This window comes from Geobacter sp. AOG2 (genome assembly GCF_019972295.1).
Classification (GTDB): Bacteria; Desulfobacterota; Desulfuromonadia; order Geobacterales; family Pseudopelobacteraceae; genus Oryzomonas.
In genome coordinates this window covers 1,715,433-1,760,106 of the sequence record NZ_BLJA01000001.1, presented here as the reverse complement: position 1 = coordinate 1,760,106, position 44,674 = coordinate 1,715,433, and the positions used below count along the sequence as shown (strand labels likewise).

The window sequence follows — 44,674 nt, the reverse complement described above, 5'->3', positions numbered from 1 at the left end:
GGTGTTTCTTGAAAAGAGTGTATGCATTTGCGGCCATATCCTTCTTGGTACTGGTATTCTCCGGCACGGTGTTCGGGGCCGTATCGGAGGGGCAGTTCTCGATTTCTCCCATGATCGGAGGATATACCTACGATGGCGGCCAGCATCTCGAAACAGCCCCCATGTATTCCTTGAAGGGTGGCTACAATCTTACGGACAACATCGGGGTTGAAGCCGGGCTGGACTACTCGATCACCTCATCCAAGCTGGTGACGGACAAGAATGTCGCCATCTTCAAGTATGGAGTCGAAGGGTTGTACCACTTCATGCCGGACAAGCAACTCGTGCCGTTCGTGGCGTTCGGGCTTGGCGGTTACAACATGTCCGGCCCTTCGGCCCTTGTTTCGCGTAAAGTGATGGGTTTCGTCGACTACGGGGCCGGTGTAAAATACTTCCTGTACGACCGGCTGGCTTTGCGGGCGGATGTGCGCCACGTCGTGGCCAATGCCAGCGCGTTTGAGTATACCCTGGGCGTAACCATCCCTTTTGGAGGCGTCAAAGCCGTACCGCAACCGGTGGTCACATTTGCTGAAGTCAAAGCTGCCCTTGCAAAAATGCGCCAGGAACAGACTGAGACTTCACAAGCCGCCTCACGGGAAACACATGTCGAAGAAAAACCGGTTCAAAACAAGGTCCCCCTGGAACGTCCTATGCTCCCTACTGTCGTCGCACCAGAGCAAAACAGGACAAAAGAACTATCTTCATCGGAGAAGCTTGCCCAACTGAAAGAACAGTTTGCAAAAGAAGAGTTGGAGCGAATTACGACATTCAAGGCTGAATGGGAGAAGGGAAAAGAAGCCCGACTGGCTGCCGAAAAAGCCGCAAGAGCCCAAGAAACGCTTAATCAAGCCAAAATCTGGAACGAACGGAGTGCGAAAAAGGAGAGAAACTCTTCACTAGAGACAGCAAAACAAACGGAAAAACCGTTACCTGCCAAGTCCACGCGAAAAAGCAGACACAAACATGCCGCCAAAAAGAAACCATACATACCGAAAACGCCGCGACGAGCATCTTCCCACCGGCAGATATCAAGACACGCCTTGCCGAAACGAATACGGTAGCCTTAACGACAAATTTGATAATGACAGGCTTAAAAGGAACTCATGGACTGGCTGAAAAAACAGCCTAAGCGTCAAGAGCTATTCGACGGTGAAAAGATACCCTGTCAACTGCTCTTCCACTCAACCCTTGTCAATGAAATCAGCAAGTATCTCGGCGGCCCAGAAAACTGTGCCGGAACCTTCTTTACGTATGAACTCAACCGAAGCGATCTGCCCCCATGCCAACGGCCGCCAACTCCGTGGTCAATCTTTAAGGTTTACTAATCCGCTTTTTGCAGGTATGAAGCATCCCATCCGCCTCCCAGCGCCTTTATCAGCAGTACACCGGCAGTCATGCGGCTGCCGCGAATAGCAATGGCGGTCCGCTCGTTGGTAAGTTGGGCTGTCTGGGCGGTCAATACGGTCAAATAACTGGTGATTCCCGCCTTGTACTGGTTCTCGGCAACGATGACGGATTGCCGAGCCGCCTGCACCGCCTCGTCCTGCACCGTGGCTTCCTTTTCCAGGATACGCAACGCAGCCAGATTATCCTCCACCTCCTGAAAACCGGTCAACACAGTCTGGCGATAGGTTGCCACCTCGGCGTCGAAGGCGGCCCGCGCCTGTTCGGTCTGGGCGCTGCGCGCCCCGCCATCGAACAGGGTTTCCGAAACCGCGGGGCCTACCGACCAGAAGCGGCTCGGCCAACTGAACCAACGGGAAAAGCTCGTTGTTTCCAGGCCGCCCGATGCGCTCAACGTGATGGACGGGTACCAAGCGGCTTCAGCCACGCCGATCTGGGCATTGGCCGCCGCCATCCGCCGTTCCGCGGCGGCGATGTCGGGCCTTCGTTCGAGCAGCGTCGACGGCACTCCCAAGGGGATGGGAGGTGGAACCGCGGTAAGCGGGGCGGCAGGCAGGCTGAAATCCGAAGCCGGCTTGCCGATCAGGAGAGCAATGGCATGTTCGTACTGGGCGCGTTGCACGCCCAGGTCGATGGCCTGCGCCTGAGTGCTCTTGAGCTGGGTCTCGGCCTGGAGCACGTCCGACTTGGCCGCTACCCCGCCGGCGTAGCGGTTTCTGGTCAGTTCCAGGGTTTTCTGATAGTAGGATACCGAAGCATCCAGGAATTCTTTCTGGGAGTCCTGCATACGCAGTTCAAAATATGCCTCGGCAAGCTGAGCCTGGCTGCTCAGGCGGAGCGCCGCCAGATCGGCCGCACTGGCCTGGGCGCTCGCCCTGCTCGCCTCCACGCTGCGGCGTACGCGCCCCCAGATGTCGATCTCCCATGAGATATCGACCGGAAGCGTGTAGGAGGTGGTGGTCTTTGCAGATGTGCCGATGGTACCGGACTGATGGGTGCGTGCAACCGAGGCACCGGCCGAGACCGTTGGATAATAACCGGCCTTGGCTTCCTGGATCAAGGCGCTGGCCTGGCGAAAGGCGGCCTCGGCTGCAAGGATGTTTTGGTTCGAGAGGGCAACCTGTCCTTCCAACCTGTTCAACAGGGGATCGTTAAATATCCGCCACCACTCCCCCTTGATGGCTTCGTCTCCCGGCTGTGCCGGTTTCCAGCCGTTCACCTCCTTGTAGGATGCCGGCATGACCGGCACTGCTACAGGCCGAACGTAATTCGGGCCGACCGTGCAGCCCGTCAGAAGCATGAGTGCTCCCGCCAGGAAGCGGCAACGACGATAGCGTGATTGTCTGTCGATCATGGTATATCCTTTCCCAACTGGAACGTCATTGCTGTACAACATGCGAAAACGCCAGCACCCATTGGCCGTATCCCCACCAATAAGTGTTCGAGCCTCTTTTCGAACGGTTACATCTGAACTATTCTCTTCCGCCGCCCCCGCATCTTCGCCACCCACATTCTGAAACGGTCCATATAGAGATACACCACCGGGGTGGTATACAACGTCAACATCTGGCTGAAGATCAGGCCGCCAACGATGGATATCCCCAAGGGGCGGCGCAATTCCGAGCCAACCCCGTGCCCCAATGCCAGGGGAAGCGCTCCCAGAAGTGCGGCCATGGTGGTCATCATGATCGGCCGGAAGCGGAGCAGACAGGCCTCATAGATCGCCTCTTCAGGGCTTTTCCCCTCATTGCGCTCGGCCGCAATGGCAAAATCCACCATCATGATGCCGTTCTTCTTCACAATGCCGATCAACAGGATTACGCCGATGATGGCAATCAGACTCAAATCGGTACGGAAAAGCATCAGTGCTGCCACGGCACCCACCCCTGCCGACGGCAGTGTAGAGAGGATGGTGATGGGGTGAATATAGCTTTCGTACAACACCCCCAGCACGATGTAGACCGCCATCAGTGCCGCCAGTATCAATAATGGCTGGTTGTTGAGCGAATCCTTGAAGGCTTGGGCCGTACCCTGAAAGCTGCCGCGGATGGCGGCCGGCATCCCCATCTGCCGGGTGGTGGCTTCTATGGACTTGACCGCGTCCCCCAAGGCCACGCCGGGAGCCAGATTAAACGACAAGGTGATGGACGGAAACTGCCCTTGATGGTTCACCGCCAGGGCCGTGGCGGACGGTTCGTAGTGGGTGAATGCGGAGAGCGGTACCTGTTTGCCGCTGGTGGACGTCACATAGATGTCCCGTAGCGTATCGGGACGCTGCCAGAAAGCAGGATCGACCTCCATAACAACATGGTACTGGTTGAGCAGGGTATAGGAGATGGATACCTGGCGCTGGCCGAAGGCGTCGTAGAGGGTGTTGTCGATCATCTGGGGGGTTATGCCCAGACGGGCCGCCGTGGGACGATCTATCACCAGGTCTGCCTGTCTCCCCTTGTTTTGCAGATCGCTGCTCAGATCCACCACCTGGGGAACTGTGCGCAGTTTCTGGAGCACACGCTGGGACCAGGTGTTGAGTTCGTTCAGGTCGGTCCCCTGCAAGGTGTACTGGTACAGGGCGTTGCTTATCCTGCCGCCGACCCGCAGGTCCTGGACCGGTGCCAGAAAAGTGGGGGCGCCCGGTACACTCATCAGCTTGCCGCGTAACCTTTTGATAACGTCATTGGCAGTGGATGCGCGTTTCTCGAACGGCTTCAGAGCGATGAACATCCGACCGGTGTTGGTGGTCGAGCCTCCTCCCCCTCCTCCGCCGGTAAAACCGGTCACATACACCACATCAGGGTCGGATTTGACGATAGCCACGATCTGGGCCAGTTTCCGTTCCATGGCCTGGAAGGAGGTATCCTGAGCCGCCTGAATCCTTCCCAGAATGCGGCCGGTGTCCTGCTCGGGGAAGAACCCCTTGGGCACGAGAATAAACAGGAGCACATTCACCCCAACGGTGGCCAGCGTTATGAGGAGCATGAGGCGGGAGTGGCGTAACGCCCAGGCCAGGGTTAGTTCATAGCCCTTGTGAAGCCGGGTAAACATCCCCTCACTGGTCCGGTAAATGATGCCGTGTTCCCGTTTTCCTTCAGGCTTGAGCAACGTGGCGCACATCATGGGAGTTACAGTTAGTGACACCAGCAGAGAAACCATGATCGCTGCCGAGAGGGTTACGGCAAATTCCCGGAACAAACGCCCTACCATCCCCCCCATCAGCAGGATGGGGATGAATACAGCCACCAGGGAGACGCTCATGGAGAGGACCGTGAAGGCGATCTCCCTGGAGCCGGATAAGGCCGCCTGAAGCGGTGATTGCCCCTGTTCGCGGTAGCGAGTAATATTTTCCAGCACCACGATGGCGTCGTCCACCACGAATCCGGTGGCGATGGTCAGGGCCATAAGCGACAGATTGTCCAGGGAGTAGCCGAACAGGTACATCACCGCAAAGGTGCCGATGATCGATGTGGTCACGGCCACGGCGGGGATAAGCGTGGCGCGGACATTACGCAGAAACCAGAACACCACCAGGATGACCAGCAGCCCCGAAATAATGAGGGACCTCTCCACATCCCGCAGGGAACCGCGTATGGGTGGAGTGCGGTCAAGGACAACCGACAAATCGATGGCTCCCGGCAGGGACGCTCCAAGCTGCGGCAAAAGACTGCGCACATTGTCCACCGTCTCGATGATGTTGGCTCCCGGCTGGCGAAAGACAATCACCATGACCGCCGGTTTACCGTTGACCAGTCCGGTGGAACGCAAGTCTTCCACCGAATCGTCGACCGTGGCCACATCGGCCAGCCTGACCACTGCTCCGTTTCGAGAGGTCACCACCAACGGCAGATAATCCCGGGCTGTACGAAGCTGATCGTTGGTTCGGACCTCCCAGCTCCTGTTACCTGAGGATACCTCACCCTTGGGCCGGTTGACGTTGGTTGCAGCAAGTACGCCCCGCACACTTTCCGGACTGATGCCGTACTTGCTGAGAGCTAGAGGATTCAACTCCACCCTCACAGCCGGCAGCGAACTCCCTCCCACGAAGACTTGGCCAACCCCCTTAACCTGGGAGAGCTTCTGTTGCAGGATGGAGGAAGCCGCATCGTACATCTGCGGTTTGCTCATGGTATCTGAAGTGAGGGCCAGAATCAGGATCGGCGCATCGGAGGGATTTACCTTGCGGTAGCTGGGGTTGCTGGTCAGGTTGGAAGGGAGATCGCCCCGCGCCGCATTGATGGCTGCTTGCACGTCCCGCGCCGCACCGTCGATATCGCGGTTCAGGTCAAATTGCATGGTGATGTTGGTGCTGCCGCGATAGCTGGTAGAGGTCATCTCGGTAACCCCGGCGATGCGACCGAACTGTCGTTCCAGCGGAGCGGCCACCGAAGTGGACATGGTCTCGGGGTCGGCGCCGGGCAATGCTGCCGAAACCGAGATGGTCGGGAAATCCACTTGGGGCAGCGGCGATACCGGCAGGAGGCGGAAGGCAATCACCCCGGCCAGCACCAATCCAAAAGTAAGCAGTGTGGTGGCAACCGGACGCCTTATGAAGGGAGCTGAGACGTTCATGATGCTGTAAGGTCGGGGCTCTTGACCGCTTCATCCGTCACCCGGCGGTTCCCTCGTCTCCGTGCCAACCGGTCAAAGGCCAGGTAGATCACCGGCGTAGTATAGAGCGTCAGTATCTGGCTGAAGATCAGGCCGCCAACGATGGAAATCCCCAAGGGGCGGCGCAATTCCGAGCCAACCCCGTGCCCCAATGCCAGGGGAAGCGCCCCCAGGAGTGCGGCCATGGTGGTCATCATGATTGGCCGGAAGCGCAGGAGACAGGCCTGGTAGATGGCTTCGTCCGGGGACTTGCCTTCATTGCGTTCGGCATCCAGGGCAAAGTCCACCATCATGATGCCGTTTTTCTTGACGATACCGATCAGGAGGATGATACCGATGATGGCGATTACGCTCAGATCGGTACGACAGACCATAAGAGACAGGACCGCCCCTACCCCGGCCGACGGCAGAGTAGAGAGGATCGTAACCGGATGGATAAAGCTTTCGTATAACACGCCTAACACGATGTAGACCGTGATCAGGGCCGCCAGGATCAGCAGCGGTTCGTTGGAGAGAGAAGCCTTGAAGGCCTGGGCCGTCCCCTGGAAACTTCCCCGGATGCTAGCCGGCAGGCCGAGGCTTTTCGTGGCTTCTTCCACCGCTGTCACCGCCTCACCCAACGCCCTGCCGGGTGCCAGGTTGAAGGAGGTCGTGACAGCAGGAAACTGCCCCTGGCGATTGATCACCAGCGGCCCGGTCGATTCCGTGGCGCGTGTGATGGTGCTGAGCGGCACTTGTCCGCCATCGGTGCTACGCAGATAGATCGATTGCAAGCCGCTGGGACCTTGGCGAAAATCCGGCTTGACCCCGAGCACCACCCGGTACTGGTTCAGTTCGGTAAAGATGGTGGAGATTTGGCGCTGACCAAAGGAATCGTAAAGCACGTCGTCAATATTCTGGGGGGTGATGCCGAAGCGGGCGGCCGTGTTGCGGTCTATATCCAGGTTGACCCGCAGGCCCAGGTCCTGCTGATCGCTGCTGACGTCACGCAGCTCGGGCCGATTCTTCATGGCTTCGACGATCCGGGGAGCCAGGATCTTCAATTCATCGGTGTTCGGATCCTCCAGGGTGTACTGGAACTGGGTACGGCTGACCTTGGCGTCCACGGTGAGGTCCTGCACCGGCTGCATGAAGAGCGTGATGCCGCTGATCCTGGCCAATTCCGGCTGGAGCCGACGAATGACCTCACTGGCGCTGGCGTCCCGTTTTTCCAGCGGTTTCAGATTTATCAGAATTCGTCCGCTATTGAGAGTCGTGTTGACCCCGTCGATCCCGATGAACGACGACAGGCTTTCCACCGCCGGATCTTTGAGAATAGTTCGCGCCAACTCCTGCTGACGTTCGGCCATGGCACTGAAGGAGATTGACTGGGACGCCTCGGAAATGCCCTGAATGGCCCCGGTATCCTGAACCGGGAAAAACCCCTTAGGTACCATCACATACAGCACGACGGTCAACAACAAGGTCCCAACGGCCACCACCAGCGTTGCGGTCTGGTGGCGCAACACCCACTGCAGCGTCCTGCCGTATGCAGCTATAGTCCTGTCAAAAAAAAGTTGTGAAACGTGGTAGAATCTGCCTTGACGTTCTTCAGGCACATGTTTGAGCAGTCGGGAGCACATCATGGGCGTAAGCGTCAGGGAGACCACAGCCGAGATCAGGATGGTGACCCCCAGAGTGACGGCGAATTCTCGAAACAGACGCCCTACCACATCACCCATGAAGAGCAGCGGTATCAGGACGGCGATCAGCGAGACGGTCAGCGACAGGATGGTAAAACCGATCTGCTGGGAGCCCTTGAGGGCTGCCTGGAGTGGCGTTTCTCCCTTCTCCACGTAACGGGAGATGTTCTCGATCATAACAATGGCGTCGTCAACCACGAAACCGGTGGAGATAGTCAGGGCCATTAGGGAGAGATTGTTCAAACTAAAACCCAGGAGGTACATGACCCCGAAGGTACCCACCAGCGACAACGGCACGGCAACGCTGGGGATGGTGGTGGCCGCAAAGTTGCGCAGGAACAGGAAGATGACCAGCACGACCAGGGCAATGGCCAACAGCATTTCGTGCTGGACGTCTCGTACCGAGGCCCTAATGGTGGTGGTACGATCAGTCAGCACCGATACCTTGACTGAGGCCGGCAACGAGGTTTGAAGTTGGGGTAGCAGTCTTTTGATCCGGTCCACGACCTCAATCACGTTGGCTCCCGGCTGGCGCTGGATGTTGAGTATTACCGCAGGGCTATTGTTGATCCAGGCCGCCTGGTTGAGATTCTCGGCGTCGTCCACCACTTCGGCCACATCGGAGAGTCGAACCGGAGCACCGTTCTTGTAGGCCACCACCAGCGGCCGGAAGTCCTTACTGGAGTAAAGCTGGTCATTGGCGCCAATGATATAGGCCTGGCGAGGGCCATCGAAGCCCCCCTTGGCCTGGTTGACGTTGGCAGCGGCAATGGAGCTGCGAAGGTCTTCCATAGTCAGGCTGTAGGAGGCCAGGGCAGTGGGATTGGCATGGACCCGCACCGCCGGACGCTGGCCGCCGCTGATGCTGACCAGGCCGACGCCGGGCAGTTGGGATATCTTCTGGGCCAGACGGGTGTCCGCCAAGTCTTCAACCTTGGGCAGCGGCAGGGAATCGGACGTAAGCGCCAGGGTCATGATCGGCGCGTCGGCCGGATTGACCTTGCTGTAGACCGGCGGATTGGGTAAATCCTTGGGCAAGAAGGTAAAACCGGCGTTGATGGCTGCCTGTACCTCCTGTTCGGCCACGTCCAGGGAGAGCTCCAGGCTGAACTGGAGCGTGATGACCGACGAGCCGTTGGAGCTGGTGGAGGTCATCTGGGTCAGACCCGGCATCTGGCCAAACTGGCGCTCCAGCGGCGCGGTGATAGATGTCGCAACCACGTCCGGACTGGCGCCGGGATAAAAGGTGCGTACCTGTATGGTGGGGTAGTCTACCTGCGGCAACGCCGCTACCGGCAGTTGTTTGTAGGCAACGGCACCGGCCAGCAGGATGGCGACCATCAGCAATGTTGTCGCCACGGGACGCAATATGAAGAGACGAGAGATGTTCATGGGTGTCCTTGAGTGAAAAAAGTCCCCCTTTGTACAAGGGGGATCCTTTTATTTCTGTCCCTCTTCCCGATGTTCGCCCGGACTTTGCGGACTTCCGGGGACAGCCGCCCCTTTAGAACCACCAAGACTCCGCTGACGGCCAGCTTCCCGGACCTCCACCTTGCTGCCCTCCCTCAGGCGTTCAGCACCGTCCACCACCACCATCTCGCCCGCTTCGAGGCCGGAGGTGACGGCGATATCGTCGCCCTGGATGACGCCAACGGTAACTGGACGAATAGTAACGGTTTTATCTGCCTTTACCAAGTAGATGTAGGTTCCCTGGGATCCGCGCTGAATGGCCGAGGCCGGGATCACGACGCTATTGCGCCGGGTCTCAACCAGCAGGCGGGCATTGACGAATTGGTTCGGGAACAGGGTGTTGTCCTTGTTGGAAAAGACCGCCTTGAACTTGACCGTACCGGTGGTCGGATCAATCTGGTTGTCGATGGTCAGGAGCTTCCCTGTGGCAAGCTTATGTTTCTGCTCCCGGTCAAAGGCATCCACCGCAAGGCTTGCCCCTGATCTGAACTTGCCGAGCACTTGGGGAAGACTGTCCTCGGGGACGGGAAATATCACCGTGATTGGCTCGAGTTGAGTAATCACCACCAGACCATTGGTGTCGCTGGCATGGATAATGTTGCCGGCGTCAACCTGGCGCAGACCGACCCTGCCGCTGATGGGCGCCGTAATCCTGCTGTAGACCAGTTGCAGTTTGGCGCTGTCTATCTGCCCCTTGTCAACCTTGACGGTCCCTTCATACTGGCGCACCAGGGCATCCTGGGTGTCCAACTGCTGTTTAGAAATGGAGTCCTGTTGCCATAAAAGCTTATATCGTTGCAGGTCGAGACGCGCATTCCTCAATAGTTCCTGGTCGTGGATCATCTGGCCTTCGGCCTGGGTCAGTTGCACCTGGTACGGCCGCGGATCAATGATTGCCAGGAGATCACCACGATTGACGGTCTGTCCCTCCTTGAAGCGCACGTCCATAAGCTGCCCGTCTATACGGGACTTAACGGTGACCGTGTTGAGGGGGGTCACGTTGCCAAGACCTGTGATATAGACGCCCACATCCGCCTTTCGAGCAGCCTGCGCTGTTACTGGCGTGGCCTGAAGAGCAGCCTTTGCCGTCGTCTGTTTGGCGGCCTCGGTTGCTTTCCCCCCCAGATACAGATACACGCCAAAGGCCACGAGTACCGCCAACGGTATGATTAGTAGCCAGAGCCGAAATCGCGGGATCGAGGAAGTGCCTTTTGATGGTACGCTGTTTGTCTCTTCTTGATGGAATTGTATGGTCATTGTCGTACCGCCTGTGCTTCCGATTTCTTCAGGTGTTCATGATTGCCTATTGCGTGTTGTGTCACGGTTTCCTCCTGCCTTATGTGCTATCCGGAGACCAAATTAGGGGCTACGGCCCTATCTTCTGCCAGCCCCGTTAATAGTTTCCCTTTGCAGCATCTTGATAGAGAGTATAGACATTTAAATGAAAACATATACGCAGATTTGTCCCTGTTTTGTAGAGATTTGTAAAGTAGCGTGAAGTTAATGGGATTTTTATCCAACCCTTGGGATCATACAAGCTTCGGCTCAGTATCCCCTCAAAAAAAAGGAAGAACTCGCCCCGAGATCCTCCGGCCTCCAGGGCGCATATGGTCTGCGCCACTTCAAAGTCAACGACGACAGATACATACCCATGGGCGAATCCCCTTGTCAATAGAGATTACCGGGGGGTTCTCTCATCCAATCATGGATGGCTAAAATTTCCGAGCGCCAAGCCTGCGAGTGCAGCTTTTAACTCTGTACATTCTCAGGGCTTCAGGGAGCCATTAATCCTGTCAACCCCAGCCTCTGTACCTGGGCGCGGTTATAGTGAAGTAAATCAAGGAATCAGTCCCGATCTTTTTCATAAATCAGACGGAGAAGCCGTTCAAAGGTTACAGCGGCAACGGGAAAAAAGACAAAGCAACCGTAAACACTCTCAACGCCATGCAGCACCCCGGCAACGATCTGGATATTTTAGTTTATTTTCAATACATTACGTTATTGTAGCCAGTGTTTGCACATGTGACGGTTGACATTAGCCCTTTCAGGAGTGAGAATGTCGTTTTGATGGAGGTTACGTGGATACCGTACTCGTTGAAATACTGGTTATTGCAATCATGATCGTGCTGAACGGCTTTTTTGCCTGTTCGGAATTCGCCATCATATCCGTGCGCAAAAGTCGTGTCGCCCAACTGGTGGACGAAGGGGACAACCGGGCGAGCCTCATCGAAGTGCTCCAGCAAGACCCTCACCGATTGCTGGCGCTGGTGCAGGTCGGTGTAACCCTGACCGGCGCCACGGCCTCGACCATGGGCGGCATTATAGCCGTGGATTATCTCCGCCCCTGGTTCCAAAACCTCGGCATCGGCTTCCTGGCCCAGACAGCCGAACCGGTGGCGGTGACAGGTATGGTGGTTATCATCTCCTACCTGTTGCTCATCCTAGGTGAGTTGGTACCTAAGGCAATCGGGTTGCAATACGCCGATGCCATCGCCCTGCGGGTCGCCCGGCCCATCAGCGTGCTGGCCCGGGTTGGCTCAGTCCTGGTCACCCTTCTCACCGTTTCCAGTAAGGCGGTGATGCGAATTTTACACATTTCCGCCAACCGGGAACCCTTCATCTCCCGTGAAGAGGTACAGCACATCGTGGCCGAGGGACACGAGAGCGGCGTTTTCAGTGAGACTGAACACGAATACATCCGGAATGTCTTCGAGTTCACCCACACCTGCGTCCGCGAGGTGATGGTCCCGCGTACGCGCATGGTGGCCCTCGACCTTTCTACGCCGCCGGAACAGGTCGTCGCCACGCTGATGGAGAACATGTACTCCCGCTATCCGGTTTACCGCGGCAGTATTGAGGAGATTGCCGGAGTGGTGCACGGAAAGGATATCCTGGGACGGCTGGTGGCGGGCAAACAGCTCGATCTGGCGGCCATCATGCTGCCGCCGGTCTTTGTGCCTGAAGGCAAGAAGGTTAACGAGCTTCTTAAAGAGATGCAGCGCAACCGTAACCAGATGGTGCTGGTAGTGGACGAGTACGGCGGCCTGAGTGGCCTGGTCACCACAGAGGACCTGATAGAGGAGTTGGTGGGAGAAATTGAGGATGAACACGACGTTGGGGAACAACCCACCATCATGCGCATGGAGGACGGCAGTCTGATGGTGGACGGCCTGCTTTCAGTATTCGATCTGGCCGAGGCCCTTGAAATCAAGCTGGACGAGGAACTCCCCTTTGAAACCGTGGCCGGCATGATTCTTCAGGAGTTGGGCCGTTTCCCGCTTAAGGGTGAGACCGTCGAATGGCACGGCTACCGGTTCCTTTGTGATGAGGTGACGCAGACCGCCGTCCTCAAGGTTCACGTCACCGCCCTGACCCCCGAACCGGCATGATGAAACGCTCCTACATCAAACTTTCCGGCATCCTGCTCTTGATCGTCGGTACCCTCGTAGTCAGCCTGGCCTTTTTTCTGCCATACCTGCTGGATATCAACGCCTACCGTGACGAGATCCTCGACTCCCTGCAAAAATCCCTCAACCGCAAGGTCGCATTCTCCCGCGGTGCGTTCAAATGGCACTTTGGCCCTTCCTTTGACTTCGAAGGCGTCACGGTTAAGGAACCGGACAACAGCACTGATTTCCTCAAGGCCGACCGCATAACGGTGAAGTTGGCCCTGCTGCCCCTGCTGGACAAACGTGTGGTGTTGCGCGACGTAGCCCTGGATGGCGCGGACATCCGCCTGGTACGGAACAAAGACGGGAAGCTGAACATCGACGATCTGCTGGCGCCGGGCAAAGAAGGCATGCAGATTCAGTTCCGCAAGGTGCAACTCAAGCGCAGTACGATCAAGTGGCACGACATGGCCGTGGGCAAAGAGGGGCTCCCGGAGGTTGCCGCCACCAATATTGCCCTGACCCTGGATCACCTTGCACGCGGCCGCAAGGGGAGCGTCAAGCTCGTCTGTGACATGCCTGCCCTATCGGGGGCTCCCGCCAAGATTACTCTGAACGGCACGGTCAGGCTTCCCGAAAAAGGCCAATCCCTGCTGGATATGGAAGTGAACGGCGACGCAGACGTCAAACAAGCCGAGATCGGCCGTTTCTGGCCTTACTTTGGCAACCACATACCTTTCGCCAATCCGGGCGGCCGCCTGGACGTCGCCACCAGCTTTAAGGGCAAACCCCGTGAATTTGCCGCTAAAGGCAAGATCCGCGTCAACAACACTGCCGTGATCTGGCCGACTATATTTCACGCCACCGTAGCTCCCCGCTTCCTTCTGGCGGAGTACGACCTGAAACTCAACGCCAAGCTGCTGGATATCAAAACCATCGACCTGAGCACCGATGGCTTCAGGATCAAGGGAAGCGTCCAACTATACGACTATGCGAGTAAAGATCCGCGCATCGTCGCCAAGGCGGCCACTCCGGGCACCTTCCGCTACGAGGATGTTAGGGGCTACGTTCCCTACGGAATCATCCCGACCGATACCAGTGACTATATCGAGAACAAGATCAAGTCCGGGATTTTCAAGCTGGATACCGGTGTGCTGGACGGACGAATCAGCCAGATCGCTCACATGGAACGGGGCGACAATTACAACACCCTTCTGATCCGGGGACCGGTTGAAAAGGCTGTCCTCAGTTACGGCCCCAAGGCGCCGACGTTCAACAACATAAAGGGCACTATCGAGTTGAAGGGGAAGAATTTCAACCTGATCGGCATGACCGGTTCCTTCGGCTCGTCACCATTCAAGTTGCAGGGCTCGATCACGGAATACAACACCGACAAACAAGGTAACTACCCGGTCCGCATGGAAATCACTCCCCGCGCCCCCGAGATAGCATGGCTGGCCAGAATCATCGGAGCAAACAAGCTCGATTTCAACGGCAACTCCAACCTTGTCCTGACCGGCAGCGGCCACTATTCAGCCTACCGGCTGGACGGCGAGTGGGATCTCAAACAGGCGAACTATACCTTTCCCGGTGCTATCCGTAAACCGGCGGGTATGGCAAACCACTTGGCCTTTAGTTCGACCCTCCCACCGGGCGAGGTCAAGCTGACCAGCCTGGCCTACACCCTGCCGCCCCTCAGCGTCTCCGCAAATGCCCTGTTGAGATACGCCAATAAACCGTATCTCGGTTTCGATGTGCAGACTAACTCGTTTTTGTTAAGCGATGCACTCCCCATCATGCCCATGTGGCAGCAGTACCACCCGCGGGGGAGGGTCCAGGCCCACATCCGCGGCAGCGGGAACCCCGAAGACTTTTCGGCCATGGATTATTCCGGCAGTATTGCCCTGAACGCATTTTCCTTTCTGCCCAACCCAAAACTGAAACCGGTCAGCGGCATCAACAGCACGATCACCTTCCAAGGCAACAGCCTGGAGACCTCCAGCATGAATGCCCGTTACGGCGACTCGCTCCTCCACCTGCGCGGCCGGGTCAAAAGCATGAAGAATGCCGAGGCCGAGATTACCTTGTCATCACCCCAGTTCTTTCTGCGCGACCTCAACCTCTCACCGGCCAAAGCAGCCAATACGAGCATCCGCCGCCTGCATGCCGTTTTGGCCATCGGGGACGGCAAATATGCCATCAACCGTCTGTCCGGGCTCTTTAATGCGTCCAATTTCAGCGTCAGCGGCGATTACATCACAGGGGCTGCCCCAACAGCCAATCTGGCGTTCAGTTCATCCTATCTCGACCTTGACGACCTGTTCCAACTCGCCAAACTCTCCGAACAGGGGGGCGAAGAAAAACAAACTCCATCACCCTTGAATCTGAATCTCAAACTGAATGCCGATGCGGGAAAATACGAAAAAGTTCCCTACTCAAGACTAAGTGCGTCCCTGCACCAGGAAAACGGCATTCTCTATGTTCAGGGGTTGGAAGCCGGGCTGTTTAACGGCAAGGTTACCGCAAAGGGACGTATTGCGCCGGGAACCGGCCAGGATCGGCGCTATGACATTAACTTCGGCATCGAGCGGGTCAATGCGGAGCCCCTTTTGCAGGCGTTGAACGTGAGCAAGGAGGTAACCGGAACCTTAAAACTGTCCGGCGACCTGACCGCCCGGGGGGCAACCCTTGCGGACCTCAAGAAAACAGCACTCGGCAACGTAAAACTGAAACTGGAAAAGGGCACCCTGCGCAAGTTCAACGTGCTCTCCAAAATGTTCTCGATCCTCAACGTGTCCCAACTGCTCAAATTCCAGCTCCCTGACATGGTGTCGGGCGGTATGCCCTATAACGACATTCACGGCAGCTTCGCCTTCAGCGACGGCAGCGTTGCAACGCAAAATCTTTTCATCAACAGCAATGCCATGAATATCTCGGTCATCGGCACGGCGGACATGGTAAATGAGGACCTCAATTTCACCATCGGTGTCCAACCGCTCCAAACCGTGGACAAGATCGTCAACCGTATCCCGGTGGTGGGCTGGCTGCTGACCGGCAAAGGAAAATCGGTAGTAACTGCCTATTTCGAGGCCAAGGGCAAATGGTCCGACCCGCAGGTGAGCGCTATTCCGGTCAAGTCCATGGCCAAAGGAGCCCTGAATATCTTCAAGCGCGTCTTTGAGCTGCCGGTGAAGTTGTTTACGGATACGGGAGAGGTCATACTGGGGCAATAGAAGATCCACTGCGGCGCTGATCTGCGGTGTTGCTACCTGCTCGAAGACTCAACGTACCGAGGGCTGCATCTCGCCTTCTTGCTCGCCACAGCCTCCTCACTACGATTTTATCGACCTGCAAGGCGCAGCCCTTCTGTCCCCTCGGGTCAAAAAAGGGCAGAAGGACGCGTAAGATTCGCTCCTGTCAGGACTTGCAGTGACGTGGTAGATTAGTAGATGGCGTAATTGGCAGGGTCTGAAAAGATCTCTTTCAGCAGCAGGTTGTTGAGGTGATGACCGGTCTTGTTGGCCTCCACTTTGCCGAGGATGCGGTAGCCGCTGGTATACAGGTCGCCGATCAGATCCAGGATTTTGTGGTTCACCAGCTCCTTTTTGTACCGCAGGCCGTGGGGGTTGACGATGCTGTCCTCCCCGATTGCCACGGCATTGTCCAGGGTCGCACCTTTTGCCAATCCCGCTTTGCGGATTGCTTCAAGCTCTTCGATGAAGCCGAAGGTGCGGGAGTTGATGATCGAGAAAGCATTCTCTACGTCCGTGACCCGTTTTTTCTGTTTTCCCACCGGTGACCGGAACTCGATGGACATGGTGATTTCCAGGGTATTGAGCGGCTTGACCCGCAGGAATGCGTCGTTGCGGCTGACCTCCACCGGGCGGAGCACCTTCAGATAGACGCCGTTTTCCGGGAACTCGTAGACACCTGCCTTCCACATACCCTGATAAAACTCCCAAGCCGAGCCGTCCATGATAGGCACTTCGGGTCCGTCAATATAAACCAGGCAGTTGGTGATGCCGGAGAAATAAAAGGCCGCCATCAGGTGTTCGATGGTGGAAACCGATGCGCCCTCCTTGGCGATCAGTGTCGAGAGGCGCGTGTCGGCCACCATGTCGTAGCGGGCCGGAATCATCTGGCCGTTGATGACAAAGGCTATGCCAAACTCGCGACGGGGAAGGAACTCCAGGTTGACCGGTTGGCCGGTATGAAGGCCTATCCCGGTAATCTTGAAAATACGGTTGATGGTTGTCTGACGTTTGATCATTGCTTGACTTTCTTGGGTTTATTGCACAACGGCACGTACGATCCCTCCTCGCTGGGGAAAGCTACTCTGCCTCTCTCCAGCAGACTGAGGCGCGGGAAGGCGGGGGTCAGCCGCTAATCTTCTTCTTCAACGCCTCATGTTCCTCTGCCAGGGCGGCGTACTTTCTCTCCAGTTCGCGAATTTGATCGAACAGACAGGAGATGGCCGTGGCCTCCGGGTCGGGCAATTGGCCGTGCTGCAGGTCGGGGCGGGCTTCTTCCTTCTTTTCCTGGGCCATGACCACCCGGCCGGGGATGCCGACCACCGTGGCGTTTTCCGGGACCTCCTTGACCACCACCGAGTTGGAACCGATCTTGGCCCCCTTGCCCACGGTGAACGGTCCCAGCACCTTGGCCCCCGAACCGATCACTACATTGTCGCCCAAAGTCGGATGGCGCTTCACCTTGTCCCAGGTTACCCCGCCCAAGGTCACGCCGTGGTACAGGGTCACGTTATCTCCGATCTCGGCCGTTTCGCCGATCACCACTCCCATGCCGTGGTCGATAAAAAACTTGCGGCCGATCTTGGCGCCGGGGTGGATCTCGATGCCGGTCAGAAAACGGCCGGCGTGGGAGGTAAGACGCCCCAGAAAGAAAAACTCGCGGACCCAGAACCAGTGGGCAATACGATATATCCAGAGGGCATGCAGGCCGGGATAGCAGAAGATGATCTCCATGACATTGCGGGCGGCCGGGTCGCGCTCAAAGACGGAATTTATATCCTCGCGGAGGTTCTTGAACATGGTAAAAACTCCCATGCAAACAGTGGAAAATAATAGTATAGGATTAGCATAGCCCCACTAAATCTGTCAATTTTTATCACCGGTTGCAACCCAAACTTAGCTCTCGACAAAGGGCGAGCTTTTCACTAAGATGCGCTCATTGTTTCTTGTATACAACACACATTCCAGATGTGCCCAAACATATAACCAAAGCCGCATTTCCCGGCAACGAAAGGAGAATCAGCGCATGTCCACCAAACCGTTCGTCTATCAGGAACCCTTCCCGCTTGCCAAGGATGAAACCACGTACCGCAAGATCGAGGGAAGCGAAAAGTACGTCGAGTTGGCCGAGTTTGCCGGCAAGCAGGTCATCAGGGTTTGCCCTGAGGCACTCACCATCCTGGCCAATGAGGCCATGCGGGATGTTTCATTCCTGCTGCGCCCAGCCCACAACGAGCAGGTGGCCAAGATCCTCTCCGACCCCGAAGCCTCCCAGAACGACAAAGGTGTTGCCATGGCGTTTCTTCGCAACGCCGAAATCTCGGCCCAGTTCGAGCTTCCGGTCTGCCAGGACACCGGTACCGCGACGGTCGTCGCCAAAAAAGGCCAGCAGGTCTGGACCGGCGTCAAGGACGAGGAATGGCTGTCCAAGGGGGTCTATAAGACCTACACCGAAGAGAACCTGCGCTACTCCCAGACCGTGGCCCTGGATATGTACAAAGAAGTCAACACCGGCACAAACCTGCCGGCCCAGATCGACATCATGGCCACCGACGGCGACTACTACAAGTTCCTGTTCATGGCCAAGGGGGGCGGCTCGGCCAACAAGACCATGCTGTTCCAGGAGACCAAGGCTCTACTCACCCCGGGCAAGCTGGAAAAATTCCTGGTCGAAAAGATGAAATACCTGGGCACCGCCGCCTGTCCCCCCTACCACATCGCCTTCGTCATCGGCGGCACCAGCGCCGACGCCTGCATGAAGGCCGTCAAACTGGCCACCGCCAAAGACCTGGACGGCCTCCCCACCCAAGGCAACGAGCACGGCCAAGCCTTTCGCGATCTGGAGCTGGAGGCAAAACTCCTTGAAGCAGCCCAGAAACTGGGCATCGGCGCCCAGTTCGGCGGCAAATACTTTGCCCACGACGTGCGTGTCGTCCGTCTGCCGCGTCACGGGGCATCCTGTCCGGTCGGCATGGCGGTCTCCTGCTCGGCAGACCGCAACATCAAGGCCAAGATCACCAAGGACGGCCTCTTCGTGGAGGAGATGGACCGGAACCCCGGCCGCCTGATTCCCGAACAATACCGCGGCAAGCACGGCCACGGCGTCAAGATCGATCTGAACAAACCCATGAAGGAAATCCTGGCCGAACTGACCAAGCATCCGGTCTCTACCCCGCTCCTGCTGAGCGGTACTATCGTGGTGGGCCGCGACATCGCCCACGCGAAGTTCAAAGAGATCATGGATAGCGGCAAGCCCCTGCCCGAATATCTGCTGAAGCACCCCATCTACTACGCAGGCCCGGCCAAGACCCCGGCAGGCAAGGCCTCCGGTTCCTTCGGCCCCACCACTGCCGGTCGCATGGACTCCTATGTGGACGAGCTCCAGTCCAAGGGCGGCTCGCTGATCATGATTGCCAAGGGGAACCGCAGCCAGCAGGTCACCGACGCCTGCAAGAAATACGGCGGGTTCTATCTCGGCTCCATCGGCGGCCCGGCCGCAGTCCTGGCCGAGGAAAACATCAAGAAGGTCGAGTGCATCGATTTCCCGGAACTGGGAATGGAAGCGGTCTGGAAGATAGAGGTGGAGGACTTCCCGGCATTCATCCTGGTGGACGACAAGGGGAACGACTTCTTCAAACAGCTCGGTTTGTAGAAATTATTGCGCCGGCAGCGCGAATGGCCACGGGAAACCGTGGCCATTCGGCGTTTGCGACAGTGCTGTTTTGCGCTATCAAAACCCTGTGATCGGAAGGCCCCCTCTTCCTGCCTGGTTGCCTTTACGAGCTTTGTCTAAGCTCCCTCACCGCCTCTTATACGTCCCCATCAGTTCCCCCTTACCCAAAATATGCCCCTGCATGGCCCGTTCCAGATCGCCCTTGGTGGTGGAGTTGCCGAGGTGCAGCGTGATATCCAGCGCATAAACCCTGAAAAAATAGCGGTGCGTTCCGGACGGCGGACAGGGGCCGCCGTAGCCGGTGCGGTGCCAATCGTTTTTCCCCTGGACGGCCTGGGGCGGCAGACTGTTCTCGGGGATCTCCCACGTCCGGGGCGGGATGTTCCACACTACCCAGTGAACCCAGTCCCCCATGGGCGCATCCGGGTCGTCCATGATTAGCGCCAAACTCTGGGCTGTAGACGGCACCTTGGCGATGATAAGGGATGGGCTGGTGTCGTTCCCGTCGCAGGTGTGGCGGGCCGGTATGGCGCCTCCTTGGCTAAAGCCCGGACTCGTAATGGTCAATGTCTCCATCCTGCGTATCTCCTTCCCTTCAGCGGCTGCATACAGAAGCACCCAAAAAACTGCCGGCAGCAGCGCCATCGTCAAACGCTTCATCCCGCTACGCCGCCCTACCCTCACAGCTTGTAACCGATGGTGCGCAACAGATTACGGCGTTCCTGACGCTCTTCGTCCGATTCCACCCCTTTGGGGGCAAAACCGTCGATCACTCCCAGGATGCCCCACCCTTGGAGGGTTGATGCGACGATAACCTGGAGCGGATTTGCCGTGGCACAGTAAATCTGGCAGACCTCCGGGCAGTTCTTCACCTGGTTAAGGATATTAATGGGATAGGCGTCCCTCAGCAGGATGCAGAAGACATGACCGGCGCCTATGGCCTTGAGGACGGTCACGCATGCCCTGATCAGCCCGTCGTCGTTCCCCTCGGACCGGATCAGACAAGGGCCGGACGCCTCGGTGAAGGCAATGCCGAAGCTAGCCTGGGGTACCGTGGTGGCGACAACCTCGTACAGATCTTCGGCGGTTTTGATGAAATGGGTCTGACCGAGAATGATGTTGCATCCTTCGGGGTAATCGATCTTGACGTCATGAATCTCCAGTTGCATACGCCCTCCTCTTCTGTGCCCTATCCCGCCGGGCGGTTCGATACCGGTCCGTTGTCTCTCCCGTTATGAAGGTGCCCTTCGGGCGCTTGGATGAATTTTACCACGGTTTGCATGAATTTCCCGGAGAGCCGTCGCAACCTTTGGGAAGGACAACGACTGCCATTCTGTGGTAATATCTCATTCCCCGATTAACAACAAGGAGTAACCATGCGCATATGGATTGATGCCGACGCCTGCCCACGGGTCATCAAGGAGATTGCCTTTCGCGCCTCCGAACGCCTGGAGATTCCGGTCTCCCTGGTGGCCAACACCAGCCTTGCCAAACACCATTCCCGTTTGATTGATTCGGTGGTGGTAAGCGAGGGGTCCGACGTTGCCGACGACTACATTGCCGAACATGCCGCACCGGAAGACGTGGTCATAACCGCCGACATCCCGCTGGCAGCCCGAATCGTCGCCAAAGGCGCGGTGGGGATTGATCCGCGGGGAGAGATCTACACCGAGGAGAATGTGGGTGAGCGCCTCTCCATGCGCGACCTGATGATGGAACTGCGTGGTGCGGGCGTGGTACAGGGAGGACCGGCTCAGTTCGGGGCAACGGACCGCCAGCGCTTCGCATCCTCTCTGGACAGCCTGCTGACCCGTATGGCCAAGGGGAGGAAACATATCCAGCACTAGCACTACTGGTGCGCCCCCCTAACCTCGCCCGCCGCGGAAGGCAATTATTCTGTGTTTGACACGGAACGAGAATTATCGATTGCCGTTGAGACGCTAATAATGATATAAAAACCTATCACCTGAACCACAGGGATTATCCTGTGGTTTTTTTATTTGTTTGAAAGGAACCGATACACATGATCACCGCTTCAAACATTGCCCTCTCTTACGGCAAGCGCGTCCTGTTCAAGGACGTGAACATCAAATTCACTCCGGGCAACTGTTATGGCCTGATCGGGGCCAACGGCGCCGGCAAGTCCACCTTTCTCAAGATTCTCTCGGGCGAGATCACCCCGGACAAGGGGGAGATCACGATCGGCCCCCGCGAGCGCCTTGCGGTGTTGCGCCAGGACCAGTTTGCCTTTGACGAGGAGACGGTGTTCAACACCGTCATCAGAGGACATGAGCAGCTTTACAAAGTCATGGTTGAACGTGAGGCGATCTACGCCAAGGCCGATTTCAGCGAGGCGGACGGTGTCCGCTCTGCGGAACTGGAAGCCGATTTCGCCGAGATGAACGGCTACGAGGCCGAATCCGAGGCGGCGGTGCTGCTGAATGGACTGGGCATACCCGAGGAACTGCGCCACAAGAAGATGAAGGAATTGGAGGGCGGCGACAAGGTACGCGTCCTGCTGGCCCAGGCCCTGTTCGGCAACCCGGACGTGCTGCTTCTGGACGAGCCAACCAACAACCTAGACCTGAAATCCATCTCCTGGCTGGAGGATTTCCTGTTCCGTTTCCCCAACACCGTGATTGTGGTCTCCCATGACCGCCACTTTCTCAACCAGGTTTGCACGCACACCGCCGACATTGACTTCGGCCGTATCCAGGTCTACGTGGGTAACTACGATTTCTGGTACCACGCCAGTCAGTTGAACCTAAAGCAGCGCCAGAACGAAAATCGCAAAGTATCCGAGAAGGCCGAAGAGTTGAAGGCATTTATCCAGCGTTTCTCCTCCAATGCCTCCAAGGCAAAGCAGGCCACATCTCGCAAGAAGTTGCTGGACAAGCTGACCTTGGAAGAGATGCCGGTTTCGTCGCGCAAATACCCCCATGTCATGTTCAAGGCCGAGCGCCCCTGCGGTGACATCATCCTGGAAATATCCGGTCTCACCAAGGAGATAGACGGGGTCAAGGTACTGGACAACCTGGACCTGATCGTGCGCAAAAACGATAAAATCGCCTTTGTAGGCGGCAACACCCTGGCCCGCACCACCCTCTTCCAGATCCTGTCCGGCGAGCTTGAACCGGACAGCGGTTCCTTCCGCTGGGGCGTAACCATCACCACATCCTATTTCCCCAAGGAGAACAGCAGCTATTTTGAGAAGGACCTGAGCCTGATCGACTGGCTGGGTCAGTATTCGCCCCCCACCGAGGGGGAAACCTTTGCCCGTGGCTTCCTGGGGCGGATGCTCTTTTCCGGCGACGAAGCGACCAAGAAAACCTCGGTCCTCTCCGGCGGTGAGCGGGTGCGCTGCATGTTGTCCCGCATAATGCTCTCGGGCGCCAACGCACTGATCCTGGACGAACCGACCAACCATCTGGACCTGGAGTCGATTACCGCCCTGAACGACGGGCTCATTGCCTTCCCTGAGGTGGTTTTGTTCGCTTCCCACGACCACGAGTTCGTTTCCACCATCGCCAACCGGATTATCGAGATCACCCCCGGCGGCGTAATCGACCGGGTAATGGGCTTCGACGAATATCTTGAGAGCGATGATGTGATACGGGAACGGGACGAGCTGTACCACGGCCATGCTGAACTGACCCTGTAAAACTTCCTACACATGTATGATACCTACCCGCCCCGCCGGCATTCGTCAGCGGGGCGTTTTCATACCCATACAAAATACGTTTGCATCCATTTCATATCATGGCAATATACTCTTCATGACTGCATGGTGATGGACATGCCGCGACAGTAATTTCACAGGAACGGAAACCAAAAATGACAGACAACGACACCCTGGAACAACCGAATGCAGAAGAAATGGAAGGCGAGAGTTTTGCCGATATGCTCGAACAGAGCATGAAGCAGAAGGGTAGCCGGCTGGAGCCGGGACAGAAGGTAACGGCGCGAGTACTGAAGGTCGGCAGCGAATGGATTTTCATCGATACCGGCCATAAGGGCGAAGGGGTCGTCGATGCAAAGGAATTCCAGAATCTGGATGGTAATGTCACGGTCAAGGATGGCGACAGTATCGCCGCTTACTTTCTCTCATCAAGCCACGGCGAAATGCGCTTTACCACCAGGGTCGGCGGAGGCGCGTCAGGCAGCGCTCAACTGGAGGAGGCCTACCAAGCAGGTGTGCCGGTAGAAGGAGTGGTGGAGAAAGAGATCAAGGGAGGATACGAAATCAAGCTGGCCGGCACGACCCGCGCCTTCTGTCCATTTTCCCAGATTGCACTCCGCCGCACCGACGACCCGACGGCGGTCATCGGGACCCGTCTGGCGTTCCGCATCACTGCCTATGACGAGAAAGGCCGTAACATCGTCGTCTCCCGCCGCGTATTGCTGGAAGAGGAGCAGCGCAGACTCAGGGAAGAAGCCGCGGCCGGCATCAGCGAAGGCGTGACCGTCACCGGCACGGTCACCTCCCTGCAGACCTTCGGCGCTTTTGTGGATATCGGCGGCCTGGAAGGACTGATCCCCATCTCCGAGGTCGGCTGGAGCAGGGTCAAGGAAGTGAGTGATGTTCTGAGTGTGGGCCAACAGGTTAAGGTGGTGGTCAAGGCCATCGACCGGGAGAAAGAGCGCGTATCCCTGAGCCTTAAGGACACCCTCGCCAATCCGTGGGACTTGGCGTCTCAAACCTATCCCGAGGGATCGTTCCATAGCGGTGTCGTTTCGCGTCTGGCCCCTTTCGGCGCCTTCGTCACCCTGGCCGATGGAATCGACGGGCTGATCCACATTTCTAAGCTGGGAGGGGGCAAGCGCATCCTCCACCCGCGCGAGGCGGTCAAGGAGGGCGAAACCATTGAGGTCAAGGTAGAGAGCGTTGACCGCACCGAGCGCCGCATCTCCCTGAGCCTGGCCGGTGCGGCTCGCGCCGCCGAAGAGGAGGAGGCGACCCTGGCCGATTTCCGTCGTCAGGCGGACGAGGCGCCCAAAGGGATGGGAACCTTTGGAGACTTGCTGCGGGCCAAAACCCAGAAAAGCAAGAAGTAATGCTGGAACGCCGCACGACCTTTGCGGCTTCCCGCTTACGGTATCCCGCGTGAACACCCCACCCAAAGCCGCAGGCGCACCGGGGCAAAGACGATAGACACGTTTCGTTGCCCCTTGGTACGCCTGCGGTGACTGCGAGAGCCTCGCAAAAAACTTTTTAAATCTTACCGAATGCACATTTTGCGGCTTCTGGGTAAGCGTTAGTTATATGTTATGGGCAAAAAAATACCGTTGACAAGTTTGGCTAAAACATATAGTTTAATATTAAACAATATGACATTAAGCAATTATTTGGGAAGATCGTATGAAACCGACTAACACTACAACCCATCGCGCCCTGAACACCTACACCAAGCTTATGCGCGCAGCAGAATCGGTAACCAGTCGCGTTGGACGCACCATGGGGGCATCCGATCTGACCATCAGCCAGTTCGGAGTGCTGGAGGCACTCTTGCATAAAGGCCCCCTGTGCCAACGGGACATCGCGGCCAAAATACTTAAGAGCACCGGCAACATAACCCTTGTCATCGACAACCTGGAAAAGAGAGGCCTGGTACGGCGTGAACGCACCAACGAGGATCGGCGTTATCTGACCATTCAACTCACCGAGCATGGACTGGAGTTGATCCAAGACGTCTTTACGAGGGTTGAGGCGGCCATTGTAGAGGAAATGCAGGTACTGACCAACGATGAGCAGGAGGCCTTGGGTGGCCTGTGTAAAAAGCTCGGCATACGTGAAGGGAGGAGATAGGGCAGACAAAAAAATTTGTTTTTATAGTTAGACATCAAATCACATCAACTTAAACTATTTAATCTGCTTACACTGAAAGGAGCAACATCATGAAACGCACTATCACCGCCATCAGCACTATCATCACCCTGGCCCTGCCCGGGCTTGCAGCAGCTTCCAGTTGGACCATCGATCAGGACCATTCCAATGTCGGCTTCAAGGTCAGACATCTGATGGTGAGCAACGTAAAGGGCGAATTCCGAAGCTTCAACGGCACACTGGAAATCGACGACAAAGACGTAACCAAGTCAAAAGTTGCCGTAAACATCGAAACCCCTTCCATCACAACCGGTGTAACCAAACGGGACGACCACCTGAAAAGCCCTGACTTCTTCGATGTGGCCAAATACCCGACCATGACCTTTGTCTCAAAAAAGGTCAAAAAAGCCGGTAACGACAAACTGAAGGTCTATGGCGATCTTACCCTGCACGGTGTAACAAGGGAAGTGGTCCTCGATGTGGAAGGCCCAACCAAAGCCTACAAAGATCCTTGGGGTAATATCAAACGCGGCGTTAGTGCAACGACGAAAATCAACCGAAAGGATTTTGGTTTGACCTGGAACGCCGCCATTGAATCCGGCGGCGTGGTGGTTGGCGATGAAGTGACGATTGCCCTGGAAGTGGAATTGCTGCAGAAAAAATGACGTCGGACCAATCGTAGGATGCAACAACTAACAAGCCGACAGGGGTGCCGGATACGATCCTCGTCTCCGACGCCCTTCGCGGTTTGCACGAGGTAAAACGACATGAAACCCACACTACCAGCACTGTTCATATCACACGGGGCTCCCACTCTGCTCACGGACCCGGGGCCTACCCGCAACTTCTTGGCCGCACTTGGTGCCGGCATGGAACGTCCTCGGGCAATCGTTTGCATCTCGGCCCACTGGACCACCCGTGTTCCTGCTGTTATCAGCACTCCGTGGCCGGAACTTATCTACGACTTCGGCGGTTTCCCCGACGAACTCTACCGCATGACCTACCCCGCGCCGGGCGATCCGATACTTGCCGAACGCATCACCCTGCTGCTGGAGAATCAGGGCATAGACGCAGGTCTGGATAAGACACGAGGATTCGATCACGGGGTCTGGGTGCCGCTCAAGCTGATGTATCCGGAAGCGGATATACCGGTGGTAGAGTTAGCGGTGCAGCCGCATCTGGGGCCAGCCCATCACGCAGCGATAGGGGCCGCACTTTCTCATTTGCGCGAGGAGGGGGTGCTGATCCTGGCCAGTGGCTCGGCGACGCACAATCTCAGGGACTTTTTCGGACGCGCCGTTGGCTCGCCACCTCTGGAGTACGCCAGGGAGTTCGATGACTGGCTCAGCGAGGCCGTGGCCGCGAATGATCGGGAGTCGCTACTCGGTTACATGAAAAAGGGACCCCACGCCCCAAACAACCACCCGACACCGGAACATTTCTTGCCGTTGTTTGTCGCCATGGGGGCTGGGGACAACGGGCGGGTGTTGCACAGGGCCTTTACCTACGGGGTAATCTCCATGGCGGCCTTTGCCTGGGAATGAGGGCAGAGAACGGCTCTGCGGAATAGATAACGCAATTTATCCCAGACTGCTGATCCTGACCACGTTTATGTCGGCACCTAGGACGCCGGCTGCCCGGCCCGTACTATCTAGGAGAGGCACCGCGATGGTGCAACAGAACGCCCCGGTTGCCGCCGACCGGTACAGCTCCGAAATATAGGTGCTCCCACTCTCCATCGCCCCCCTGAACCAGGGGCGGTTTTCCCACATTTTGGCAAAAGCTTCTGAACCGTAGGCGGGGTCGCCAGCCGACAGGCTATCTGCGGCAATATTCGAGGTAATCTGGCGACCAGAGGCATCGGTAATATAAAAGAGTTCAACAAAGGGGTTACGGCGGATGGCGTCGCGCAACTCACGCTCCTGACGGCTGCGATCCATGGAGCGAAGCGCCTCTTCTTTTGCAATCCGCTCCACGGCCTTGGCTGCGCTGTAGTGGGCGGTAAGACGGAACGCCCCCAGCAACAAAAGAAGATTATCGGTTGCGGAACCGATGGTGGTAACCTCATCCATGACCTTGGCGGATACGGACGAGAGCGTTCCCGACATGCGTGAAGTCGACTCTATGGAGGCCGAAACCTGGGCTGTCGTGACACTCTGCTGCTCCACAGCGGTTGCAATCTGGGTCACTTGACCTTTGACCTGCTCGAACGAATCGGTAATCAAGTGTAGTGAGTTTTCCATCTCCTCGATCTTGGCACGGGCATTCGCCACCTCCTGCGAGGCGTCCTTCATCGCTGTCCCGGTCTTGTGAGATTCACGTTGTACAGCCGAGATCTTCTCCGCAATCTGTGCCGTGGCGGCTATGGTACGAGCCGCCAGATTGCGTACTTCATCCGCAACTACGGCGAATCCCCGGCCGTGTTCTCCGGAACGGGCTGCCTCAATGGACGCATTAAGCGCCAACAGATTGGTTTGGTCGGCAATGTCGTTGATCACCGAGACGATATCACCAATCTCACCGACGCTCCTGTTCAGCGCCCCTATACCTCCTGCCAGATCATCCGTTGCCGTGCCAACCCTGGCCGCCGCCTCTACGGCGCGCCCCGCTGTTTCCTTGCCGCAGCTCACGATTTCCATGGCACTCACGGAGGTATCTGCCGCCAGGGAGGCGTTTCGGGCAATCCCGGCAATGGTTTGGGACATCTCTTCGGCCGCTGTTGCAATGGCGTGCGCCTCATTCTGCTGCTGGCCGGCGCTGGCAGCGCATTGTTCGGCAGCCCCCTGCAGGTTGACGGTCGATGAAAAGAGCCGGCCTGATGCTGCAATGATCCTCATCAACGTCTGGTCAAGAAAACCTGACATCTCTCTCAGCGACTGCGTCAGACTCCCGGCTTCGTCTGTGACCGGCTCAATGAAAGCACCCCGGATATGCCCCCGGGCAATCTCCGTCACCTGTTCAAGATGCCCTTCGAGAGTTTTCTCCAAACGGCCGACAAGGAAAACCATGACCGTAACGAGTCCCATCAGCCAGACGACTGTCCAGGCAACGGCCGTCATCAGCAGGGTTCCCAGCGCATGTATGGAAATAAGACCGGACAACCGTAGGGCGCTATGGGTAATGAAACCGGCAAGAAATACGATATTCACGAGGATGACAGGGAGGATGATGCGGGGTTTCAGCCGGTGCGACATTGCAGCTTCTCCTTCGTTGGGGAAGTATGAAATTTTCATTAAAATGCAATATCAGGACCAAACTGCAACTAGCTGAAAAAATGTTGAAATATCCTCTCGAATCCAGTCATAGTGCCGCATTACTGGGCATTACGATCAAATAGTATGCATAGTTGCCCGATGTGCGCAGAACAGGAACGTATCAATTCAAAAAACAGGACAGGCCGCTTTTTCTGAAAAGCGACCCGTCCTTATCCATGTCTATTGTTTTCCATTGTTTATGTGCCTTGGAGTACTACTCCATCCGCATGTAAAGAATCTCCTCGGTGCGTTGTTCGGTCTATCGTCGATGCGGATACGCGAACGGACCACAACGGAACAGCCAGCGGATTCTATTTCGTTTTGGCGGGGGCAAGGCTCTTCAGGTAGGCAACCAGGGATGTAAGGTCGGGAGAGCCGGACGCCAGGGCTTTCCCCTTGAGGGCTTTTACAATGCACTGGTTTGCGATCTTCTCAAGTTTTTTCTGTCCAGAGGCAGCAGCCTTTTCCAAGCCATTGCCATCTGGGTGACAACTGGCGCAACTTTTGCCGTTTGTCCCCAAGGCCGTGCTGTTAAACAATTCCTTGCCCCGGTCAGCGGAAGGCTGACCAGCCGCCAGCACCAAACTTGCCGAAACAGCCAACATGGTGAAAGTAGCCAACGATGTCTTCATGGTGCTCCTCCTCGATTGAGATAGATTCTTCTCAAGAGATGCTACCGGGGAAGTCAGGTTTGTCAAATTGCTCCTCAATACGCAGAAAGGGCAGAAATGCCCTGCGAATGCGCCAAGACAGGCGTATACATATTTGCCGCAGACACCGGTTTGGCATACAGTGTACCAGGTTTGCACACTTAGATTAAAAGGAGATTTACCATGCAACGCTCTTACGCACGAATTTTACTCGCTGCGCTGTTTGCTCTGACCGCAGCGACCGCCTGCACTAAGAATGACGCTAACAGACCGGTGGAAAAATCCCCGGAACAGACGGTAGCCCCTGAACAGAAGCTGACCGGAGAACAACTTTTCAAAACCAAATGCGCCCAATGTCATAAGGTCAATAATCAGGGCGGCGTGGTCGGCCCCGATCTAACAGCCATCGCCTCCCGGAAAGATGCTGCCAGTCTCCAGGATTTCCTCAAGGACCCCAAAAAACAAAACCCCTCTACTGCCATGCCGTCCTTCGCCGATTTGCCTGCCGATGACCTCCAAGCTCTTGTAGGCTACCTGGGTAGTCTCAAGTAGTTCACCCTTTTCTACTTACCCGGATATCACAAAAGGTTAGCCTGATGGCTAACCTTTTGTGACATATATCCATAGGACTTTCGCCGAGGACCGAGCTATTCTCTCCCCGAGCGAATCTTGTGCTTCCTTCTTGGCTGGACCCGGACGTTCTGCGGCGGCGCTTCGGCCGAACGGATAATCGGTTGCATAACGGGATTCGACGGAACCGTTTGGGGTTGCGGCGGAGATTGCGAAGGGGCCATTGGCTGCGTCGTGGCCGTTGATGCCCCCCCAGCCTGGGCCGCCTCAATATTCAGAGGCTTTGCCTTGACCTTGTAGCGCACGGGGATATCATATTCCTTGTTGGTGTAGTGGGCTATCCCCCGTGAATCCTTCCAGGTATAGATATCAGCTTGAGCCCTTGACGCCAGCATCAGCAATATGATCACCAGCAATCGTTTCATGGCCTGGTCCCTCTTTGCTAACCGCGTTATATATCCCTTATGCCGCATCAATGGCCCATCCTGAGGGCGACAGCTACGAAAGCCGACCACCCGAGCACACCCACCGTCGCACCGGCGCACAGCAGGGCCACAAGCCGATGGGAGGCGTTCTCCCGATTCCGCTCCTCATACCCCAGGAGCATCCCCAGAATGGCCCCGCCCACAATGCCACCGCCATGAGCCCAGTTGTTGATACCAGGCATGATGAAACCAAATAGCATCAAGCTGAATACCCAACCGCTCACCTCCCGGAACACCATACTGCCATACGCTCCACCGCGGCTGCGGCCATAGTAGAGCAGCGCACCGATCAGGCTGCAAATGGCCCCCGAGGCGCCGATGGTAAAGGAAACCCCGGCCAGGTAGGAGATCAGGTAGCCAAAGATACCCCCCAGGGTATAGATGATGAACATGCGGCTTGGTCCGTACTCCTGATTGACCCAAGGGGCGATCTGGCGTAACGCGAGCAGGTTGAAAACCAGATGCAGGATACCACCATGCAGATAGTTGGCGGTAAGCAGCGTCCAGAAACGGCCGTACCCATCGATGGGAACCGTTCCCGTGGCACCCAGCAATATCAGACTCATCTGATTTGGACTGAGGACGGCCAGCGGACCGGAAGCGCCCCCCCGCCCCATACCAAGAAGGATGGAGAAGGCATAGACGATTATATTTACCGTGATGATGGCCTTGACCAGCCAAGCCCCGTCAAGCCCGCCCCGGGTCCAGGCCGCAGGCCGCCACCAAGCGCTGGAACGTTGCGCTCCACACCAGGAACACACGGTTTCGTCGCTGCCGATCAACCGCCGGCAGCGAGGGCATAGCATTGCCTTTTGCGTCATTATGGTAGCTCCATCGATGATTTCTTTTTCCGTCCCACCTGGTCGGCGTGAGGTCAAAGCGCCCCCAACACCTTCAACAGATGAGGCACCATCTGCTTTTTACGCGACATTACCCCTTTCAGCTCATACAGGCGCGATTCCAACTGGGGATACCCCATGATATGGGCCAGTTCGTTCTTTCCCTCCACCAGGAAAAGCGTGCTTTCGGTGTAGATGTCAGTCACCATGAGACCCGCCATGTGCAGTCCTTCCTCTTCCTTGACCCGCTTGAGCACTTGGCGAAGATCTTCCTTCAGCTCGTAGAACTCATCGAAACCGACCACCTCCACCTGGCCGACGCCGAAGAGGGTATCGTGGGCCGCGAAATGCTTGAAGTCGGACCGGACGGCCTTCTCCAGCGAAGCATAGGCCTTGAAGCCGCTGCACGACGAAAATATATCCCTGCCGAAAGCAACGTGATCCAGGTCGGCACGCTCTTCCAGCCAAGCCACCATCTCCCGGTCGCGATTGGTGGTGGTGGGGGACTTGAGGATGACCGTATCAGACATGATGCCGGCCAGTAGCAAGGCGGCGATATGCGTTTCCGGCTCCACCCCGCGTTCGCGGTAGAGAGTTGCAACCACCGTGCAGGTACTACCCACGGGGGCAGTCATAAACGTGATCGGCTGGTTTGTGGGGGGATTGCCCAACTTGTGGTGGTCGATCACCTCCAGGATCTCGACTGTCTCGGCCCCCGGAACGGCTTGCCCCAGTTCGTTGTGGTCCACCAGGATCAAGGCATAAGGGAATGAGGCCAACAGCGACGATTTGGTGGCGACCCCGGCAATGGAGCCGTCCTCTTCCACGGCCACCACCGCCGGCTCACCCGAATGGAGCAGCTTGAGACGCAGATGCTCCAGCGGTTCACCAACCCCAATCTTTTCAAACCCTGGCTCGATGAAACAGGCAAGTGGTGTGGAGAGGCGAGCCAACCAGGCGGCTGTGGCGGTATCATGGGGCGTTGAAAGGATCGTGGTGCCGGCCTCCCGGCCCTTGGCAACCAAGTCCTCTCTGACCGGAAGGCCGCCGGTCACTACCAGAATCCGTACCCCCCTGTCGATGGCGGCTTGCTGAATGGAAGGGCGATCACCGGTCATGACCAGCATACTCGCTGGATCATAGCCGGCAATCCTGGAGAGAAAAGAATCCTCCACCATGGCCCCGATGAAGAGATGGAGGTGTTCCAACTCTTCCGACCGAGCGCCGCAGAGAAAGGTGGCATCCAGACAGTCGGCCAAGGTGCTGAGTGAACTGTCTACGCCCCGTTTGCGGTCGGTTCCGGCCACCAGATACTTCTCCGACAGCTTGAGAAGAGAGACTATTCCAATGGGTACATCTTCCCCGTCCACCACCGGCAAGACTCTGATGGTATGGCGGTGAAACAGTTCCAGGGCTTCTTTGAGTGAAACTTTTGCTCCGGCGGTGACCGGTTGGCGTTTGATGACGTCGCGCACCTTGGGATGGATATCGGCCAGATAGACCGGCAGTTCGATGCCGAGTCGGCCAAGGATATAGAGTGTTTGTGGGTTGGGCGAACCTGCCATGGCAGCCAGGACATTGTCATGTCCGAGTCGTTTTTTCAGTTCGGCGTAGCCGATGGCTGCAGCTATGGAGTCGGTATCCGGGTTTTTGTGCCCGATGACGTAAATCTGCTTTTTCATTGTAGCTCCTGCTTATTTTGTGAAGCCAGTATAGGGATGGCGAGCGGCATTGTCAAACAGACCCCACTACCCTCACGTTTACAGGTACCCTCATGCTTAATTTACATAGACGCAAAATCGTGCTACATGTCCACCTCACGACAGTTTATAAGTCTCCAAAAGGAACCATCAATGAAAACCACATTACGCATAGCGCTCGGGCTGATCCTGCTGACAGCCTCAATCGCAAAATTGAGCAACATGTCGGGCTTTGTAGCGGTCTTGCACTCGTACCACATCTTCCCCCAGGGACTTCACTGGCCTGCAGCAATCATCATCAGCGGTTCCGAACTGGTAGCCGGTTCATGGTTGTGCTGGGGCCGACACCTGCGGCAGGCAGCCTGGACCTCGCTGGTATTGCACAGCGTCTATGCCTGCTTTGCCGCCTTCATGCTCCTGCGCAACGTGCCGATTCTTAACTGCGGCTGTTTCGGGTCCTACCTTGCCCGCCCCCTTTCCTGGATGACCGTGGGACAGAACCTGGTGCTGGTCGCCCTGTCGCTGTTACTGGCCCGGCTCGCCCGCCCGGAGGCGCCTCCCCTCTAATCGGCGCCTCTGTGCCTGAAAACGTCGTTAATAGTATCCTTCACGTCGTATCCTAAGTCGGCGGCGAGGAGTTTTCAGTTGTAACTGGCTACTATTTCGGTACAATGAAACTAAAGTTCTACTGTCCCGGATTACGCTTCAATCGGAGAGATGGCTTCGTTGCAACACTATTTTTGGCATGGAGGACATCATGGGGTCAAGAGCACGTGAAATCATCGGCATGGATGTGGATGAACTCATCAATCTGTTACGAAGGGCCTTTTGCGATGAATGGTTTGCGTATCATCAGTACTGGCTGGGCGCCAAGTTGGTGAAAGGCCCCATGAAGGACGCTGTCGGGGCCGAACTGCTCCAGCACGCTACGGAGGAGCTATTGCACGCCGATATGGTTGCCCTGCGGATTATCCAACTCGGCGGGACCCCGGTGACCAAACCGGAAGATTGGTACAAACTGACCAACTGTGGCTACGACGCCCCGGACGACCCATTTGTGAAAACCATCCTCAACCAGAATATCAAGGGTGAACAGTGCGCTATCGGTGTCTATAGCCGACTTTTGGAGATAACCAAGGATAAGGATCCCATCACCCATAACATGGTGCTTCAGATCCTCCAGCAGGAGATAGAGCATGAGGAAGACCTGCAGGCGCTTTTGGAGGATTTTGAATTGATGATGAGGGCTTTCAAGGAATAAGAAGATGGAAGGCCAGACTCACCCCCATCAATAGTCCACCAGGAGTTCTGCATGGCCGATAGTGATGCGAGCAAGGAGTTCGACAACGGCCTGACCCTATTCAAGGCGGGCAATCTCCTGAGGGCATTGGGACATTTCGAAAAGTCCATGGAGGCTCAGCCGACCGCTCTCTGCGCCTCCTATTACGCCTATTGCATGGCAAAAGAGCGGGGTCATGTTACAAAAGGGATAGACCTGTGCCGCAAGTCGTTGGCACAGGAACCCGGCAACCCGGTCCATTATCTAAACCTGGCCCGCATCCACCTGTTGGGACCAAACAAGGAGGAGGCGCTCACGGTTCTCAGGGACGGGATGCAACACGCCCATGACCCGGAACTTGCGGCATTGCTCAACCAGGTCGGCATACGGAAGCCACCGGTCATACAATCCCTGCGCCGTGATAATCCCATCAACAAATTCCTCGGCATCCTGCTGTCGAAGTTTGGCATGCGCTAGTACTTCCTGCGGTTACGTCGTGGGAACTCATTTGTAAGAGGTGCTGTCACGGGAGGAACCGGTGCCCCTGCATACCATCACGATCTTTCTCGGCTCATTCCTCCTGTTCCAACTCCAGCCGCTTGTCGGCCGCTCTATCCTGCCATGGTTCGGCGGCGGGCCAGCCGTCTGGGCGACATGCATGGTCTTTTTCCAGGTTGGGCTTCTGGCCGGCTACTCCTATGCCCACGCCATCTCGCCCCTGAGCCGAACGCGGCAGGCCTGCCTCCATGGGGGGCTATTGATCGCTTCACTCCTCTTATTGCCGGTTTCCCCTGCCGCGGACATCTGGAAACCTGCTCAGGGGAGCCCCCCCATTCCGGCCATACTTTCGCTCCTGGCGACCACTATCGGGTTGCCGTATCTCGCACTCTGCGCCTCAGCACCTCTTGTCCAACACTGGTTCCTGCACGATTTTCCTAAGCGTTCACCCTACCGGCTCTACTCCCTCTCCAACATTGCGTCTTTGTTGGCCCTTGCAAGTTACCCGTTCGTCATCGAACCCCTGATTTCCCTCCGGCATCAGGCCGTTGTCTGGAGTTGGGGATTCGGCCTCTACTGCCTGTCCTGCGCCGCCTGCGGCCTACGGCCGGTACTATCCGGCAAACCAAGCACAGCCATGTTCTCTGATAACGGTTCGGCAGACCAGGAGTGCAACGCGAACACACCAGCGCTCTCAACCGGCGATCTGATGTTCTGGTTGCTGCTCTCCGCCTGCGGCTCTGCGCTGCTATTGACAACGACGAACCAGCTCTGCCAGGAGGTGGCGGTAATCCCCTTTCTCTGGGTCGCCCCCCTTGCCCTCTACCTGCTCAGCTTCGTCATTTGTTTTCGCAACGACCACGGTTATGACCGCCTCCTGTGGGGCATTCTTCTGCCCGGCTTTCTGGTCCCCGCCTGTTCGGTCTTTATCCTGGGCGCAAGAGTGGCGTTACCGCTGCAGATCATTGTCTATCTTGCTGCGCTATTCGCCGGTTGCATGGTCTGCCACGGCGAATTGGTACGCTCTCGCCCCCACCCGGCACGCCTGACCGCCTTTTACCTGACCATGTCCGCAGGCGGGGCACTGGGCGGCATGTTTGTCGCCTTGGCCGCCCCGGCCTTCTTCAACGACTTTTGGGAATATCCGGTCATCTGGTGGGTCACTTGTCTCTCCATTGTTGCAGCCTGGCGCAGAAACGGCCTTTTCAAGGTTGCCCCGAGCTGGTTGAAGCCGGCAATAGGCTGCGGCATCGCTGTGCTCGTTCTTACCACGTTGCGTCCGCTGCTCAATTACAGATCCTATACCGACACGGTGACCCGCAATTTTTACGGGGTTCTGCGAGTGGTAAAACATCTTGAGAGTTCCGGCGAGATGCGAACCTTGATGCACGGAGCCATCACCCACGGCATCCAGTTTGTGGACCCCGGGAAGCGCCGACTCGCCACATCGTACTACGGCCCCGAGAGTGGCGTCGGGCTCGCCCTGCTCCTTCATCCGCGCCGCGTAAACCATCTGCCGTTACGGGTCGGCATTATTGGTCTCGGGACCGGCTCCATCGCGGTGTATGGACTTCCGGGCGATCTCTTCCGGTTCTATGAGATCAACCCGGCAGTCATCGACATCGCCCGGGAACACTTTTCCTACCTTTCCGATTCCGCCGCCAGAATCGAGACGGTCACCGGCGACGCACGCTTGATGCTGGAAGCGGAGCTTGTCTCGGGCCGGCAACAACAATTCGACGTCTTGGTTGTTGATGCCTTCAGCAGCGACGCCATCCCGATCCATCTCCTGACCAGGGAATGTTTCGCGGTGTATGATCGCCATCTGCGCCCGGACGGCATCATCGCCATCAACGCCACCAACCGATTCCTCAATCTGGTTCCCCTGATCGGAGCCGTGGGAAGGCGGGAGGGCTTCCGGGTAACACCCGTCAGCTCACCGGCAAACAGTCAAAACGGCACCTTTAAGGCGGACTGGGTACTGCTCACCAGAAACGCCCAATTTATAAGCAACGATACGGTGCGCAACAGACTCGCTCCAGTTCCACCAGTGGCAGTACGGCCTTGGACGGATGACTATGCCAGCCTGTGGCCCCTGATAAAGTTTTAGAAGGTTAAGGGGGTGTAGCGGTGAGCGCACCTATGGGGCAACTTTCGATACAGGCGCCGCAACGGGTGCAGTGTTCTATGGACGTGATGAGAGCAGCCTTGCGGTATCCCCGTTGCTCAAGGGTTATCAGACGCAGCAGGCAGGCGGCCACGCAACGGCCGCAACCGGAGCAACGCTCGACGTCAACATGAATTGGTACCGACGTGGAGCAATCTAAGACAGGCCCAGATCGAGCTGTTTCCATGTGAATTCGGACTTCTGAGTGATACGGCTGAAAGGATAGTAGCGGGGACACTTGGCAACAACGGCATTTGCTGCCTGTTTGCATGTGCGGCGGCATGAACCGCACAACCGATTGGGGGATGCCTGTTTTTTTCCCTTGCTCCCTTGGGACATGGTTACCCTCTTAGTCCGGGAGAGCGGTGACATCCCGCTCCCCCGGCTCATTCATTTTCAGGCGACAAAACGTACCCATCCGAACGTATCGGCGATCTTGCCGGTCTGAATGCCGGTCAGGGTATCGTACAGTTTCTGGGTCAGACTGCCCACCCCCTGCCCCACCGTGACGCATTCATCCTTGTAGCAGAGCTTACCGACCGGTGTGATCACCGCCGCAGTTCCACTGCCAAAGGCTTCAGTGATCTTGCCGCTCTTGAAATCAGCCATCAATTCGTTTACGTCGATGGGGCGTTCTTCCACCGTGCATCCCATGCTCGTGGCAAGTTTAAGCACCGAGTCGCGGGTAACGCCAGCGAGGATCGAGCCGCTCAGAGGGGCGGTGACGATGTGATTGCCGTAAACGAAAAACATGTTCATGGCCCCCACTTCCTCAATGTAACGCCGCTCACGGCCGTCCAGCCAGAGCACCTGATCGTACCCTTTTTTCTTGGCCTCCAGCCCAGCTTTGAGCGAACTTGCATAATTGCCGCCGGTCTTGGCCTCCCCGGTACCACCAGGAGTGGCGCGAACGTACTTGTCTTCCACCAGGATACTGACCGGGTTAAAGCCCGCCGCATAATAAGCACCCACCGGAGAGAGAATAACGTAGAAGTAGTAGTGGTCGGATGTTTTCACACCCAATACCGGTTCCACGGCAATCAAAGCAGGCCGGATGTAGAGTGAGGTCCCCGGCGCGGTGGGAATCCAGTCACGCTCCAGGGAAACCAGCTTTTCGATACCGGCCAGGAAAAGATCCTCGGGAACCTCCGGCATGCATAGGCGGTCCGCCGAACTTTGAAAGCGTCGGGCGTTCATCTCGGGGCGAAACAGCGCGATTCTGCCATCCTCCCATTTGTAGGCCTTGAGTCCTTCAAAAATCTCCTGCGCATAGTGGAGCACAAGGCAGGCCGGATCGAGCATGAACGGTTCGTACGGCTTGACGCGGGCGTCGTGCCACCCCTTGTCCACACTCCATTCGACCAAAAACATCCGGTCGGTAAATATTTTGCCAAAACCCAAGTGCGACTCGTCCTTGAACTTTGCCTTCATTTTATCGGCAGACAACGGTACTACTGATATCTCCATGAGGAGCCTCCTGAAACGATTCCATGACCATGTCATAGGGGTGATTTGTCTAGAAACTATATCAATTTTCCATAGAGCTTTCAACCTCAGTTTTGATGGTGTAAAAAGGATAAAAATAAGGCATATTATGAGCCCGATTGGATCGGTTGCGTCGTGCGACCACCACCCGGCCGCGCCATTCAAGCCCATTGCTGCACCGGACAATAAATCACACTTTGAAGAAATAGAGGAGGCACTGTCATGAAGAGACTGTCGCTCGTCGCAGCCTGTATCTGCTTTTTGCCGCTGTTCGCTGCATCCACGTCCTTTGGAGAGGTTGTCAAGGAATATACTGATTCCGTCACCGGCATCCGTTTTGCTCATGTCGGCGGAGGCTGTTTCAAGATGGGTGATACCTTTGGCGATGGCGCCAACAACGAGAAACCCCCTCACGATGTCTGCGTCTCCGACTTCAGCATCGCAAAAACGGAAACCACTCAGGCACAATGGAAAAAGGTGATGGGCGACAATCCGGCTTTCTTCAAAAGCTGCGGCGACGATTGCCCGGTGGAGAACGTAAGTTGGAGTGACGTACAGGCATTCATCGGTAAGCTCAACAAAATGAGCGGCCAAGAGTATCGTCTACCCACCGAGGCCGAGTGGGAGTATGCCTGCCGTAGCGGCGGCAAAAGTGAGAAATTCTGCGGCGGCAACGATGTGGAGGCAGTGGCATGGTATTTCAGCACTGCGGGTGACCGTCCCCAACGTGTGGGAAGGAAGCGCCCAAACGGACTGGGAATCTATGATATGAGTGGCAATCTCTGGGAGTGGGTCAACGATTGGTATGACGAGAAATTCTCCAGCATCAAGGAGAATCCTCAGGGGCCGTCAGCAGGCTCGAACCGTATCATCCGGGGTGGTGGTTGGTTCATGCTCCCTAAAAATGTCCGGGCGTCGGTGCGTAGCTCCCTGCCACCAGAGGTGCATACCTATGATGTGGGGTTTCGCCTGGTCCTTCCGTCCCCATAAGCCAGCCTCCGTTGCAGGGCGGCAGAACAGCAGATGCCTCTCGTATCCCGTGCGGTCAGTCACTGGGGCACGAGAGCGGCTTCTCAGACTTTTTGTAACCAAAACGTTCCCGGCAATGGATACAATTCTTATAGCCGGTGCAGGGTTTCAAAAGTGAAATGAGAATAAGGTAGAGCAGCATGATCTCCTGGACCACCAGGCTGATATGGTTCAGGTAGTAGGTACGATAATAGCCGGGTATGGTAAAGACCATGAATTGGTTGATCCTGCAGATGATCTCCAACTCCTTCAACCACGGGGCGAGCCAGATGAGACCGAATGCCACGGCAACCAGGCTACTCAACCATTTCTTGATTACCCAGCGACAGGCGAAGAGTTGCAGGTTGTTACTGAAACAGAGAAAAACCCCGCTCAGAATGCTGACAATCACAGCGGGACCGATCAGGTAGTTGTCCAGATAGTGAATTCCCAGGTTAAAGGCGTTTAGTTCCTCGCTGCTGCCGGATTCATGATTCAGATACAGCAAAACCCCAATACAAACGACAGCCCCAAACCAGACGCAGGATGAAATGATATGCGCAAACTTGAGTACGATACTGACGGTATCGTATTCCTGAAGTACCCGCATAGTTTAGTACCTCCCGCTCAATACGCCTCGTATCACCTGAAACACTATAATCCGATATAAACGAATTGCACATCATGTATACACACCCCTTTCCGCGCAGCCGCACGACAGCAGCTCAATCCTGAACTCCGCTCCATCCGGCACATTTCGGGCGATCAATCTCCCCCCCATGTTCTTCTCCGCGATTACCTTCGACATGTAAAGGCCGATACCGGTGCCTTTACCAGGCTCCTTGGTGGTAAAATAGGGATCAAATACCTTGGGAAGCACGGCAGCATCTATGCCTCCGGCGTTATCTGTTATGGTTACCGTCGCAAGTTCGTTATCATGGAAGGCATGAATTATCACGCATGGGTCGGGAATCTTCCGCTCCAGCAATACATCCTTTGCATTATTGATGATATTGATCAGCATCTGGGAATATTCATTGGGGTATCCCAAAATGCAGACGTCCGACTCTTCATTGAATGTGATAGTGATGCCGCAGCTTCGAAGGGCCGGCGACATGAATTTGACTGTTTTTGCAATAACCTCGTTAACGACGAACTCCTTCTTTTCTTTATCCGGCTTAAAAAAATAGCGGAAATCATCGATCGTATTCGACATGAACTGAATGATGTCCATAGCTACCCGAACCTCATAATTCAGGACATCCTGACTAAGTTCACCATTTTCGGACATTTCCTGCAAATTCTGAATGATCAGGCCCACGTTATTGAGTGGTTGGCGCCACTGGTGCGATATATTGCTGATCATTTCGCCCATTGCGGCAAAACGTCCCTGCTGGATAAGCATCTGGTCCTTCTCACGGATTTCCCTCAACGTCGTAGCTATACGATCTTCCAGCGAGCGATTGATTTCTTCAAGCTGCTGTTGCTTGACTGCCAGCTTCACCTCTGCCAGATGCCGCTCGGCAATCTCTTCCTCCAACAATACCGCCTGTTCCTGAAGCGTCTTTTGAGCTTTTTCCAACCCGGCCATGCTCTCTGTAAGCTGCGCGTTGAGGCGTTTGATCGAATAATACCGCCAACCTCCCATGGACATGATCGCCACGACAAGCGTTGCAGCTATGGCAACGACAACTCGTCGGGCATTCCAGTACGGTTCCGGTGTGCCCCACCACTTCCGGTACAATGCCTGATATTCAGGCGAGCCGACAAATCCCGCGATAGCCTTGTTAAGGCGGGCCGTAAGGGCCGGATCCCCTTTACGTACCGCTATGGCCCGTTTCCCATCAATGACCGGTTCGCCGACCATCTTGATTTTGTCTCTCACGCCGGCCTCATTGGCAAGCTTCATCAGGTTTGGTGTCGCCGTCAGTGCGGCGTCTATCTGGCCCGAGAGAAGTTCGAATATCAGGGAATGCAGGTTGGAATATGTAGTGACTGTGACCTTGGGAATGTTTTTCAGATAGTGTTCCCCGACACTTTCCTTGATCACGCCGATCTTTATGCCTGGAACAATGCGTTGAAAACGCGACTCATGGCTGCGAACAGTCAAATAGATCGGTACCGCTTCAATGGGTTTCGTAAAGGTAAAAAGCTTGCTCCTCGCATCGTCAACAATGAGATTCGGTATCACGTCGGCCTGGCCGCTCAGAACCAGATGTTCGACATCATCCCAGTGCTGTCCGAAGACATAGACGACCTTCAAACCGGCTCTGCGGGCAATTTCATTCAAGATATCAACAGCAAAACCGACCGGTTTTCCGCTCTGGCGATCACGGGAATAGGTTGGCGGAAAGTCGGGAGGGATGGCGGCAACGATAGTGTCTGCAACGGTAGGCGAAGGAACAGCTTCTTCCGCACAAACGACGGATGGCATACAGACCGTCGTTGTCATAAGGAGGGCCCATTTTACAATTGCTTTTATCCAACTCACTATCGCCTGCATGAATGTATCCTCAAGAAAGCGGCTCCAAGCCTATGCTTCTCAAGTTTTATACCTCGTGGTCGCCGGATTGCAAGAGTCATTAAAATACTGCTAATGAAGTAATGCCGCCGGGTAGGATTACTTACGTGGGCATCCTGCTGTCAGCCGCAAAGACAGATACAGCAGGTGGAGATAATGAAAAAAACAGACACTATAACGTCACGGGAAACCGTGTGCCGGAGACCTGCACAACTCCTAACTATTAGCCAATGAGTTTTGCTATACCAAAAGCGGCCGCTGCCGCAATCCCCCCAACCAGGACGGTTTGCCAGGCACTCCGTACCGGACGGCTGGTGGTGAAGCGACCTTTGACAAAGCCAAACACGAATAAGGCAAGCAGTGTAACAATCATGGAACCGACCAAAGCGGCATGCACGGAGCGCAGGAAAAAATAGGGGGCCAGCGGTACCAACCCACCGGCCACGTACGAAAGAGCAATGGTCAGAGCGCTGCTTCGAGCCCGGCGGGGATCCGGCTCCTCAAGCCCCAATTCGAATTTCATCATGAAGTCCACCCAACGCGTGCGGTCCGAACGGATGGCGCCCACAACGGTCGTCACTGTCTCCTCCGAAAGCCCGTAATTTCGAAAAACCTGGGCGACCTCTTCCGCCTCGCTCTCAGGGACTTCATACGTCTCGCGTTCTTCCCGGGCCAATTCGGCAATAAAATGTTCCGCATCGGTTTTAGCCGCCAGATATCCGCCCAGGCCCATCGCAATCGCGCCCGCCGCTATCTCCGCGAGACCGGCAATGATAATGAGCCCGGTGGAATCAACAGCTCCCGACAATCCGGCGGCGAGCGCGAACGGGACCGTTAAACCGTCGGACATGCCGATAACAACATCCCGAACCGTATCCGATGCGGTAAAATGCTTTTCGTTATGAGCGGTTACTGGCATGAGTCACCTGCAATCATTCTGGACATAACCGTCGCATCCCTGCTTCAAACCGCAAAGTGTCCTCGCAACAACCAGATGAATGAGGGGAGTTTTGTCTGGAAAGAAAAGTCATTTCCGTTTTGCCGGCAGCAGAATAAAGGCCAGATACCCCACAACTCCCAGGTTAACAATCAGTATACTCACCTTGGGCCACGTTACTCCACGCATGACCTCGAACAGTTCGACGGGGATGTACATCCCCCCTGTCAGCAGCCCGAACCATTCCGCCCACGACATCCGTTTCCACAGCCCGTACGCTTCCACAAAGCGCACGATGGCATAGCCTAATGCAGAAAGAGCGAGCCCCCAGAGCTGTAGATCCGTAACACGCTGAGCCGCATCGATAAAAATTCGCGGATAGTGGCGGGCCGGATTGATATGCAGGTGTTGGACAAGTTGCTCGGCAACATGATGGAGGTCTTTGTGGATAAGCGCCAGTATCCCGAAACCGGTCAAAAGAACAATGGTTCCTTTAGCCCCTTCTAAAAGCGCTACGACACGAAGCCCTTTAAATTGTCCGAATGTCTTGGCATTTTTACGCATATTTTTAGGTGATTAGCTTATACAAATAGGGTGGCAACGGCGTTGCTGGCCCTCAAAAAAAGAGAAAACCGGGGAAATCCCGGTTTCAGCCATAACCCCGCAAGATATTTTCGTCATGGGCGGCGCTTGGTGTTCAGCCTACTCTGTTTCTGTTCCCTCAGCAACTGCTGCCAAAACTTCGTCATCGCAGCCTCACAACGTTCCTTGTCGGAGATCCGCAGTCTCTGGGTACACACAACCGTACCATCTACATTGATGATGCGTTCCAGAGTGTTGTCGTTAACCCATATAATCGTGTTTTGCATCATGCCCCTCCCAGGTGAGGGTTCCCACGGTAGTCCTCCCGATCTTTCTTAAAAAAATAATACAAAAATACGATTAGTCAAATGGCGTATACGCTTCTTCTCAGCAGATAACAACATTCAACTGCCGACTCCCGATAACGGCACGGCCACGTTCTCAAGTCACGCCTGCCGCCATGCAAAAAAACGAAAGCCCGCTACAGATAAAGAAATCCGCAGTGGGCGTTGCTGACTACATCCAACGGCCGTCAGCCGGTGATTATATCGCCGAATTTGCCTCATTCAGCTCATAGGGATCGTGTGTTGTATCATTGGAGCTTATTTCGTCTTTCAGGTTTTTGATCACATCATAGGCCTTCAGGATCAGTGAGCCGACATCGGGCGATTGGCGGGCCTCGTAGGCACGCTTCAGCGTGTCGAGCGCGGAATCAGCCAATACTGCAGAAGTGGTGTACGAGCCAGGCATGGGGTTTTCCTCCATTCGACGATAAAAATAACCACCTATCGGTTATGACGTTTCAATTTGATTCCATCGCAGACAACAGTAAAGCCCGCTCATATCTAGCGGGCTTCCGTACGACATTGTACCACCCTGGATGCCGTCAACACACCTGACAGCACAACCAATATATTACGTACGCCTATCAAGGTTAAACTTTGAATGCACCCCAAAACATGCTGCAATCAGTCGCGTGGGAACCGGTGAATATTTAACGCCTATATTATCTGGAAATCAAGCTTTTCCTGTTTGGCCTTACCCTCTTCCCGCAACATTTACTTTGAAGGTATTGTTGTCAAACATAAATATGGACGGTGCGCGTAAACCGTGCTAAAAATGCCAACGATATTATTGGATTTATATAATTATACACGACTCATTCATATCAAACTTTCGCCTTGATATACTTTATTCGCCAAAGTAGGCAAAGGGCAAAAAATGACTATTAATCAATTTATGGAACTAATCCGACATATTGAGGAAGACCATAATTTCTTTAATCGGAAACCGGGACAACGGGTGGTGAAATCCGTAACTCCTTACATTGACATGCGCAGCGCCGGCAGGGTGATTACGGTG

General features: G+C 56.0%; 37 protein-coding genes. 16 read left to right on the top strand and 21 right to left on the bottom strand.

Annotated features, from left to right (window positions below):
- Positions 1 to 1,100 (top strand): porin family protein (locus LDN12_RS07920; RefSeq protein ID WP_223922127.1); only part of this gene is annotated, 1,100 nt, incomplete at its 5' end.
- A 260-nt stretch (positions 1,101 to 1,360) separates the two neighbouring features.
- Here LDN12_RS07920 and LDN12_RS07915 read toward each other — a convergent pair.
- The 4 genes from LDN12_RS07915 to LDN12_RS07900 form a co-directional block, all read right to left on the bottom strand.
- Positions 1,361 to 2,797, bottom strand: coding sequence for an efflux transporter outer membrane subunit (locus LDN12_RS07915; protein ID WP_223922126.1), 1,437 nt, complete (start codon positions 2,795 to 2,797; stop codon positions 1,361 to 1,363).
- Between the two features lie 107 nt (positions 2,798 to 2,904).
- Positions 2,905 to 6,009: a multidrug efflux RND transporter permease subunit gene (locus LDN12_RS07910; protein WP_223922125.1), complete on the bottom strand. Its 3,105-nt coding sequence runs from the start codon at positions 6,007 to 6,009 to the stop codon at positions 2,905 to 2,907.
- On the bottom strand, positions 6,006 to 9,122 hold the full coding sequence (locus LDN12_RS07905; RefSeq protein ID WP_223922124.1) for an MdtB/MuxB family multidrug efflux RND transporter permease subunit: 3,117 nt from the start codon (positions 9,120 to 9,122) through the stop codon (positions 6,006 to 6,008). Before LDN12_RS07905 ends, LDN12_RS07910 begins: the two co-directional genes overlap by 4 nt.
- Positions 9,123 to 9,170: 48 nt before the next feature.
- Positions 9,171 to 10,457 carry an MdtA/MuxA family multidrug efflux RND transporter periplasmic adaptor subunit gene (locus tag LDN12_RS07900; RefSeq protein ID WP_223922123.1) on the bottom strand — a complete coding sequence of 429 codons (1,287 nt, stop codon included), beginning with the start codon at positions 10,455 to 10,457 and terminating at the stop codon, positions 9,171 to 9,173.
- A gap of 821 nt (positions 10,458 to 11,278) precedes the next feature.
- Here LDN12_RS07900 and LDN12_RS07895 point away from each other — a divergent pair.
- Both LDN12_RS07895 and LDN12_RS07890 read left to right on the top strand, forming a co-directional pair.
- Positions 11,279 to 12,589 (top strand): hemolysin family protein, encoded by a 1,311-nt coding sequence (locus LDN12_RS07895; protein WP_223922122.1) that lies wholly within the window; start codon positions 11,279 to 11,281, stop codon positions 12,587 to 12,589.
- Positions 12,586 to 15,822, top strand: coding sequence for a DUF3971 domain-containing protein (locus tag LDN12_RS07890; RefSeq protein WP_223922121.1), 3,237 nt, complete (start codon positions 12,586 to 12,588; stop codon positions 15,820 to 15,822). The genes LDN12_RS07895 and LDN12_RS07890 overlap by 4 nt, the downstream gene beginning before the upstream one ends.
- A 209-nt stretch (positions 15,823 to 16,031) precedes the next feature.
- Here the strand turns inward: LDN12_RS07890 and lpxC are convergent, their stop codons facing one another.
- On the bottom strand, positions 16,032 to 16,859 hold the full coding sequence (gene lpxC, locus LDN12_RS07885; RefSeq protein WP_223922120.1) for a UDP-3-O-acyl-N-acetylglucosamine deacetylase: 828 nt from the start codon (positions 16,857 to 16,859) through the stop codon (positions 16,032 to 16,034).
- Between the two features lie 106 nt (positions 16,860 to 16,965).
- The gene (gene cysE / locus LDN12_RS07880) at positions 16,966 to 17,640 is read right to left on the bottom strand and encodes a serine O-acetyltransferase (RefSeq protein ID WP_223922119.1); all 675 of its coding nucleotides are present in this window, start codon (positions 17,638 to 17,640) and stop codon (positions 16,966 to 16,968) included.
- 226 nt (positions 17,641 to 17,866) lie between these two features.
- Between cysE and LDN12_RS07875 the strand changes: the two genes are divergently transcribed.
- Positions 17,867 to 19,492, top strand: a complete 1,626-nt coding sequence (locus LDN12_RS07875) for a fumarate hydratase (RefSeq protein ID WP_223922118.1) — start codon at positions 17,867 to 17,869, stop codon at positions 19,490 to 19,492.
- A gap of 147 nt (positions 19,493 to 19,639) precedes the next feature.
- Here the strand turns inward: LDN12_RS07875 and LDN12_RS07870 are convergent, their stop codons facing one another.
- Together LDN12_RS07870 and LDN12_RS07865 are read right to left on the bottom strand one after the other, a co-directional pair.
- Positions 19,640 to 20,173 carry a YbhB/YbcL family Raf kinase inhibitor-like protein gene (locus LDN12_RS07870; protein ID WP_223922117.1) on the bottom strand — a complete coding sequence of 178 codons (534 nt, stop codon included), beginning with the start codon at positions 20,171 to 20,173 and terminating at the stop codon, positions 19,640 to 19,642.
- Positions 20,174 to 20,193: 20 nt separating this feature from the next.
- Complete coding sequence (locus LDN12_RS07865; RefSeq protein WP_223922116.1) at positions 20,194 to 20,682, bottom strand: adenosine-specific kinase; 489 nt, start codon at positions 20,680 to 20,682, stop codon at positions 20,194 to 20,196.
- 207 nt (positions 20,683 to 20,889) lie between these two features.
- Here LDN12_RS07865 and LDN12_RS07860 point away from each other — a divergent pair, with 207 nt between their 5' ends.
- The 6 genes from LDN12_RS07860 (at position 20,890) to LDN12_RS07835 (ending at position 26,881) form a co-directional block, all read left to right on the top strand.
- A complete protein-coding gene (locus LDN12_RS07860; RefSeq protein ID WP_223922115.1) occupies positions 20,890 to 21,360 on the top strand; it encodes a YaiI/YqxD family protein in 471 nt (156 codons plus the stop codon).
- A 176-nt stretch (positions 21,361 to 21,536) separates the two neighbouring features.
- A complete protein-coding gene (locus tag LDN12_RS07855; RefSeq protein ID WP_223922114.1) occupies positions 21,537 to 23,174 on the top strand; it encodes an ABC-F family ATP-binding cassette domain-containing protein in 1,638 nt (545 codons plus the stop codon).
- Between the two features lie 173 nt (positions 23,175 to 23,347).
- The gene (rpsA, locus tag LDN12_RS07850) at positions 23,348 to 24,568 is read left to right on the top strand and encodes a 30S ribosomal protein S1 (protein WP_223922113.1); all 1,221 of its coding nucleotides are present in this window, start codon (positions 23,348 to 23,350) and stop codon (positions 24,566 to 24,568) included.
- Positions 24,569 to 24,872: 304 nt separating this feature from the next.
- Positions 24,873 to 25,319, top strand: coding sequence for a MarR family winged helix-turn-helix transcriptional regulator (locus tag LDN12_RS07845; protein WP_223922112.1), 447 nt, complete (start codon positions 24,873 to 24,875; stop codon positions 25,317 to 25,319).
- Between the two features lie 89 nt (positions 25,320 to 25,408).
- Positions 25,409 to 26,002: a YceI family protein gene (locus tag LDN12_RS07840; protein WP_223922111.1), complete on the top strand. Its 594-nt coding sequence runs from the start codon at positions 25,409 to 25,411 to the stop codon at positions 26,000 to 26,002.
- 204 nt (positions 26,003 to 26,206) lie between these two features.
- Positions 26,207 to 26,881 carry a class III extradiol ring-cleavage dioxygenase gene (locus LDN12_RS07835; protein WP_374045040.1) on the top strand — a complete coding sequence of 225 codons (675 nt, stop codon included), beginning with the start codon at positions 26,207 to 26,209 and terminating at the stop codon, positions 26,879 to 26,881.
- Between the two features lie 36 nt (positions 26,882 to 26,917).
- Here LDN12_RS07835 and LDN12_RS07830 read toward each other — a convergent pair whose 3' ends face one another.
- Together LDN12_RS07830 and LDN12_RS07825 are read right to left on the bottom strand one after the other, a co-directional pair.
- A complete protein-coding gene (locus tag LDN12_RS07830; protein ID WP_223922109.1) occupies positions 26,918 to 28,531 on the bottom strand; it encodes a methyl-accepting chemotaxis protein in 1,614 nt (537 codons plus the stop codon).
- 371 nt (positions 28,532 to 28,902) lie between these two features.
- Positions 28,903 to 29,223 (bottom strand): c-type cytochrome, encoded by a 321-nt coding sequence (locus tag LDN12_RS07825; RefSeq protein WP_223922108.1) that lies wholly within the window; start codon positions 29,221 to 29,223, stop codon positions 28,903 to 28,905.
- A 201-nt stretch (positions 29,224 to 29,424) separates the two neighbouring features.
- On the opposite strand from LDN12_RS07825, the gene LDN12_RS07820 reads away from it, so the two are divergent.
- The gene (locus LDN12_RS07820) at positions 29,425 to 29,793 is read left to right on the top strand and encodes a cytochrome c family protein (protein ID WP_223922107.1); all 369 of its coding nucleotides are present in this window, start codon (positions 29,425 to 29,427) and stop codon (positions 29,791 to 29,793) included.
- Between the two features lie 95 nt (positions 29,794 to 29,888).
- On the opposite strand, the gene LDN12_RS07815 is transcribed toward LDN12_RS07820, so the two are convergent.
- From LDN12_RS07815 to LDN12_RS07805, 3 genes are read right to left on the bottom strand one after another with little or no spacing between them, the layout of a single operon-like run.
- On the bottom strand, positions 29,889 to 30,236 hold the full coding sequence (locus LDN12_RS07815; RefSeq protein WP_223922106.1) for a DUF4124 domain-containing protein: 348 nt from the start codon (positions 30,234 to 30,236) through the stop codon (positions 29,889 to 29,891).
- Positions 30,237 to 30,283: 47 nt separating this feature from the next.
- On the bottom strand, positions 30,284 to 31,117 hold the full coding sequence (locus tag LDN12_RS07810; protein ID WP_223922105.1) for a rhomboid family intramembrane serine protease: 834 nt from the start codon (positions 31,115 to 31,117) through the stop codon (positions 30,284 to 30,286).
- A 53-nt stretch (positions 31,118 to 31,170) separates the two neighbouring features.
- On the bottom strand, positions 31,171 to 32,817 hold the full coding sequence (locus LDN12_RS07805) for a putative manganese-dependent inorganic diphosphatase (RefSeq protein ID WP_223922104.1): 1,647 nt from the start codon (positions 32,815 to 32,817) through the stop codon (positions 31,171 to 31,173).
- A gap of 171 nt (positions 32,818 to 32,988) precedes the next feature.
- Between LDN12_RS07805 and LDN12_RS07800 the strand changes: the two genes are divergently transcribed.
- The 4 genes from LDN12_RS07800 to LDN12_RS07785 all read left to right on the top strand — a co-directional run bounded on the left by LDN12_RS07800 (position 32,989) and on the right by LDN12_RS07785 (position 36,722).
- Complete coding sequence (locus LDN12_RS07800) at positions 32,989 to 33,402, top strand: MauE/DoxX family redox-associated membrane protein (RefSeq protein ID WP_238482097.1); 414 nt, start codon at positions 32,989 to 32,991, stop codon at positions 33,400 to 33,402.
- A gap of 190 nt (positions 33,403 to 33,592) precedes the next feature.
- Positions 33,593 to 34,096 carry a ferritin-like domain-containing protein gene (locus LDN12_RS07795; protein ID WP_223922102.1) on the top strand — a complete coding sequence of 168 codons (504 nt, stop codon included), beginning with the start codon at positions 33,593 to 33,595 and terminating at the stop codon, positions 34,094 to 34,096.
- Positions 34,097 to 34,147: 51 nt separating this feature from the next.
- The gene (locus LDN12_RS07790) at positions 34,148 to 34,591 is read left to right on the top strand and encodes a tetratricopeptide repeat protein (RefSeq protein ID WP_223922101.1); all 444 of its coding nucleotides are present in this window, start codon (positions 34,148 to 34,150) and stop codon (positions 34,589 to 34,591) included.
- Between the two features lie 61 nt (positions 34,592 to 34,652).
- A complete protein-coding gene (locus LDN12_RS07785; protein WP_223922100.1) occupies positions 34,653 to 36,722 on the top strand; it encodes a fused MFS/spermidine synthase in 2,070 nt (689 codons plus the stop codon).
- A 4-nt stretch (positions 36,723 to 36,726) separates the two neighbouring features.
- On the opposite strand, the gene LDN12_RS07780 is transcribed toward LDN12_RS07785, so the two are convergent.
- Both LDN12_RS07780 and LDN12_RS07775 read right to left on the bottom strand, forming a co-directional pair.
- Entirely contained in the window at positions 36,727 to 36,966 is a 240-nt protein-coding gene (locus tag LDN12_RS07780; RefSeq protein ID WP_223922099.1) for a 4Fe-4S binding protein, read from the bottom strand.
- 209 nt (positions 36,967 to 37,175) lie between these two features.
- A complete protein-coding gene (locus LDN12_RS07775; RefSeq protein WP_223922098.1) occupies positions 37,176 to 38,246 on the bottom strand; it encodes a branched-chain amino acid aminotransferase in 1,071 nt (356 codons plus the stop codon).
- Between the two features lie 240 nt (positions 38,247 to 38,486).
- Here LDN12_RS07775 and LDN12_RS07770 point away from each other — a divergent pair, with 240 nt between their 5' ends.
- Positions 38,487 to 39,254 carry a formylglycine-generating enzyme family protein gene (locus LDN12_RS07770; protein WP_223922097.1) on the top strand — a complete coding sequence of 256 codons (768 nt, stop codon included), beginning with the start codon at positions 38,487 to 38,489 and terminating at the stop codon, positions 39,252 to 39,254.
- Positions 39,255 to 39,309: 55 nt separating this feature from the next.
- Here LDN12_RS07770 and LDN12_RS07765 read toward each other — a convergent pair whose 3' ends face one another.
- The 6 genes from LDN12_RS07765 to LDN12_RS07740 form a co-directional block, all read right to left on the bottom strand.
- A complete protein-coding gene (locus LDN12_RS07765) occupies positions 39,310 to 39,882 on the bottom strand; it encodes a DUF2269 family protein (protein ID WP_223922096.1) in 573 nt (190 codons plus the stop codon).
- A 72-nt stretch (positions 39,883 to 39,954) separates the two neighbouring features.
- Entirely contained in the window at positions 39,955 to 41,775 is a 1,821-nt protein-coding gene (locus LDN12_RS07760; RefSeq protein ID WP_223922095.1) for a transporter substrate-binding domain-containing protein, read from the bottom strand.
- Between the two features lie 241 nt (positions 41,776 to 42,016).
- Positions 42,017 to 42,712: a VIT1/CCC1 transporter family protein gene (locus tag LDN12_RS07755; protein WP_223922094.1), complete on the bottom strand. Its 696-nt coding sequence runs from the start codon at positions 42,710 to 42,712 to the stop codon at positions 42,017 to 42,019.
- A 108-nt stretch (positions 42,713 to 42,820) separates the two neighbouring features.
- Positions 42,821 to 43,294 (bottom strand): DUF2127 domain-containing protein, encoded by a 474-nt coding sequence (locus LDN12_RS07750; RefSeq protein ID WP_223922093.1) that lies wholly within the window; start codon positions 43,292 to 43,294, stop codon positions 42,821 to 42,823.
- Positions 43,295 to 43,407: 113 nt separating this feature from the next.
- Positions 43,408 to 43,599, bottom strand: a complete 192-nt coding sequence (locus LDN12_RS07745; RefSeq protein ID WP_223922092.1) for a hypothetical protein — start codon at positions 43,597 to 43,599, stop codon at positions 43,408 to 43,410.
- A gap of 256 nt (positions 43,600 to 43,855) precedes the next feature.
- On the bottom strand, positions 43,856 to 44,062 hold the full coding sequence (locus tag LDN12_RS07740) for a hypothetical protein (protein WP_223922091.1): 207 nt from the start codon (positions 44,060 to 44,062) through the stop codon (positions 43,856 to 43,858).
- Positions 44,063 to 44,674: the final 612 nt, after the last annotated feature.

What these genes read in the sequence shown, in the direction of transcription:
- LDN12_RS07860 (WP_223922115.1), top strand. Translation starts at nt 20,890, where the DNA reads ATGCGCATATGGATTGATGCCGACGCCTGCCCACGGGTCATCAAGGAG.
- LDN12_RS07890 (WP_223922121.1), top strand. Translation starts at nt 12,586, where the DNA reads ATGATGAAACGCTCCTACATCAAACTTTCCGGCATCCTGCTCTTGATC.
- LDN12_RS07745 (WP_223922092.1), bottom strand. Translation starts at nt 43,599, where the DNA reads ATGCAAAACACGATTATATGGGTTAACGACAACACTCTGGAACGCATC.
- LDN12_RS07770 (WP_223922097.1), top strand. Translation starts at nt 38,487, where the DNA reads ATGAAGAGACTGTCGCTCGTCGCAGCCTGTATCTGCTTTTTGCCGCTG.
- lpxC (WP_223922120.1), bottom strand. Translation starts at nt 16,859, where the DNA reads ATGATCAAACGTCAGACAACCATCAACCGTATTTTCAAGATTACCGGG.
- LDN12_RS07835 (WP_374045040.1), top strand. Translation starts at nt 26,207, where the DNA reads ATGGAACGTCCTCGGGCAATCGTTTGCATCTCGGCCCACTGGACCACC.
- LDN12_RS07765 (WP_223922096.1), bottom strand. Translation starts at nt 39,882, where the DNA reads ATGCGGGTACTTCAGGAATACGATACCGTCAGTATCGTACTCAAGTTT.
- LDN12_RS07830 (WP_223922109.1), bottom strand. Translation starts at nt 28,531, where the DNA reads ATGTCGCACCGGCTGAAACCCCGCATCATCCTCCCTGTCATCCTCGTG.
- LDN12_RS07815 (WP_223922106.1), bottom strand. Translation starts at nt 30,236, where the DNA reads ATGAAACGATTGCTGGTGATCATATTGCTGATGCTGGCGTCAAGGGCT.
- LDN12_RS07805 (WP_223922104.1), bottom strand. Translation starts at nt 32,817, where the DNA reads ATGAAAAAGCAGATTTACGTCATCGGGCACAAAAACCCGGATACCGAC.
- LDN12_RS07800 (WP_238482097.1), top strand. Translation starts at nt 32,989, where the DNA reads ATGAAAACCACATTACGCATAGCGCTCGGGCTGATCCTGCTGACAGCC.
- LDN12_RS07775 (WP_223922098.1), bottom strand. Translation starts at nt 38,246, where the DNA reads ATGGAGATATCAGTAGTACCGTTGTCTGCCGATAAAATGAAGGCAAAG.
- LDN12_RS07740 (WP_223922091.1), bottom strand. Translation starts at nt 44,062, where the DNA reads ATGCCTGGCTCGTACACCACTTCTGCAGTATTGGCTGATTCCGCGCTC.
- LDN12_RS07905 (WP_223922124.1), bottom strand. Translation starts at nt 9,122, where the DNA reads ATGAACATCTCTCGTCTCTTCATATTGCGTCCCGTGGCGACAACATTG.
- LDN12_RS07795 (WP_223922102.1), top strand. Translation starts at nt 33,593, where the DNA reads ATGGGGTCAAGAGCACGTGAAATCATCGGCATGGATGTGGATGAACTC.
- LDN12_RS07790 (WP_223922101.1), top strand. Translation starts at nt 34,148, where the DNA reads ATGGCCGATAGTGATGCGAGCAAGGAGTTCGACAACGGCCTGACCCTA.
- LDN12_RS07755 (WP_223922094.1), bottom strand. Translation starts at nt 42,712, where the DNA reads ATGCCAGTAACCGCTCATAACGAAAAGCATTTTACCGCATCGGATACG.
- LDN12_RS07820 (WP_223922107.1), top strand. Translation starts at nt 29,425, where the DNA reads ATGCAACGCTCTTACGCACGAATTTTACTCGCTGCGCTGTTTGCTCTG.
- rpsA (WP_223922113.1), top strand. Translation starts at nt 23,348, where the DNA reads ATGACAGACAACGACACCCTGGAACAACCGAATGCAGAAGAAATGGAA.
- LDN12_RS07810 (WP_223922105.1), bottom strand. Translation starts at nt 31,117, where the DNA reads ATGACGCAAAAGGCAATGCTATGCCCTCGCTGCCGGCGGTTGATCGGC.
- LDN12_RS07750 (WP_223922093.1), bottom strand. Translation starts at nt 43,294, where the DNA reads ATGCGTAAAAATGCCAAGACATTCGGACAATTTAAAGGGCTTCGTGTC.
- LDN12_RS07875 (WP_223922118.1), top strand. Translation starts at nt 17,867, where the DNA reads ATGTCCACCAAACCGTTCGTCTATCAGGAACCCTTCCCGCTTGCCAAG.
- LDN12_RS07760 (WP_223922095.1), bottom strand. Translation starts at nt 41,775, where the DNA reads ATGCAGGCGATAGTGAGTTGGATAAAAGCAATTGTAAAATGGGCCCTC.
- LDN12_RS07915 (WP_223922126.1), bottom strand. Translation starts at nt 2,797, where the DNA reads ATGATCGACAGACAATCACGCTATCGTCGTTGCCGCTTCCTGGCGGGA.
- LDN12_RS07910 (WP_223922125.1), bottom strand. Translation starts at nt 6,009, where the DNA reads ATGAACGTCTCAGCTCCCTTCATAAGGCGTCCGGTTGCCACCACACTG.
- LDN12_RS07825 (WP_223922108.1), bottom strand. Translation starts at nt 29,223, where the DNA reads ATGAAGACATCGTTGGCTACTTTCACCATGTTGGCTGTTTCGGCAAGT.
- LDN12_RS07865 (WP_223922116.1), bottom strand. Translation starts at nt 20,682, where the DNA reads ATGCAACTGGAGATTCATGACGTCAAGATCGATTACCCCGAAGGATGC.
- cysE (WP_223922119.1), bottom strand. Translation starts at nt 17,640, where the DNA reads ATGTTCAAGAACCTCCGCGAGGATATAAATTCCGTCTTTGAGCGCGAC.
- LDN12_RS07870 (WP_223922117.1), bottom strand. Translation starts at nt 20,173, where the DNA reads ATGAAGCGTTTGACGATGGCGCTGCTGCCGGCAGTTTTTTGGGTGCTT.
- LDN12_RS07900 (WP_223922123.1), bottom strand. Translation starts at nt 10,457, where the DNA reads ATGACCATACAATTCCATCAAGAAGAGACAAACAGCGTACCATCAAAA.
- LDN12_RS07840 (WP_223922111.1), top strand. Translation starts at nt 25,409, where the DNA reads ATGAAACGCACTATCACCGCCATCAGCACTATCATCACCCTGGCCCTG.
- LDN12_RS07845 (WP_223922112.1), top strand. Translation starts at nt 24,873, where the DNA reads ATGAAACCGACTAACACTACAACCCATCGCGCCCTGAACACCTACACC.
- LDN12_RS07855 (WP_223922114.1), top strand. Translation starts at nt 21,537, where the DNA reads ATGATCACCGCTTCAAACATTGCCCTCTCTTACGGCAAGCGCGTCCTG.
- LDN12_RS07780 (WP_223922099.1), bottom strand. Translation starts at nt 36,966, where the DNA reads ATGGAAACAGCTCGATCTGGGCCTGTCTTAGATTGCTCCACGTCGGTA.